The sequence below is a fragment of the Mesorhizobium sp. RSR565B genome (assembly GCF_054719465.1).
In genome coordinates, this window is the sequence record NZ_JBTTIE010000001.1 from 5,482,213 (window position 1) to 5,536,955 (window position 54,743).

At 62.8% G+C, this 54,743-nt stretch carries 59 protein-coding genes, 1 tRNA gene and 1 pseudogene (2 of these 61 only partly in view); 20 read left to right on the forward strand and 41 right to left on the reverse strand.

What is annotated here, in order from left to right; genetic code table 11:
- The 13 genes from lpxB to ACYG9R_RS26445 form a co-directional block, all read right to left on the reverse strand.
- Positions 1-182, reverse strand: the 5' portion of a protein-coding gene (lpxB, locus tag ACYG9R_RS26385; RefSeq protein ID WP_023824870.1) for a lipid-A-disaccharide synthase. Its footprint begins 997 nt before the window's first position; the window shows 182 of its 1,179 coding nt (coding positions 1-182); the start codon lies at positions 180-182; the stop codon falls past the left edge of the window.
- Positions 172-1,074: an LpxI family protein gene (locus ACYG9R_RS26390; RefSeq protein WP_023824869.1), complete on the reverse strand. Its 903-nt coding sequence runs from the start codon at positions 1,072-1,074 to the stop codon at positions 172-174. The genes lpxB and ACYG9R_RS26390 overlap by 11 nt, the downstream gene beginning before the upstream one ends.
- Complete coding sequence (gene lpxA, locus ACYG9R_RS26395) at positions 1,061-1,894, reverse strand: acyl-ACP--UDP-N-acetylglucosamine O-acyltransferase (protein WP_023734357.1); 834 nt, start codon at positions 1,892-1,894, stop codon at positions 1,061-1,063. Before lpxA ends, ACYG9R_RS26390 begins: the two co-directional genes overlap by 14 nt.
- A gap of 15 nt (positions 1,895-1,909) precedes the next feature.
- Positions 1,910-2,362 (reverse strand): 3-hydroxyacyl-ACP dehydratase FabZ, encoded by a 453-nt coding sequence (gene fabZ, locus ACYG9R_RS26400; RefSeq protein ID WP_023684696.1) that lies wholly within the window; start codon positions 2,360-2,362, stop codon positions 1,910-1,912.
- Position 2,363: 1 nt separating this feature from the next.
- Entirely contained in the window at positions 2,364-3,422 is a 1,059-nt protein-coding gene (gene lpxD, locus ACYG9R_RS26405) for a UDP-3-O-(3-hydroxymyristoyl)glucosamine N-acyltransferase (RefSeq protein ID WP_023700728.1), read from the reverse strand.
- A gap of 77 nt (positions 3,423-3,499) precedes the next feature.
- The gene (gene bamA, locus ACYG9R_RS26410) at positions 3,500-5,881 is read right to left on the reverse strand and encodes an outer membrane protein assembly factor BamA (RefSeq protein ID WP_023824868.1); all 2,382 of its coding nucleotides are present in this window, start codon (positions 5,879-5,881) and stop codon (positions 3,500-3,502) included.
- A 217-nt stretch (positions 5,882-6,098) separates the two neighbouring features.
- On the reverse strand, positions 6,099-7,241 hold the full coding sequence (rseP, locus tag ACYG9R_RS26415; RefSeq protein ID WP_023688578.1) for an RIP metalloprotease RseP: 1,143 nt from the start codon (positions 7,239-7,241) through the stop codon (positions 6,099-6,101).
- A 103-nt stretch (positions 7,242-7,344) separates the two neighbouring features.
- Positions 7,345-8,160, reverse strand: coding sequence for a phosphatidate cytidylyltransferase (locus ACYG9R_RS26420; RefSeq protein ID WP_023824867.1), 816 nt, complete (start codon positions 8,158-8,160; stop codon positions 7,345-7,347).
- Positions 8,161-8,171: 11 nt separating this feature from the next.
- Positions 8,172-8,894, reverse strand: a complete 723-nt coding sequence (locus tag ACYG9R_RS26425; protein ID WP_023748403.1) for an isoprenyl transferase — start codon at positions 8,892-8,894, stop codon at positions 8,172-8,174.
- Between the two features lie 31 nt (positions 8,895-8,925).
- Positions 8,926-9,480, reverse strand: a complete 555-nt coding sequence (gene frr, locus ACYG9R_RS26430; RefSeq protein ID WP_023671027.1) for a ribosome recycling factor — start codon at positions 9,478-9,480, stop codon at positions 8,926-8,928.
- A 99-nt stretch (positions 9,481-9,579) separates the two neighbouring features.
- Entirely contained in the window at positions 9,580-10,302 is a 723-nt protein-coding gene (gene pyrH, locus ACYG9R_RS26435) for a UMP kinase (RefSeq protein ID WP_023671026.1), read from the reverse strand.
- Between the two features lie 150 nt (positions 10,303-10,452).
- A complete protein-coding gene (locus tag ACYG9R_RS26440; protein ID WP_023824866.1) occupies positions 10,453-11,562 on the reverse strand; it encodes an aldo/keto reductase in 1,110 nt (369 codons plus the stop codon).
- 34 nt (positions 11,563-11,596) lie between these two features.
- Positions 11,597-12,124: a nuclear transport factor 2 family protein gene (locus tag ACYG9R_RS26445; protein ID WP_023752226.1), complete on the reverse strand. Its 528-nt coding sequence runs from the start codon at positions 12,122-12,124 to the stop codon at positions 11,597-11,599.
- 99 nt (positions 12,125-12,223) lie between these two features.
- Between ACYG9R_RS26445 and ACYG9R_RS26450 the strand changes: the two genes are divergently transcribed.
- Positions 12,224-13,150, forward strand: a complete 927-nt coding sequence (locus tag ACYG9R_RS26450) for a LysR family transcriptional regulator (protein ID WP_023824865.1) — start codon at positions 12,224-12,226, stop codon at positions 13,148-13,150.
- Positions 13,151-13,186: 36 nt separating this feature from the next.
- Here the strand turns inward: ACYG9R_RS26450 and tsf are convergent, their stop codons facing one another.
- The 6 genes and pseudogenes from tsf to ACYG9R_RS26480 form a co-directional block, all read right to left on the reverse strand.
- A complete protein-coding gene (gene tsf, locus ACYG9R_RS26455; RefSeq protein WP_023684688.1) occupies positions 13,187-14,107 on the reverse strand; it encodes a translation elongation factor Ts in 921 nt (306 codons plus the stop codon).
- 108 nt (positions 14,108-14,215) lie between these two features.
- Positions 14,216-15,004, reverse strand: coding sequence for a 30S ribosomal protein S2 (gene rpsB, locus ACYG9R_RS26460; RefSeq protein WP_023671022.1), 789 nt, complete (start codon positions 15,002-15,004; stop codon positions 14,216-14,218).
- A gap of 177 nt (positions 15,005-15,181) precedes the next feature.
- Positions 15,182-15,526 (reverse strand): LysE family translocator, encoded by a 345-nt coding sequence (locus tag ACYG9R_RS26465; RefSeq protein ID WP_280800237.1) that lies wholly within the window; start codon positions 15,524-15,526, stop codon positions 15,182-15,184.
- Between the two features lie 58 nt (positions 15,527-15,584).
- Positions 15,585-15,860, reverse strand: a pseudogene (locus ACYG9R_RS26470) (LysE family transporter); the annotation flags it as partial.
- A complete protein-coding gene (locus ACYG9R_RS26475) occupies positions 15,791-16,069 on the reverse strand; it encodes a DUF4031 domain-containing protein (protein WP_023824864.1) in 279 nt (92 codons plus the stop codon). The pseudogene ACYG9R_RS26470 and the gene ACYG9R_RS26475, both read right to left, overlap by 70 nt.
- A 43-nt stretch (positions 16,070-16,112) precedes the next feature.
- Positions 16,113-16,943, reverse strand: coding sequence for a cell envelope integrity EipB family protein (locus ACYG9R_RS26480; RefSeq protein WP_023671019.1), 831 nt, complete (start codon positions 16,941-16,943; stop codon positions 16,113-16,115).
- Between the two features lie 138 nt (positions 16,944-17,081).
- Between ACYG9R_RS26480 and ACYG9R_RS26485 the strand changes: the two genes are divergently transcribed.
- The 5 genes from ACYG9R_RS26485 (at position 17,082) to ACYG9R_RS26505 (ending at position 20,759) form a co-directional block, all read left to right on the forward strand.
- Entirely contained in the window at positions 17,082-17,546 is a 465-nt protein-coding gene (locus ACYG9R_RS26485) for a RidA family protein (protein WP_023693441.1), read from the forward strand.
- 14 nt (positions 17,547-17,560) lie between these two features.
- The gene (locus ACYG9R_RS26490) at positions 17,561-18,289 is read left to right on the forward strand and encodes a glycerophosphodiester phosphodiesterase (RefSeq protein ID WP_023700734.1); all 729 of its coding nucleotides are present in this window, start codon (positions 17,561-17,563) and stop codon (positions 18,287-18,289) included.
- Between the two features lie 55 nt (positions 18,290-18,344).
- A complete protein-coding gene (locus ACYG9R_RS26495; protein WP_023693439.1) occupies positions 18,345-19,559 on the forward strand; it encodes a GNAT family N-acetyltransferase in 1,215 nt (404 codons plus the stop codon).
- Between the two features lie 96 nt (positions 19,560-19,655).
- Entirely contained in the window at positions 19,656-20,084 is a 429-nt protein-coding gene (locus ACYG9R_RS26500; RefSeq protein ID WP_023671015.1) for an HIT family protein, read from the forward strand.
- 147 nt (positions 20,085-20,231) lie between these two features.
- Positions 20,232-20,759, forward strand: a complete 528-nt coding sequence (locus ACYG9R_RS26505; RefSeq protein ID WP_460221855.1) for a phosphatase PAP2 family protein — start codon at positions 20,232-20,234, stop codon at positions 20,757-20,759.
- 102 nt (positions 20,760-20,861) lie between these two features.
- On the opposite strand, the gene clpA is transcribed toward ACYG9R_RS26505, so the two are convergent.
- From clpA to ACYG9R_RS26525, 4 genes are all read right to left on the reverse strand, one after another.
- Complete coding sequence (gene clpA, locus ACYG9R_RS26510; protein WP_023824862.1) at positions 20,862-23,351, reverse strand: ATP-dependent Clp protease ATP-binding subunit ClpA; 2,490 nt, start codon at positions 23,349-23,351, stop codon at positions 20,862-20,864.
- 6 nt (positions 23,352-23,357) lie between these two features.
- A complete protein-coding gene (gene clpS / locus ACYG9R_RS26515) occupies positions 23,358-23,684 on the reverse strand; it encodes an ATP-dependent Clp protease adapter ClpS (RefSeq protein WP_023671012.1) in 327 nt (108 codons plus the stop codon).
- A gap of 277 nt (positions 23,685-23,961) precedes the next feature.
- Positions 23,962-24,291, reverse strand: a complete 330-nt coding sequence (locus ACYG9R_RS26520; protein ID WP_023671011.1) for a phasin family protein — start codon at positions 24,289-24,291, stop codon at positions 23,962-23,964.
- Complete coding sequence (locus ACYG9R_RS26525; protein WP_155923319.1) at positions 24,288-24,563, reverse strand: hypothetical protein; 276 nt, start codon at positions 24,561-24,563, stop codon at positions 24,288-24,290. The genes ACYG9R_RS26520 and ACYG9R_RS26525 overlap by 4 nt, the downstream gene beginning before the upstream one ends.
- A 68-nt stretch (positions 24,564-24,631) precedes the next feature.
- On the opposite strand from ACYG9R_RS26525, the gene ACYG9R_RS26530 reads away from it, so the two are divergent.
- Positions 24,632-26,026, forward strand: a complete 1,395-nt coding sequence (locus tag ACYG9R_RS26530; protein ID WP_373420149.1) for an SPOR domain-containing protein — start codon at positions 24,632-24,634, stop codon at positions 26,024-26,026.
- A gap of 46 nt (positions 26,027-26,072) precedes the next feature.
- Here the strand turns inward: ACYG9R_RS26530 and ACYG9R_RS26535 are convergent, their stop codons facing one another.
- The 4 genes from ACYG9R_RS26535 to ACYG9R_RS26550 form a co-directional block, all read right to left on the reverse strand.
- On the reverse strand, positions 26,073-26,771 hold the full coding sequence (locus ACYG9R_RS26535; RefSeq protein ID WP_023730128.1) for a DnaJ domain-containing protein: 699 nt from the start codon (positions 26,769-26,771) through the stop codon (positions 26,073-26,075).
- On the reverse strand, positions 26,771-27,496 hold the full coding sequence (locus tag ACYG9R_RS26540) for a hypothetical protein (protein ID WP_023712359.1): 726 nt from the start codon (positions 27,494-27,496) through the stop codon (positions 26,771-26,773). The genes ACYG9R_RS26535 and ACYG9R_RS26540 overlap by 1 nt, the downstream gene beginning before the upstream one ends.
- Before the next feature lie 103 nt (positions 27,497-27,599).
- Positions 27,600-28,037: a DUF1489 family protein gene (locus ACYG9R_RS26545; protein ID WP_023824861.1), complete on the reverse strand. Its 438-nt coding sequence runs from the start codon at positions 28,035-28,037 to the stop codon at positions 27,600-27,602.
- Positions 28,038-28,115: 78 nt separating this feature from the next.
- Positions 28,116-29,519: an L-serine ammonia-lyase gene (locus tag ACYG9R_RS26550; protein ID WP_023726659.1), complete on the reverse strand. Its 1,404-nt coding sequence runs from the start codon at positions 29,517-29,519 to the stop codon at positions 28,116-28,118.
- A gap of 271 nt (positions 29,520-29,790) precedes the next feature.
- Here ACYG9R_RS26550 and ACYG9R_RS26555 point away from each other — a divergent pair, with 271 nt between their 5' ends.
- Positions 29,791-30,534 (forward strand): DUF599 domain-containing protein, encoded by a 744-nt coding sequence (locus ACYG9R_RS26555; protein ID WP_023671004.1) that lies wholly within the window; start codon positions 29,791-29,793, stop codon positions 30,532-30,534.
- Here ACYG9R_RS26555 and ACYG9R_RS26560 read toward each other — a convergent pair.
- From ACYG9R_RS26560 to ACYG9R_RS26585, 6 genes are all read right to left on the reverse strand, one after another.
- Positions 30,483-31,280 (reverse strand): YdcF family protein, encoded by a 798-nt coding sequence (locus tag ACYG9R_RS26560; RefSeq protein WP_023824860.1) that lies wholly within the window; start codon positions 31,278-31,280, stop codon positions 30,483-30,485. The two genes, ACYG9R_RS26555 and ACYG9R_RS26560, sit on opposite strands and share 52 nt — an antisense overlap.
- A 540-nt stretch (positions 31,281-31,820) precedes the next feature.
- The gene (locus tag ACYG9R_RS26565; protein WP_023688592.1) at positions 31,821-33,386 is read right to left on the reverse strand and encodes an amidase; all 1,566 of its coding nucleotides are present in this window, start codon (positions 33,384-33,386) and stop codon (positions 31,821-31,823) included.
- Entirely contained in the window at positions 33,386-33,841 is a 456-nt protein-coding gene (locus ACYG9R_RS26570) for a GNAT family N-acetyltransferase (protein WP_023671000.1), read from the reverse strand. Before ACYG9R_RS26570 ends, ACYG9R_RS26565 begins: the two co-directional genes overlap by 1 nt.
- Positions 33,842-33,848: 7 nt before the next feature.
- Entirely contained in the window at positions 33,849-34,136 is a 288-nt protein-coding gene (gene gatC, locus ACYG9R_RS26575) for an Asp-tRNA(Asn)/Glu-tRNA(Gln) amidotransferase subunit GatC (protein WP_023670999.1), read from the reverse strand.
- 110 nt (positions 34,137-34,246) lie between these two features.
- On the reverse strand, positions 34,247-34,663 hold the full coding sequence (locus ACYG9R_RS26580; RefSeq protein ID WP_023824859.1) for a hypothetical protein: 417 nt from the start codon (positions 34,661-34,663) through the stop codon (positions 34,247-34,249).
- A 44-nt stretch (positions 34,664-34,707) separates the two neighbouring features.
- Positions 34,708-35,415 carry a metal-dependent hydrolase gene (locus ACYG9R_RS26585; RefSeq protein ID WP_023684673.1) on the reverse strand — a complete coding sequence of 236 codons (708 nt, stop codon included), beginning with the start codon at positions 35,413-35,415 and terminating at the stop codon, positions 34,708-34,710.
- A gap of 181 nt (positions 35,416-35,596) precedes the next feature.
- Here ACYG9R_RS26585 and ruvX point away from each other — a divergent pair, with 181 nt between their 5' ends.
- On the forward strand, positions 35,597-36,103 hold the full coding sequence (gene ruvX, locus ACYG9R_RS26590; RefSeq protein WP_023742455.1) for a Holliday junction resolvase RuvX: 507 nt from the start codon (positions 35,597-35,599) through the stop codon (positions 36,101-36,103).
- Here ruvX and ACYG9R_RS26595 read toward each other — a convergent pair.
- From ACYG9R_RS26595 to ACYG9R_RS26605, 3 genes are all read right to left on the reverse strand, one after another.
- Complete coding sequence (locus ACYG9R_RS26595) at positions 36,021-36,362, reverse strand: DUF6105 family protein (RefSeq protein ID WP_023670995.1); 342 nt, start codon at positions 36,360-36,362, stop codon at positions 36,021-36,023. The genes ruvX and ACYG9R_RS26595 overlap by 83 nt on opposite strands.
- Positions 36,362-36,949 (reverse strand): hypothetical protein, encoded by a 588-nt coding sequence (locus tag ACYG9R_RS26600; protein WP_023742456.1) that lies wholly within the window; start codon positions 36,947-36,949, stop codon positions 36,362-36,364. The genes ACYG9R_RS26595 and ACYG9R_RS26600 overlap by 1 nt, the downstream gene beginning before the upstream one ends.
- A gap of 124 nt (positions 36,950-37,073) precedes the next feature.
- Positions 37,074-38,702 carry a DNA alkylation response protein gene (locus tag ACYG9R_RS26605; RefSeq protein ID WP_023670993.1) on the reverse strand — a complete coding sequence of 543 codons (1,629 nt, stop codon included), beginning with the start codon at positions 38,700-38,702 and terminating at the stop codon, positions 37,074-37,076.
- A 195-nt stretch (positions 38,703-38,897) separates the two neighbouring features.
- Here ACYG9R_RS26605 and ACYG9R_RS26610 point away from each other — a divergent pair, with 195 nt between their 5' ends.
- The 4 genes from ACYG9R_RS26610 to dprA are packed head-to-tail and all read left to right on the forward strand — an operon-like array spanning position 38,898 to position 42,932.
- The gene (locus ACYG9R_RS26610; RefSeq protein WP_023806087.1) at positions 38,898-39,863 is read left to right on the forward strand and encodes an aspartate carbamoyltransferase catalytic subunit; all 966 of its coding nucleotides are present in this window, start codon (positions 38,898-38,900) and stop codon (positions 39,861-39,863) included.
- A complete protein-coding gene (locus ACYG9R_RS26615) occupies positions 39,860-41,146 on the forward strand; it encodes a dihydroorotase (RefSeq protein WP_023706213.1) in 1,287 nt (428 codons plus the stop codon). The genes ACYG9R_RS26610 and ACYG9R_RS26615 overlap by 4 nt, the downstream gene beginning before the upstream one ends.
- 56 nt (positions 41,147-41,202) lie before the next feature.
- Entirely contained in the window at positions 41,203-41,808 is a 606-nt protein-coding gene (plsY, locus tag ACYG9R_RS26620; RefSeq protein WP_023696534.1) for a glycerol-3-phosphate 1-O-acyltransferase PlsY, read from the forward strand.
- Positions 41,805-42,932, forward strand: a complete 1,128-nt coding sequence (gene dprA / locus ACYG9R_RS26625) for a DNA-processing protein DprA (RefSeq protein ID WP_023824858.1) — start codon at positions 41,805-41,807, stop codon at positions 42,930-42,932. The genes plsY and dprA overlap by 4 nt, the downstream gene beginning before the upstream one ends.
- A gap of 217 nt (positions 42,933-43,149) precedes the next feature.
- Here dprA and ACYG9R_RS26630 read toward each other — a convergent pair whose 3' ends face one another.
- Positions 43,150-44,292: a hypothetical protein gene (locus ACYG9R_RS26630; protein ID WP_023706211.1), complete on the reverse strand. Its 1,143-nt coding sequence runs from the start codon at positions 44,290-44,292 to the stop codon at positions 43,150-43,152.
- 240 nt (positions 44,293-44,532) lie between these two features.
- Between ACYG9R_RS26630 and ACYG9R_RS26635 the strand changes: the two genes are divergently transcribed.
- The 6 genes from ACYG9R_RS26635 (at position 44,533) to ACYG9R_RS26660 (ending at position 50,364) form a co-directional block, all read left to right on the forward strand.
- Entirely contained in the window at positions 44,533-45,417 is an 885-nt protein-coding gene (locus ACYG9R_RS26635; RefSeq protein ID WP_023824857.1) for a dihydrodipicolinate synthase family protein, read from the forward strand.
- Between the two features lie 23 nt (positions 45,418-45,440).
- A complete protein-coding gene (locus tag ACYG9R_RS26640) occupies positions 45,441-46,100 on the forward strand; it encodes a GntR family transcriptional regulator (protein WP_023688610.1) in 660 nt (219 codons plus the stop codon).
- 65 nt (positions 46,101-46,165) lie between these two features.
- The gene (locus ACYG9R_RS26645; RefSeq protein WP_023688611.1) at positions 46,166-47,503 is read left to right on the forward strand and encodes an ABC transporter substrate-binding protein; all 1,338 of its coding nucleotides are present in this window, start codon (positions 46,166-46,168) and stop codon (positions 47,501-47,503) included.
- Positions 47,503-48,441, forward strand: coding sequence for a carbohydrate ABC transporter permease (locus tag ACYG9R_RS26650; RefSeq protein ID WP_023824856.1), 939 nt, complete (start codon positions 47,503-47,505; stop codon positions 48,439-48,441). The genes ACYG9R_RS26645 and ACYG9R_RS26650 overlap by 1 nt, the downstream gene beginning before the upstream one ends.
- Positions 48,442-49,263 (forward strand): carbohydrate ABC transporter permease, encoded by an 822-nt coding sequence (locus ACYG9R_RS26655; RefSeq protein WP_023824855.1) that lies wholly within the window; start codon positions 48,442-48,444, stop codon positions 49,261-49,263. It begins immediately after the preceding gene.
- Between the two features lie 39 nt (positions 49,264-49,302).
- On the forward strand, positions 49,303-50,364 hold the full coding sequence (locus tag ACYG9R_RS26660; protein ID WP_023824854.1) for an ABC transporter ATP-binding protein: 1,062 nt from the start codon (positions 49,303-49,305) through the stop codon (positions 50,362-50,364).
- A 49-nt stretch (positions 50,365-50,413) separates the two neighbouring features.
- On the opposite strand, the gene ACYG9R_RS26665 is transcribed toward ACYG9R_RS26660, so the two are convergent.
- Positions 50,414-50,489: transfer RNA gene (locus tag ACYG9R_RS26665), tRNA-Lys, on the reverse strand.
- 322 nt (positions 50,490-50,811) lie between these two features.
- Between ACYG9R_RS26665 and ACYG9R_RS26670 the strand changes: the two genes are divergently transcribed.
- Positions 50,812-51,303: a BA14K family protein gene (locus ACYG9R_RS26670; RefSeq protein WP_023684657.1), complete on the forward strand. Its 492-nt coding sequence runs from the start codon at positions 50,812-50,814 to the stop codon at positions 51,301-51,303.
- A gap of 90 nt (positions 51,304-51,393) precedes the next feature.
- Here ACYG9R_RS26670 and ACYG9R_RS26675 read toward each other — a convergent pair whose 3' ends face one another.
- From ACYG9R_RS26675 to ACYG9R_RS26685, 3 genes are all read right to left on the reverse strand, one after another.
- Positions 51,394-51,870, reverse strand: a complete 477-nt coding sequence (locus ACYG9R_RS26675) for a DUF6882 domain-containing protein (RefSeq protein ID WP_023739973.1) — start codon at positions 51,868-51,870, stop codon at positions 51,394-51,396.
- 22 nt (positions 51,871-51,892) lie between these two features.
- Complete coding sequence (gene glpK / locus ACYG9R_RS26680) at positions 51,893-53,386, reverse strand: glycerol kinase GlpK (protein ID WP_023746167.1); 1,494 nt, start codon at positions 53,384-53,386, stop codon at positions 51,893-51,895.
- A gap of 89 nt (positions 53,387-53,475) precedes the next feature.
- Positions 53,476-54,743, reverse strand: partial view of an ABC transporter substrate-binding protein gene (locus tag ACYG9R_RS26685; RefSeq protein WP_023670978.1) — the 3' portion only. Its footprint extends 460 nt past the window's final position; only the last 1,268 of its 1,728 coding nucleotides appear in the window; its start codon lies beyond the right edge, outside the window — the gene reads right to left on this strand; the stop codon is at positions 53,476-53,478.

Genomic DNA, 54,743 nt, shown 5'->3' on the forward strand with positions numbered 1-54,743 from the left:
ATCTCGGCGCCGTCGAACAGCGGCGCCAGTCCGAGCGCCTGCAGATGCCGCCCGCCAGTGCCGACGAGTTGCACCTCGCGCCCGGTCATGCGCTTCAGCGCCTGCACGATGTCGGCGCCCAGCAGGTCGCCGGATTCTTCGCCGGCGACGATGGCAATCTTCAGCGGCTTCTCAGCTGCCATGGACAGACTCCGCAGCCGGCAGGCCGAACACGAACAGGCCGAGCGCATTGGCGCGCGCGAGAACGGCGGGGCCTTCGAGGATGAGCGAACGGCCGGCTTCGACGGCAATGCCGGCGAGCCCAGCGGCATGCGCCGCCTCGACGGTCTGGGGGCCAATAGATGGCAGATCGGCACGCAATTCCTGCCCAGGCTTGGCGCATTTGACCAGGACACCGCGCGTCTTGCCGGCCAGCCTGCCATGGCCGCGCAACTGCTGCGTCCGCTCGAGCAGTCCGTGGGTGCCCTCGACGCCTTCCAGGGCAACAGTGCGGCCACCGATGGCAATTGCCGCCTGACCAATGTCGAGCGCGCCGATGGCCTTTGCCGCCGCGTGTGCCGCCTCGATATCGCGCCAGTCGGACTTTCGCGGCACTGCTTTGGTCAGCGGCCCTTCGGCCGCGACGAGCCGGGGCACGACTTCATGCGCACCGACAACCTTGACGCCCCGTGCCTCCAGGCCGCGGGTCAATATCTTCAACAGCCCGTCATCGCCGCGGGCAAGCGCCATGGCGAGCGAGGGTATAAGTGCCAGTAGCCCAAGGTTCGGACGCATGTCGACCAACCGCGGCCTGCGCCTGATCTCGCCGGCAAGCACAAGATGGGTGATCCGCCGGCGCCTCAGCAACGCAACCAGCGAGCCGATGTCTTCCAGCGCAAGGCTTTCATGCTCATAGATTGTGAGGTCGGACTGACGGTCGGCCTGACCTTCGACCAGGATGATGACGGGCGGATGTCCGGCCTCCGCCAGGCCGGCGGCAACTTCGACCGGCAAGCTACCGCCGCCGGCAATGATGCCGACCCTGGCGTCCGGCGCAAGATCGAGGCCCGTTGAAGTGGCCTCAGCCTTCGTCATCGGCATCGTCGCCGTCGCCACCCTTAAGCGACGGGACGGCAAAATGCCGCTTGCCGCGACTGGTGATGAAATCGATGATTTTCATGGCCGTCGGCGACGACGCAAACTCGGCCTTGGCGAATTCGATGTTCTCGCCGACAGTGCGGGAGCGGTCGAAGATGGTCTTGTAAGCCTTGCGCAGCAGGTAGATTTCGGCGCGCGGCAACCCGGCGCGCTTCAGGCCGATGATGTTGAGTCCACGCAGGCTGGCGCGATTGCCCACCGCAATGGCGTAGGGAATGACATCGCCGACAAAAGCCGAGCAGCCGCCGAGAAAGGCGTTGTCACCAACACGCACGAACTGATGAACGGCGCTGAGGCCGCCAATATAAACGCTGTCACCAACCTCGCAATGGCCGCCCAGGGTCGCGCCATTGGCGAAGGTGGCGTTTTTACCGACGACGCAATCATGGGCAATGTGGGCATAGGCAAGGAAATTGCCGTTGTCGCCGACGGTCGTCTCGCCGCGGCTGGAATCGGTGCCGAGATGCATGGTCACGCCTTCGCGGATCGTGCAGTTCTGGCCAATGACCAAAGTGGTGCGGCCGCCCTTGTGTTTGGTGTTCTGCGGCGGTCCGCCCAGTGTCGCCATTGGATAGACCTTGGTCGCGGCGCCAATGGTTGTCGCGCCCAGCACCGAGACATGGCTGACCAGTTCGACGCGGTCACCGATCACGGCGTCAGCGCCGACGTAGCAGAAAGGTCCTATGGAGGCGCCTTCGCCGATCTGCGCGCCGGCCTCGATGACGGCCGAGGGGTGGATTGAAGTCTGTATTTTCATGAGCATTTCGAACCGTCAGCCGGTAACCATCATTGCCGAGATCTCGGCTTCGGCGGCCTTTGTGCCCTCCACCATGGCCTCGCAGGCGAATTTGAGCAGGTTGCCGCGCATCTTGATTTTCTTGACGTGGATTTTCAACTGGTCGCCCGGGACGACCGGTTTGCGGAATTTCGCATTATCGATGGTCAGGAAATAGACCAGCGACGGCTTTTCCGTGTTGAGGTTACGGATGCAGATCGCGCCGGCCGTCTGCGCCATAGCCTCGACGATGAGCACGCCCGGCATCACCGGCTGATCCGGGAAATGGCCCTGGAAATGCGGCTCATTGATGGTCACGTTCTTGATGCCGATGGCAGAATCATTGCCGTCGATTTCGATGATGCGATCGATCATCAGGAAGGGATAGCGATGCGGCAAAAGCTTCATCAACCCCAATATATCGACCGCTTCGAGCGTCGCCGGCACCATCTCAGCTACTTCCCCCCTCGCCCTGCTTGCGCGTCCTGGCGAGCTTCCTCAGCATGGCGATCTCGCGCATGGCTTCCGCCATCGGCTGCGCCGGATAGCCTCCCCAGATCTCGCCCGCCGGCACGTTGCTCATGAACCCGCTCCTTGCAGCAAGCTTGGCCCCTGATCCTATGGTCAAATGATCGGCAAGGCCAACGCCGCCGCCCATGGTGACACCGTCGCCGACGGTGACGGAGCCGGAAATACCAGAGAGCCCGGCAATAATGCAATTGCGGCCGATGCGAACGTTATGGGCGATCTGCACCAGATTGTCGATCTTGGTGCCCTGACCGATGACCGTATCCGACATGGCGCCGCGATCGACGGTCGTGTTCGAGCCGATTTCGACATCGTCCTGAATGATGACGCGGCCGACCTGCGGCACACGCTCGGGCCCTTTGGCGCCGCCGACAAAGCCGAAGCCGTCCTGGCCTATCCTGGCGCCGCCATGAATGATGACGCGGTTGCCGATCAGCGCATATTGAACACTGACACCCGGCCCGATGTAGCCGTCACGGCCGATCTGGCAGGAGGGGCCGATAACGGCGTGGGGGGCAATGACCGTTCCGCTGCCGATGGAAGCACGCGGGCCGACGACGGCTCCGGCTTCGATGATCGCGCCTGCCTCGATATGCGCCGTGGCATCGACATGAGCTTGCGGCGAGACCCCGGTTTCGCTGGTCATCGGTCCCGGCGTAGCCGCCGTCGGGAACAGCAGCCGGCCGATCATGGCGAAGGCCTGCTGCGGGCGCGGATGCACCAGAACCGCAATGCCGGCCGGCGCCTTGCCGGCGAACTCGGCGGGACAAAACACGGCCGCCGCCTTCAGCGACTGCATCAGCGCGAAATTGCGCTTGCCGTCGACGAAGACGAGCGCACCCTCGCCGCCTTCGTTCGCTGGCGCCAACGCATCGATCGATATGTGGGCAAGGTCGGAATCGACGAGCGACGCGCCGGTCAGATTCGCGACTTCGCCGGCCGTATACCGGCGTGATGGCGCGAAGAACACCGGATCGGTCATTCCAGAAGCAATATCCAGCTAGGTCGGATCAATTCTCTTCCGGACCCCAACGGCCCGGAAGCATCGTTACCGCAAGATCAGAAGCGGCTCGACATGCCGAAGTTGAATTCCTGCACGTCGTCGGTCTTTTCCTTCTTGACGGGCATCGCGTAGTCAATGCGGATCGGGCCGAAGGGCGATGACCACAACAAGCCGACACCAACCGAGGCGCGCAACTTCATATCGACCGAGGCCTGATCGACGCCGGCGGTGTCGATCTTGCTGCCGTACAGTGTGGCGGCATCAGCAAACACAGCGCCGCGCACACCAAAGCTTTCCGGAATGACCGGTATCGGAAATTGAGCTTCCGCCGACGCATTGAAATAGGTGGTGCCGCCGAGGTGATCACCACCAGAACCCGGCGTAATATCGGCAGGGCCGATGCCGCCATACTCGAAGCCGCGGATCATGCGGTCGCTGCTCTGGAACTGATCGAAGATACGCAGGCCGTCACCGCCGAAGCCCTGAATATGGCCAGCGCCGCCTGAGATCAGGCCAACCAGATCCAGCTGTTCGGACAGCGTCTGGTAGACAGTGCCACGACCGGTAACCTTGACGAATTTGGCATCGCCACCAAGGCCGGCCACTTCCACGGTCGTGGTGGCGTAGATGCCTTCATGCGGGCTCTTCATGTCGTCGATGGTGTTGTAGACCAGTCCCAGGCTGACCGACGACTTGATCCACGGGCTATCATTGATGCCCTCGACGATGGCTTTAGAAATGTGGCAGTCAGCGTCCGGAATCTCATCGTGGGGAGTATCATCGCAACCGTCGTCGAGCTTGTACTTCTCCTGGGCGATATTGTACGCCAACTGCGTCGAGATGTTGTCGGTGATCGGCAGGCCGAAGCGCACCGTCGCACCCAGCGTCTCGCTGTCATAGTGGTCGTAGTTGCGGGTCTGCTGGAAGATATCGAAGCCGGCGGCGATACGGCGCCCCAGGAAATAGGGTTCGGTGAAGGACAGGCTGTAGTCCCGCGAATTCTTGCCGCCACCCGCCGAAACCTTGATGTACTGGCCGCGACCGAGGAAGTTGCGCTCCGCGACCGAACCTTCGACGGACGGACCGGCAGTGTCGCCACCTGTCGAATAACCTGCGCCAACCGAGAACTCGCCGGTCGATTTCTCGACCACGTCGACCACGAGCACGACCTGGTCTGGCTCAGAACCCGGGACAGTCGAAACGTCGACTTTCTCAAAGTAATCTAGCTTTTCCAGCCGCTTCTTCGCGCGCTGGATGAGTACCTGGTTGAAGGCGTCGCCTTCGCTGACATCGAACTCACGACGAATGACATAGTCGCGTGTGCGGTCGTTGCCGCGGATTTCGATGCGCTCGATATAGGCCTTGGTGCCCTGGTCGATCGTATACACGACCGAAATGGTGTGGTTCTCGAAGTTGCGATCGCCGCGCGGCGTCACCTGGGCGAAGGCATAGCCCGAACCCGCGACCTTTTCGGTCAGCGCGATGATGGTGTCCTCGACATTCTTGGCATTGTAGACGTCGCCCTTGTGGGTCTGAACCACCGATTCCAGCGCCTTCGAGTCGACTTCGGGAATGGTGCTCTCGACGCTGACGTCGCCGAACGTATAGCGGTCGCCTTCCTGGACGGTGATGGTAACGGTGTACTGGTTGGTCGTGTCGTCGAGCTCGCCGACGGCTGAGACCACCTGGAAGTCGGCATAGCCGTGATTGTAATAGAAGCGGCGCAGCGATTCCTGGTCGGCGCGGAGCTTGTCCTCGTCATAGACGTCGTCACGCAGCACGAAGGACAAGAAGCTCGAGCGCTTGGTTGCGATGACGTCGGACAGGCGGCGGCTCGAATAGGCGCTGTTGCCGACGAAATTGACAGCGGCGATCTTGGTGCGGCCGCCTTCGTTGATGTTGAAGACCACGTTCACGCGGTTGTCGCCGAGATCCATGATCTGCGTCGTGACAGCGGCGTCATCCCGGCCAATTCGCCTGTAGGCAGCCCTTACCGCCTCGACATCGGAGTCCAGCGTTGCCTGCGAGAACGTCCCGCGCGGCTTCAACTGCACGGCGACTGCCAGCGCGTTGTCCTTGAGCTTCTTGTTGCCCTGGAACAGAACCTGGTTGACGACCTGGTATTCGGCAACCTTGACTACCAGCGTCGAACCGACCTGATTGATCTGCACGTCCGAGAACAGCCCGGTGCCGAACAGCGCCTTGACCGCATCGTCGATATCGGCGCTGGAAAACGCCTTGCCCGGCTTGATCGTGATGTAGTTGCGGATGGTGTCGGCGTCGACACGCTGGTTGCCGCTGACCTCGACTCTCGAGACAACGGCTGCCTGCGCCGCAGATGTGGCAACGAACTGCACGGCGAGCGCACCTGGTACAACCAGAGCGGCGGACATAGCCACCGCGGACGCGGCGCTCAAAAATTTGGATGCTGCCTTCATCGGGCTTTTGTACCTTTTCTCGAAGTCCCCACGGCGAGAAAACCGGACGTGCGGTAATTTCTCCTACCGTATTAACCGGATTTTCCCTACACGCAAGGCTTCTGGTTAATTTGTAATTACTTAACCCTGATGCGTGGCTTTCGCGTCACGCATACCCCCGTGCATGGTAAACGGCGTCTCAACATTGCCGGTGCTGAAGCCAAATTTCTTCATGATTTCAGCACCCAAACAGATCGTTCCAGAAGACGAAGCCCATAAATCCCAGCACCAGAAAGAGGCCGGCCCGGTATCCCATTTCCATCATCCGCTCCGATACCGGACGCCGGAAAACGGCTTCGAGTGCGTAGAACAGGAGATGGCCGCCGTCGAGGGGGGGAATCGGCAAAAGGTTCAGAATTCCGATCCCGACCGACAGGCCGGCGACGAGTTGCACCAGCCATAGGAAGCCCAGCTTTGCCGCCTGCCCCGACATCTTGGCGATCTTGATCGGGCCGCCCAGCTGGCATTTGTCTTCGCGGCCGACAACGAATCGCTGCAGGAACTGGCCGGTGCGCTGAATGACGTGCCCCGTCTCCTCGACCGCGGCGCCGACTGCTCCGACAGGGCTGTAGGTGATCAACCTGGGCTGGCCGACATCCTTGTTGTTGACGACGCCGATGACGGCTACCTTGACCTTGTTGCCCAGTGCGTCCAGCTGCTCCATCGGCTCCGGCGTCGCGACGACGGTGACCTCCTTGCCGTCGCGCAACATGGTGAAGGTGATGGCGTCGCCGCCGCGGCCTGAGACCAGGCGTTGGACGTCGGCGAAGGTCTCAACCTTGCTGCCGTCGACGGCGACGAATCGGTCGCCTGGCAAAATGCCGGCCCTTTCGGCTGGACTGCCGGCGGTGACCGCCGCCACCATCGGCTCAAACACAGGGCGGCCGTAGAGGGAAAACAGCACGGCAAAGACGGCAATGGTCAAAAGGAAGTTGAACAGCGGTCCGGCCACCACCGTGGCGGCGCGTTTCCAGATGGGTTGCGTGTGGAAGGCGACCTTGCGTTCAGCGTCAGTCAGCGTTTCCAGATCTTCCGAACTCGGCTGGCTCGACGTGGCGCTCATGTCGCCGACGAATTTGACATAACCGCCGAGCGGTATGGCGCAGAGCTTCCAGCGCGTGCCGTGGCTGTCGTTGAAGCCGAGAAGTTCGGGGCCGAAGCCGATCGAGAAGGCCTTCACGCCAATGCCGCACCAGCGGCCGACGAGGTAATGTCCCATTTCGTGAATGAAGACGACCACGGTCAGCACGAACAGAAACGGCACCAGCGTGCCGAGGACAAAGCCTTCCGTGCTGAAAAACGCGTGAAGAATTTCGTTCAAGTCATGCCCTCAAATTCACCCGCGGCGAAAGGTGTCGCCGCGACTGTGACATCAATCCAGGCGAATCCGTGGCGTGCGCCATTTCTTCGCCGTGAAATATCACTCAAGCCGGAAACAGCCCCTGCGCCGGATGATCGGCGCCCGCCGAAATCCAGCCGATCACGTATAGGGCAAAAGCCGCCGCGACAAGCCCGTCCACCCTGTCCATGACACCGCCATGCCCGGGTATCAACGCGCTTGAATCCTTGCGGCCGTGGCGGCGCTTGACCCAGGATTCGAAGAGATCGCCAGCCTGGGCAACAATCGACAGCACCAGCGCAACCAAGGCGAGGACGCCAAGATTGCCGGCCCCGGCGGCGGCAGCCAGAAGCACGCCGGCGGCCACGCCGCCGACAGCGCCGCCAAGTGCGCCGCTCTGCGTCTTGCCGGGGGATATCGATGGCGCGAGCTTGGGCCCACCGACGGAGCGGCCGACGAAATAGGCAAAGATGTCGGTCGCCCAGACCACGGCGAACAGAAACAGGATTGCGACCAGGCCGGGATGGTCGCCGCCGCGCAGCAGCGCCAGCGATAGGCCGGACAAAGCCGCGTAGGCAAGACCGGCTGCATCCCATTGCGCCGCTCCACGCATAAGGACGCCGACAGCAGCGACCACAACCATGGCCAGGACAAGAGACAGAAGCCACGATGCCGGCACGCCTGCAACCAGGGCGACGACGAAAACCAGAAGCAGCGCTTCGGGAATGAAGCCGAGGGTCGCACCGGCCAAGGGGCGCGACATGCGCGCCCATTCATAGAAGATGACCGCCGATATCCCGGCGCAAAGCAGGCGGAACCACAGCCCTCCCAACCAGGTCAAGCCAAGCGCTATTGCGGCCAGCACCAGCGCCGAGACGATGCGAAGCTGAAGATTGTTCATCCCGCCGCCGCTCACGAGGCAGCGACATCTTGAGCGGCAAGCCCGCCAAAACGGCGCTCGCGGCCAGCAAAATCGCGCAATGCGTCGGCCAGGTGTTCGCGGCTGAAGTCAGGCCAGTAGCAAGGCAGAAAAACCAGTTCGCTGTAGGCTGCCTGCCACAGAAGGAAGTTCGACAGCCGAAGCTCGCCACTGGTGCGGATGACCAGCTCCGGATCGGGAATGCCTGCGGTGTCGAGGGCGCCGGCAAAAGTGTCTGCCGTGATCGCCTCTGCGTCGATCTCGCCGCGCGCCACTGCGGCTGCGAGCTTGCGTGCCGTGCGCACGATCTCGTCGCGCCCGCCATAGTTGAAGGCGATGACCAAGGTCAGCGATTCATTGCGCGCAGTCAGCGATTCGGCCTCTTCGAGCAGGCCCCTGATGTCCGGTTGCAGCCCCGCCCTGTCACCGATGATCCTGACGCGCACGCCGTTCTGGTGCAGTTCGGCCAGATCGCGGCGGATGAACAGCTTCAACAGCCCCATCAGATCGCTGACTTCGGCCTTGGGCCGCGACCAGTTTTCCGACGAGAAGGCATAGACGGTCAGGAAGGAAATGCCGAGACCCGGCGCGGCGCGCACCGTCTTGCGCAGCGCTTCGACGCCGGCGCGATGGCCGGCAAGCCGCGGCATGCCGCGCGCCTTGGCCCAGCGTCCGTTTCCATCCATGATGATCGCGACATGCGCGGGCGTTGCCATTGTCTCGCTTTCGGGCCGGTGTGGGCCGACCCTAGACCTGCATGATTTCAGCTTCCTTATCGGAAAGCAGGTGATCGATGGTGCTGATCGTCTCGTCGGTCAGCTTCTGGACCTGATCGGAGCGCTTGCGCTGATCGTCCTCGCTGATGTCGCCGTCCTTTTCCGCCTTCTTCAAGAAGTCCATGCCGTCGCGACGGACATGGCGCACCGCGACGCGGGCGTTCTCGGCGTAGCCATGCGAGATCTTGACCAGTTCCTTGCGGCGCTGCTCGTTGAGCTCGGGCAGCGGAATTCTGAGATTGGTGCCGTCGACGATCGGATTGAAGCCGAGATTGGATTCTCTGATGGCACGGTCGACCGCGCCGACCATCGACTTATCCCATACCGAAACCGAGATCATGCGCGGCTCCGGCACCGACACGTTCGCCACCTGGTTGATGGGCATGGTGGTGCCGTAGGCCTGGACCTGGATGGCGTCGAGCAGATTGCTGGAGGCACGGCCGGTGCGCAGCGAAGCCAGATCGTGCTTGAAGGCGGCGATCGCGCCATCCATGCGCCGCTTGAGGTCGTCGAACTCACCACTCATCTTAGTCTCCTCGACCCGTTTGATCCGGGTTCACTGCTTAGGGCCTATATCCGGACCCTCTTTCGAAAACTGATCCTTTTTAGGAGAGTATACTCCGGATTATTCGTCGGCGACGATCGTGCAACGGCCGCCGCCCCGCAGAATATCGCCGAAACCACCTTTTTCGTGGATCGAATAGACGATTATCGGGATGTTGTTTTCGCGCGCAAGTGCAATTGCGGCGGTATCCATGATCGAAAGGCCCTTGTTGATGACTTCGGCATGGCTGATGCGCTCGAAGCGGGTCGCATTCGGATCCTTCTTGGGATCGGCCGAATAGACGCCGTCGACCTGGGTGCCCTTGAACAGCGCGTCGGCGCCGATCTCGGCGGCGCGCAAGGCCGCGGCCGAATCGGTGGTGAAGAACGGATTGCCGGTGCCGCCGGCGAAAATGACGACCTTGCCCTGGTTCATATAGGCGGTGGCCTGGCGCTGGGAAAAACTCTCGCAAAGTTCGGGCATGGCGATGGCCGACAGCACGACGGCATCGACGCCGATCTTGTTCAGCGAGGTGCGCAGCGCCAGCGAGTTGATGACGGTGGCCAGCATGCCCATGTGGTCGCCGGTGACGCGGTCGCCGCCCTTGGATGCCACCGCCACGCCGCGAAAGATATTGCCGCCGCCAATGACGACGCCGACCTCGATGCCAAGTGCGCGGGCTTCGGCGATGTCGGCGGCGATTCGGTCGACCACCGAGACATCGATGCCGAAATGCTGCTCGCCCATCAACGCTTCGCCCGACGCTTTCAGCAGGACACGTCGATAGAGGGGCTTTGCCGTCATCTGGACCTCGTCATTGTTGCGTGTGGCAGCCTGGGCAGGCCGCCCTCGCGCGGGCGCCGCCGCTGGCGCGATGCCGAGTTCCGATACACGAAGGGCGCCGCGATGTCACGCGGCGCCCCTCGTCCAATTCCGCCTTCCCGTCGCGGCCCGTCAGTTGCTGGTGATGCTGACGGCGTCGCCCTCGACCAGCAGCGGCGGCGCATAGCCCAACGGCTTGTCGCCGGTCACGGCGCCGCCGGTAACCCGGGCTTGTATGTCGGACCCGAAATAGGCGTAGGGGAATGGCGGCGGTGTCTTGCTGACCGTATCCAGCCGCGCGCGAAGCTCGGCGGGTAACGTGAAATCCAGCGCCGCCAGATTGTCCTGCAACTGCGCCAGCTTGGTGGCGCCAAGAATCACGGTGGCGATGCCCGGTTGCGTTGCCACCCAGTTGAGCGCGACCTGCGCCATGCTGTGTCCGAGTTCGGCGGCCACTTTTTCGAGTTCCGCCACGATCGCCCAGTTGCGCTCGGTGAACTTCTGGAACCCCGGATGAGTAGTGTTGCGAAAGCCATCGAGCCGGCCGACATGGCCGTCCTGCGTCGGCCGGTACTTGCCGCTGAGCAGCCCGCTGGCCAGCGGGCTCCACACCATGATTCCTGCGCCATGGCGGGTGCCGAAGGGCACGAACTCATTTTCGATCGAACGCTCCGCCAGCGAATATTCAAGCTGCAGGGCCGACACCGGCTCGTAGCCGCGCCACTCGGCGATCGTCTGCGCGCGGGCAGCATACCAGGCCGGCACATCGGACAGGCCGACATGGCGAATTTTGCCCGCGCGCACGAGATCATCCATCGTGCGCATGACCTCCTCGGCCGGCGTCAGCCCGTCCCAGACATGGAGGAGGTAGAGGTCGATATAGTCAGTGCCCAACCGCTTCAGCGAGGCGTCCACGGCGCGCAAGATGTTCTTGCGGCCATTGCCACCGGCGTTCGGATTGCCGGGCTCCGCGTTGAAGGTGAATTTCGTGGCGATCACCGCTCTGTCGCGCAAGCCTCGCTCGGCGATGAATTCGCCGAGCCAGGTTTCGGCTGTGCCGCCGGTGTAGAGGTCGGCGGTGTCAAAGAAATTGCCGCCGGCCTCGACATAGGCGTCGGCCATGGCGCGCGCGGCTTCCCTGTCCGCGCCCCAGCCCCATTCGGTGCCAAAGGTCATGGTGCCCAGTGCCAGCCGGCTGACGCGCAGGCCGCTGTTGCCCAGTGTGTAATAGCTCATGGTCATGGTGTTTTTCCTATCCTGATTTCTTGACGCCGGCTCACTGGCCAGGCGTCATCTTGACCCAGGGATTGCCGCGCTCATGCGTGGCGCGGAAAACGAAGCCGTCGACTTTCCAGCCGGTCCCGGAGCGAACCAGATGGTGCTCGTAGGTGCCCCAGACTTCCCACAGCGGGTCGCCATTGCCTTCCATCCGGTTCCAGGCATAGCCGTTCGAAGAGACGGTCGCCGCGTCCGCCTCAAAGATCACCTGGTGATTGGTGCGCAGATGCAGGCTGGTCTTGCTGCCCCTGAGGTTGCCGGCCCAGGTACCGATCAGATCGTCGGAGGGGATGGTGGCGGCAGGCTGTCCTGACAGGCTGCTGAAGTCGACGGTGACACGGTCGGCGAAATAGGAGCGGGCAAGCTTCCAGTCCTGCGCATCGACGGCACGGTCGATGGCATCGGCGATGCGGATGACGGCGCGTTCGTCGGCGAGCGCGCGCCAACCGGACGGCTCGGCGCCGCCGGCATCAGCCGGCGCCAGAGCAAGGGCTGCGGCGAAGGTAGCGTGTTTCAAGGCATCCATCTCTCTTCTCCTTTGTGCATCGGTGATGGCAATATGGGTCAGCCTGTCGGCATCGAGAAGATTGAAGTGTTCGCAAGGACTATGCGATATCATGCATGAATGGACCGGGATCTGCTCAGTCATTTGCCTGTCATCGTCGCCGTTGCCCGACGCGGCGGCTTTGCGCTTGCTGCGGCCGAACTGGGCATGTCCCCATCCGCCGTCAGCCATGCGGTGCGCCTCGTGGAGGAGCGGATCGGCCAGCCGCTGTTTGCGCGCACCACGCGCAGCGTCTCGCTGACGGAAGCCGGCAAGGCGCTGGTGGACACGGCAGCCCCTGCCCTCCAGGATATCGCCGACCGGATGGACCGCATCCGAGCCATCAAGGGCCGGCCCTCCGGCTTGCTCAGGTTGAACGTTCCCAACATCGCCGTTCCACTTGCCGTCACTCCCGTGGCCGCCGCGATGGCTGAACGCTATCCTGATGTGACCATCGAATTGCTCACCGACCAGGGGCTGGTGGACATTGTCGGCGAGGGTTTCGATGCCGGCATCCGGCTGGGCGAGATGATCGCACAGGACATGGTCACGGTCCGACTGACGCCGCCATTCAACGCCGTGATCGTCGCCTCCCCCGCCTATGTCGGCCGGCATGGCCGTCCGCGCGGTGTGGCGGATCTTTCGGACCACAATTGCATCGGCTACCGGCTTGTGCGCTCCGGCGCACTCTATCGCTGGGACCTGACCGAGGACGGCAAGGATGTCGTGGCCGAGACGAAGGGTACGGTCATCGTCACCGATTCGCTGGCCGCGATCGACCTTGCGCTTGCCGGCGTCGGGCTGACCTATGTGTTCGAGCCGCTGGTGCGCGCGGAATTGGCCGCCGGCCGCCTCGTTCAGATCCTGCCGCAAACGGCGAGCGAGGAGCCCGGCCTCTTCCTCTACTTCCCGCGCAGGGCGTCGATGGCGCCAAAGCTCAGGGCCTTCATCGACACCGCACAAGAAATCGGCCGAGCATCCTTGCGGACACCCGGCCGAGTTGCCTGAGGTGAGAAGCCCCTTTTCAGGGGCTATTTTTAAAAACTACTTCTTCACCGCCGCCGCGACTTCTGCCGCGAAATCGGTCTCTTCCTTTTCGATGCCTTCGCCCAGCGCAAAGCGCAGATAGGCGGAGATCTTGGCCGGAGCGCCGATGTCCTTCTCGGCATCCTTCAGCGCCTGCTCGACAGTGATGTCGGGATTGAGCACGAAGGCCTGCTTCAGGAGCACAACTTCCTCGTAGAACTTGCGCAGGCGGCCTTCGACCATCTTTTCGATGATCGCTTCCGGCTTGCCGGACTGGCGCGCCTGGTCGGCGAAGATCGCCTTCTCGCGCTCGACCGCTGCCGGATCGATCTGCTCGGCGGTCAAAGCCAGCGGGTTGGTGGCGGCGACATGCATGGCGACCTGGCGGCCAAAGGCGTTGGCGGCATGCTCATTGCCCGTGGTCTCGATCGCGACCAGAACGCCGAGCTTGCCAAGACCATCGGCAACCGCATTGTGCACGTAGGTTGCGACAGCACCGTGCGGGACGGTGAGCTTGGCCGAACGGCGGAAGCTCATGTTCTCGCCAATGGTGCCAACGGCGTCCTTGATGGTGTCAGTGACCGACTTGTCCGAACCCGGATACTTTGCGGCAGAGACAGCCTCCGTCGTGCCATAAGCAAGCGCGACCTTGGCGACATTGCGAACGATCTCCTGGAACTGCTCGTTGCGGGCCACGAAATCGGTCTCGGAGTTAACCTCGACGATGGCGGCCTCGCGGACGCCGGAGTCGACGCCGATCAGGCCTTCGGCGGCAGTACGGCCAGCCTTCTTGTCGGCCTTGGAAATGCCCTTCTTGCGCAGCCAGTCGACGGCCTCTTCGATGTTGCCGTTGGTCTCGGTCAACGCCGCCTTGCAGTCCATCATGCCCGCGCCGGTCAAGTCGCGGAGTTCTTTGACCTGTGCAGCCGAAATGCTCATTGTCGCCTCTTTGTTTTAAATGCACCGACGCACCACCGGTACTCGGTGATGCGTCTGTCTAGCGTGCCAAATATGAGAATGATGAAGGCCGCAACCGGCCTTCGATTGTCAAGCTTCCGGAGCGTCCGCAGCCGGGGCCGGAGCCGGATCAAGCGCCGGTTCGACCGGAGCTTCGACCGAGGCGCCGATGTCGACGCCGAGCGCGCCCTGCTGGCGGGCGATGCCGTCGATGGCAGCCTTGGCGATCAGGTCGCAATAGAGCTGGATGGCGCGCGCCGCGTCGTCATTACCGGGGATCGGGAAATCGATCTTGTCCGGATCGCAGTTCGAATCGATGATGGCGACGACCGGGATGCCGAGGCGCTTGGCCTCGAGGATGGCGATCGCTTCCTTGTTGGTGTCGATGACGAACATCAGGTCCGGCGTCGAACCCATGTCCTTGATGCCGCCGAGCGCCTTGTCGAGCTTCTCGCGCTCGCGGTCGAGGTTCAGGCGTTCCTTCTTGGTCAGGCCCTGGGCCTCACCGGCCAGCATCTCGTCGAGCTTGCGCAGGCGCTGGATCGAATTCGAGATCGTCTTCCAGTTGGTCAGCATGCCGCCGAGCCAACGCGAGTTGACATAGTATTGGGCCGAACGCTGTGCGGCGTCGGCGACGATGTCGGACGCCTGGCGCTTGGTGCCGACGAACAGCACGCGGCCGCCCTTGGCAACGGTGTCGGAAACCTGCTTCAGAGCCTGGTGCAGCAAAGGCACCGTCTGCGACAGGTCGATGATGTGGATGTTGTTGCGGGCGCCGTAGATGTAAGGCGCCATCTTCGGGTTCCAGCGGTGGGTCTGGTGGCCGAAGTGAATGCCAGCTTCCAAAAGCTGGCGCATGCTGAAATCAGGCAGTGCCATTCTTAGTTCCTTTTCCGGTTAGCCTCCACGGACACAGGCATTTTTGGACTTTGTCCTCGAACGCCACCGGAGGTTTCAGCCGGATTTCTCCCGGGCAGACACCAAAGTCCGTGTGTGGAATGAGCGCGCATATAGAGGGGAAGCGCTGCAAACGCAAGCGGTGAGGTGCTTCATCGCTCAGCGTGCGGCAATCAGCGCTCCGGTGCCGATCATGGCGCTGCCGGCGAACCGGTTAATCAGCCGCATGCGTTCGGGCGTCCTGAACCAGCCGGATGCCCTGCCCGCCAGCGCGGCGTAGATGCCCATGGTGAGAATATTGGCGCCGACGACGACTGCCACCACCAGCAGGCTGTCGGCAAACGTCATGGTGTCGAGGTTGAGGATCAGCGGCATGATCGAGGCGTGGAACAGGATCGCCTTCGGGTTGCCGAGCGCCACGGAGGCGCCAAGCAGGAACGAACGCGACAATCCGGTTTGGGGGATTCCTTGCGCGGCCGATTGCGCGGCCGCGGCCCGCCACATCTTTGATGCCGAGGAAAATCAGGTAGGCCGCACCGGCGTATTTCAACAGGAGAAACACCCATTCGAAGGTCTGGGCCAGCGCCACCAGCCCGAGCAGTGCCAAGGTGACCAGCACGGCATCACCGGCGGCAATGCCCATTCCGGCGACGAACGCACGCAGGAAGCCGCCTGCCACGCCGTTGGTGATCACCGTGAACATCGCCGGACCCGGCGTGGCGGCGGCAAGTGTGATGGCAAGGCAATAAGCCAAGAATGCCGTTAGCGTCACGATCGGCCCTTTCCGTTGGGTACCCGTACGCGCCTGAAGATCGAAACGATCTCCTCGCGGCTGCATTCGATGGCGCCGAGCCGCACCGCCCGGTCGCGCTCGAAGCCGGTTATGTCATAGTGCGGCGCCGATGTCCTGGGCGGCCCCTGGTAGGACGAACGCTTGACACCAAGCTCGGCGGCGAAACGATGCAGTTCGTCCGTATCGTCGGCCATCAGGTGGCACCAGCGATGGCCGGCCCATTTCCAGATCGCCGCATCGACATAGACCGCCATCGGGAACTGCCATCAAGCCTGCCGTGCCAGCGCCGCATTGTTGCTATTTCGAGACCGGGCAAGGCTTGGTCTGATCGAACAGCGAGAGGTTGACCAGCTTTCCGGTCATCGAGAACTCGCCATAGTCCATTGTGAGGTCGCGGGTGATGCCGTTCTCGTGCAGCTTGAAGCTGATGCGGTATTCCGGCACCTCTTCGCCCGATTTGTCGGTCTCGTCGAAATAGGCGATGTCGACCGGCCAGTATTTGTCGCCGGCAAGCTTGGCCAGCGCCGGCGCTTCGGGGTCGGCCTTGTCGCCCTCGGCCTTCTTGCCGACGATGACGGTGGTGGTCATCACCTTGTTGGCATCCTCCGAACCGTCGAACAGGCTGGTTTCGTAGAAATTCTCGCCCTTCTCGGCCTTGCCGATCAGTTCGACCAGATGCTGGGTCGGGAACTGAGTAGCGGCGAGTTCCAGGCTGTTCTTCTCGGGCTTGTCGATGTCGACCTTGAGGCCCTTGGTCTCTTTCGTGGCGGTGCCCTTGACCTCCTTGTCTAGGTTCTGGTCGACGAAGGATTTGGTCACGAACGAGAAGGTCTTGCCTTCGGCGTCCTCGAACGTGGTCGTCTGCTGGTCGGTCAGCCTGGTGTTGTCGCCGGTGGCGATCTGGGTGACGAAACGGAATTTTACCGTATAGCCCTCGCAGGGCGAGCCGTTGAACTCATAGACCATGCGGCCGGAAATGCCGGTGATGCCCGAGCGGTCCGACGCCTTGTCGAGGGTAAGATCGTAGACGGCGCGATGCGCCTGCAGCGCCGGCACGGCAAAGGCTGGAGCCATCGAGAACAGCACCGGAACGAGAACGGCGTGGAAGGCAAGGCGCGTTGCGCGCATAAAGGGCTCCGATCGTCGCAGCTGATGGCAGGCCGCAGGTAAGGATGGTCCAGCTTAAAAAAAGTCGTGGCGGAAGCGAGGCAAAAATAGCAATTTCGGCCCGGCCAGCGCGGCGTCTCCAAGCAATAGGGAAATACGATGAGTGAAACAATCGAAAAGCGGCTAAGCGATCTCGGCGTGACGATACCTGCCGCCGCAGCGCCCGCCGCGAACTATGTGCCCTATTGCAGGTCCGGCAATCTTTTGTTCACCGCCGGGCAGTTGCCGCTCAAGGACGGCAAGCTGCAGGCAAGCGGCCTGCTCGGCCGCGACGTCGACACGGCAACCGGCAAGGAAGGCGCAAAGTACTGTGCAATCAACATCTTGGCGCAGGCAAAAGCAGCACTTGGCGATCTCGAAAAAATCCAGCGGCTGGTCAAGATCACCGTCTTTGTTGCATCAGTGCCGGATTTCGTCGAGCAGCATCTGGTCGCCAATGGCGCCTCCGATTTCCTGGTCGCGGCCCTTGGCGAGCGCGGCAAGCATGCCCGCTCCGCCGTCGGCACCGCCTGTCTGCCGCTTAATGCCGCAGTGGAAATCGAAGCCGTCTTCGAGGTCGCATGAGCAGGACCAAGACAATGACCGACCTTTCCTGGCTGACCGCCCGCCCGGTGGCGCATCGCGGCTTTCACGACATGAACAAGACGCGCTGGGAAAACACGCTGTCGGCCTTCGCTGCTGCCGCCGAGCGCGGCTATGCGATCGAATGCGACGTGCATTTGTCGTCCGACCGCGTCCCCGTCATCATTCATGACGGCGATCTCAGGCGGTTGACCGGCCAGGACGGCTTTGTCTGGCAGCGCACGGCAGCGGAACTGGCGGCGCTCAGGATCGGCGGCACCAAGGACCATGTGCCTTCACTTCAGGAGGTGCTCGACCTGGTCGACGGCCGCGTGCCTTTGGTGGTCGAACTGAAGGGCGTGCCCGGTTACGACGAGGGCCTGGTGGCAAGCGTCGGCAAGATGCTGGAGCGCTACAAGGGCAAGGCGGCGATCATGTCGTTCGACCACTGGCTGGTCCGCGATTTCCCCAGGGATGCGCCTGGCATTCCGGGTGGGCTGACCGCCTATGGCAGGGACAACCAATTGATCGAGGCGCATTTTGCCATGCTGGCACATGACCTCGCCTTCACCTCCTATGCCGCGGGCGATCTGCCGAACCCGTTCGTCAGCTTCGTGCGCGAAAGGCTTAAAATGCCTGTCATCACCTGGACGGTGCATGACCAGCCGGCGGTGGATCTCACCTTCAAATACGCCGACCAGATGACGTTCGAAGGGTTCGAACCCGATCTGGTCAATGTCGCCTGATGGAAGTGCCTGAAACGTGACTTGTAGCGGCCCCGACAGAGCTTAAATAAGCCCCATGGATCAGGGTGATGAAGGTGACGGGCAAACGGCGAATGCGGAGTTTTCCATCCGCGTTGCCGCCGGCATCAATGCCTTCACCTGCGACGAGTGGAACGGCTTTACCGGCACAACCCGCAGCGACACAGAAAATGGCTATAACCCTCTCGTTTCATATGCTTTTCTGAGCGCGCTTGAAGATTCCGGCTGCGCCGTGCGGCGTACCGGCTGGCAAGGTCATCATCTCAGACTGGAAAATGCCCAAGGCAGATTGCTGGGCGCCGTGCCCTGCTATCTCAAATCGCACAGCCAGGGCGAATATGTCTTCGACCACGGCTGGTCGGATGCGTTCGAACGCGCCGGCGGCAACTACTATCCGAAACTGCAATGCGCCGTGCCGTTCTCTCCGGTCACCGGCCCTCGCCTGCTGGTCAGCAAAGGCGAGGACAGCGCCATTGTGAAGGCCGGTCTCGCAGCGGGCCTGAAGGCGGTGACGGAAAAGCTCGGCGTGTCGTCCGCGCATGTCACCTTCGCCAGTGAAAGCGACGTTGCAACGCTGGAAGCAGCCGGCTTCCTGCACCGCACCGACCAGCAGTTCCACTTCTTCAACGAAGGCTTTTCGACCTATGACGATTTCCTCGCTACGCTGGCATCGCGCAAGCGCAAGGCGATGAAGAAGGAGCGGCGCGAGGCGCTCGCCAACGATATCTCGATCGACCGGCTGACCGGCAAGGACCTGACCGAAAGGGCCTGGGACGATTTCTTCGCCTTCTATATGGACACCGGCAGCCGCAAATGGGGCCGGCCCTATCTCAACCGCAAGTTCTTCTCGCTGATCGGCGAGCGCATGTCCCAGGATATCCTGTTGGTAATGGCCAAGCGCAATGGCCGCTATGTCGCCGGCGCCATCAACTTCATCGGCTCCGATGCGCTCTACGGCCGCAATTGGGGCTGCATCGAGGACCACCCGTTCCTGCATTTCGAAGTTTGCTACCATCAGGCCATCGACTTCGCCATCGAGCGTAAGCTGAAGGTGGTCGAGGCCGGCGCGCAGGGTGAGCACAAGCTGGCGCGCGGCTATCGTCCCGTGACCATGCATTCGGCGCACTACATCGCACATCCCGGCCTGCGCAATGCTGTGGCCGACTATCTCCGGCGGGAACGCCGCGAGGTCGAGCGGATGGGCGAAATCCTGGAAGAGCATACGCCGTTCCGCAAGGATCTTGAGGAATAGCGATCCGCCCCTGCCCTCGCCTGTCGATATCGCCGGACCATCTTGCCGGTCCGGGACAGCTTCGCTACACCGGGAGCATACTCCCGGAGCGCCGCCATGACCGAGGCCTACGACCCCAGCAATATCTTCGCGAAGATCCTGCGCGGCGAAATCCCGTCGCACCGCGTCTACGAGGATGATGCCGTGGTCGCCTTCATGGATGTGATGCCGCAAGGCCCCGGTCACACGCTGGTGGTGCCCAAAGCACCGTCGCGCAATCTGCTCGATGCAGATCCGGCGACGCTCGGCCGGCTGTTCACCACGGTCCAAAAGGTGTCGCTGGCGGTCAAAAAGGCTTTCGGCGCTGACGGGGTCACGATCCTGCAGTTCAACGAACCGGCCTCCGGCCAGACCGTCTACCACCTGCATGTCCATGTCATCCCGCGGTTCGAAGGCATCGCGCTCAAGCCGCATACGGGGCAGATGGAGAAGCCCGAAGTGCTGACTGAGAACGCGGCCAGGATCCGGGCAGCGCTGAACGGTTGAGGGGGCGCGCGCCTCACGGCGATGCGCTCAGCCACAATCCACTGCGTCGGTTAGGAAAATATCAAACCACCCGTGATAACGCGCGCCGTACCGGGATGCGTTTGGGTTTTCAAAATCGCGGAACATTCGGTTGCGACATCAGAGCCGTTGGTAGAAGCAGCTGCCGGGCGGGCCTTTCTGCGCACCTTGGCGGACGCGTACCGGCGACACCGCCTGCTGCAGGCGATGGCCATCGCTGCCCTGCTTTTGGCAGCCGCGGTCGGCCTGCGCACCGGAAACATGCCGGATTTCGGCGTGCTGGAAGACTATGCCCAATACCTTCTTTTCGCTTTCTGGATCGGTGGCTGCGCCTTCGCACTCGGCAGCTTTTTTCACCTTGCGCAGGACATTGTGTGGAGCGGCTATATCGGGGCGACGCCAGGCAGTCTCGGCATATCCGCCTTCCCGTCCATGCATGTGGCGATGGCGGTGCTTTTCGCGCTTTATGCAACACGCCGCTCACGGTTGGCCGGCCTTTTGATGTGGGCATTCGCCGCAATCATCATGGTCGGCTCGGTCGTCCTTGGCTGGCATTATGCCGTGGATGGCTATGCGAGCGTTCTGATTTCGATCGCCATCTGGAAGGCGTGCGGGTTCTTCCTGGGCAAGTTTGCACCCGAGGGCGTCGCCGCCTGACCTAACAACATCTGACCTGAAAAGCAGGGGCGCTGTGTCGGCAAACCGGCCAGCCATGAAAAAAGGCCCCGTCACCGGGCCCTTTTTTCATTGGCGAACTTTTTAGCTCTTGCGCGGCAGTTGCGGCACCAGGCTGCGCTTGCCGCCATCCTTGCCCTTCGGCTCGGGCTCGTCCTTGCCCTTGGGCTGAGGCTTCTGCGCCACCGCCTTCTTGGCGACGGGCTTCTTGGCCACCGCCTTGCGGGCTTTCGGCGCCTCTTCCGGCTCCTGCTTCGGCTGCACCGGGGCTTCGTCGGCCAGTGATTCGAGCTTCAGGCCGGTTTCGCCGGTTTCCTTCTTCTCGACTGTGACGCGCACCGTGCCGCCCTTCTTGAGCTTGCCGAACAGCACCTCGTCGGCCAACGGCTTCTTGATGTGCTCCTGGATGACCCGGCCGAGCGGCCGCGCACCCATGCGCTCATCATAGCCCTTGTCGGCCAGCCAGGCGATCGCGTCGGACGACAGGTCGAAGGTGACGCCCCGCTCGGAGAGCTGGGCCTCGAGCTGCATGACGAACTTCTGCACCACCTGATGGATGACCGGCACCGGCAGCGAGCCGAACGGGATGATCGCATCGAGACGGTTGCGGAACTCCGGCGTGAACAACCGGTTGATGGCCTCGACATCGTCGCCTTCGCGCTTGGTCGATCCGAAACCGATCGCCGCGCGCTGCGCATCGGATGCGCCCGCATTGGTGGTCATGATAAGGATGACATTGCGGAAGTCGATCTGCTTGCCGTTGTGGTCGGTCAGCTTGCCGTGGTCCATGACCTGCAACAGGATGTTGAACAGGTCCGGATGCGCCTTCTCGACCTCATCCAGCAAGAGCACGCAGTGCGGATGCTGGTCGACGCCGTCGGTGAGCAGACCGCCCTGGTCGAAGCCGACATAGCCGGGAGGCGCGCCGATCAACCGCGAAACGGTGTGGCGTTCCATATATTCCGACATGTCGAAGCGGATCAGCTCGACGCCGAGCGAGGCAGCCAACTGCTTGGCGACTTCGGTCTTGCCGACGCCGGTCGGGCCTGAGAACAGGTAGGAGCCGATCGGCTTTTCCGGTTCGCGCAGGCCGGCACGCGCCAGCTTGATTGCCGAGGTCAGCGCGGTGATGGCGGTGTCCTGGCCATAGACGACGCGCTTCAGCTCGATGTCGAGGCCTTGCAGCACCTTCTCGTCGTCGGCCGAAACCGTCTTCGGCGGGATGCGGGCCATCGTGGCGATCGTGGCTTCGATCTCCTTGATGCCGATCGTCTTCTTGCGCTTGGATTCCGGCACCAGCATCTGCGAGGCGCCGGTCTCGTCGATCACGTCGATCGCCTTGTCCGGCAGCTTGCGGTCGTTGATGTAGCGGGCCGACAGTTCCACCGAAGCCTTGATCGCCTCGTTGGTGAACTTCACCTTGTGAAATTCCTCATAATAGGGCTTGAGGCCCTTCATGATCTCGATGGCGTCCTCGATGGTCGGCTCGTTGACGTCGATCTTCTGGAAGCGCCGCACCAGAGCGCGGTCCTTCTCGAAGAACTGGCGGAATTCCTTGTAAGTGGTCGAGCCGATGCAGCGGATGGCACCCGAAGACAGCGCCGGCTTCAACAGGTTCGACGCATCCATCGCGCCGCCTGACGTGGCGCCGGCCCCGATCACCGTGTGGATCTCGTCGATGAACAGCACGGCGCCGGGATAATCCTCTAGCTCCTTGACAACCTGCTTCAGCCGCTCTTCGAAATCGCCACGGTAGCGGGTGCCGGCCAGAAGCGTGCCCATGTCGAGCGCGAAGATGGTGGCGTCCTGCAGCACTTCGGGCACGTCGCCTTCGACGATGCGCTTGGCCAGACCTTCGGCAATCGCCGTCTTCCCGACGCCGGGATCGCCGACATAGAGCGGGTTGTTCTTAGAGCGGCGGCACAGCACCTGGATGGTGCGGTTGATTTCGCTCTCGCGGCCGATCAGCGGATCGATCTTGCCGGCCTTGGCCTTGTTGTTGAGGTTGACGCAATAAGCCGTCAGCGCATCCTGCTGCTGCTTCTTCTTGCCGCCTTCCTCCTGCGGCTCGGCGCCGTTCTGGCCGCCCTGCTCGTCATCGGCGCCGCGCGGCGAGCGCGTCTCCGATGCGCCGGGGCGCTTGGCGATGCCGTGCGAGATGTAGTTGACCGCGTCGTAGCGGGTCATCTGCTGTTCCTGCAGGAAATAAGCGGCATGGCTCTCGCGCTCGGCAAAGATGGCGACGAGCACGTTGGCGCCGGACACTTCCTCGCGGCCGGATGACTGTACATGGATCACGGCGCGCTGGATGACGCGCTGGAAGCCGGCGGTCGGCTTGGAATCCTCATCGTAACCGGTGACCAGATTGTCGAGTTCGGTGTCGATATAGGTCAGAACGGTGTGCTTCAGCTCGTCCAGATCGACGTTGCAGGCGCGCATAACGGCGGCCGCCTCGGTGTCGTCGATGAGGGCGAGCAGCAGATGTTCTAGGGTTGCATATTCATGGTGCCGCTCATTGGCGAGCGTCAGCGCCTGGTGAAGCGCCTTTTCCAGGCCTTGGGAGAAAGCCGGCATGTTACCTCACTTCTTCTCCATCACGCATTGCAGCGGATGCTGATTCTGTCGGGCGAAATCCATGACCTGAGACACTTTGGTCTCGGCCACCTCGAATGTATAGACCCCGCACTCGCCCACCCCATGATTGTGAACATGAAGCATGATGCGTGTGGCGGCTTCGCGGTCCTTTTGAAAAAAGCGCTCCAGGACGTGAACCACGAACTCCATGGGCGTATAGTCGTCGTTGAGGATGAGGACCCTGTAAAGGCTGGGCTTCTTGGTCTTGGTCTTCGTGCGCGTAATGACGGCTGTGCCGCGACCGGCCTCATTGCCGTCGCCGTCACTTTGCATCCGCACCACGCTTGTTGTGGCAGTCAAACCTGAAGTCACGTAATCCTGCCTCTTTCGAATCCCCATGGCGAGTTCGATATGTAGGTGTTCGATGGACGATTTTAAGCCCTTCTTGTTAGCTGACAATATGGCTAGGTGGGCAAACCGAGGCGATTTTCAAAATCGTGAACCGCCAAAGCCCCGGAATTGAAACCGGCATGAAAAAACCCGGCCGCGCATCCGCGACCGGGTCTGTTTTGCAAGCCCGAAAGGCCGTGCCTGGTATTCTCGAGCGAAATTACTTCGCCTTGGCGACAATCGATTCGAAGGGCTTGTAAGCCTCCTTGGCGAGATCGGCATAGAGATCGCCGAACTTGGTCGCCTCGGCAACGAAGCTCTCATAGCTCTGCTTGGCGAAGTCGGACTGGATCTCGACCGCCTTTTCCAGCGACTTGGCGGAGAACAGCTTTTCGACCGCGGCGCTGCCGGCTTCGAAGCTCTTCTTGGTGTATTCGCCAGCTTCAGTGGCGATCGCCTGCGCGCCCTTGGAGAGCGAGGTGAAGCTCTTCAATCCGGTATCGGCAAACTCCTTGCCGTATTTCGAGAAGTCCTCGTAGGTCTGGGTCATTTGACGTTTCCCTTGGCGTTTTGAAGCGCCCTTGCCTGAGCGCGGTTGTGCAATGCACGAGAATATATTGTGCGCTGCACAAAAGTCAAGATTTCAGCGGCATCAGGCCGCGCTGCGCCGGCATCAGCTAAAATTCGAATAAAGAAAGGCTCAAGCCCGAGGAAAATGGTGAACGCGCCGGTTACCATAAACGGATTGGTAACGCTGGCTGCGATAGTTTGACAACAAGTGAGGTCGGATCCCTTTGCCGCCTCCAGGGCAATGAGTTTCAAAGGAACTATCAGTGCGTCAGGCGTTGTCGGTCTTCGGTTCAAAATCCGCATCTTCCCTCAAAACGATCATGATCCTCGCTTTGGCGATGTCATTTGTCGTTGCGGATGCCGCGTCCTCGATGGCCGCCAGGTCTTCGGCGATCGTCGTCGACGCCAAGACCGGCAAGGTGCTTTATTCGTCCGATGCCAACGGCCGGCGCTACCCGGCGTCGCTGACCAAGATGATGACGCTCTATCTGACCTTCGAGGCCATGGCGAAGGGCCGGATCAGCAGGAACACGCCCGTGCCGTTCTCGGCCAAAGCGGCGGCCGAACCGCCGACCAAGCTCGGCGTCAAGGCGGGCGGAGCGGTTTCGGTCGAGACCGCCATCCTGTCGATGGTGACCAAGTCGGCCAATGATTCGGCGACCGCGCTCGGCGAACTGCTCGGCGGCAGCGAAAGCAATTTCGCCCGCATGATGACCGCTAAGGCGCGCGCGCTCGGCATGGACGGCACCGTGTTTCGCAATGCCAACGGCCTGCCCGATCCCGGCCAGTTCACAACCGCCCACGACATGGCGATGCTTGGCATAGCGCTCAGGGAACATTATCCGCAGTATTACGGCTATTTCTCGCAGCGCTCCTTCCTTTACGGCCGCCAGCGCATCAATGGCCACAACCGTCTGCTCGGCCGCATCAAGGGCGTCGACGGCATCAAGACCGGCTATACCCGCGCCTCCGGCTTCAACCTCGTCTCGTCGGTTTCGGATGGCAACCGCCGCCTCGTCGCCGTCGTCATGGGCGGCACTTCGGGGCGCAGCCGCGACAACCAGATGGCCGGCCTGATCAACGCCTACATGCCGCGCGCATCGACCCGCGGCGGCGGCGCCCTGGTCGCCAAGGCCGGCGGCGACAATCCGGTCAAGGCGCTGGCCAAGGTCTTCCTGCCCAAGCATGACGCGCCGACGCCGGATGGCAAGCCGATCGTTGAAGACGATGCCGTGGCGTCCAATGACGATCCGACATCCGCTGACGAGCAGTCTGCTGAAGGCCAGTCTGCCGACGAACAGACGGTGGCCGCGGTCGAAGAGCCCGCCCCCGTCGTCAAGACCAGGAAGGTCAAGACCGTCATCGTGACGGCGCCGAAGGTCGAAACTGCGCAGATTGTGGCTGCCTATGCCGAACCCACGCCTGTATCCCCACAGGCGGTCGACCCGGTCAACACGGCCTCGGTGCCGGCTGGTTGGGCGGTGCAGGTGGCGTCGTCGCCCAAGCAGTCCGAAGCCCAGGCTTTCCTCGACAAGACCGCCAAGCTGGCGCCCAAAGTTCTTGGGGCTGCTTCCGGTTTCACCGTCGCCTTCGAAAAGGATGGCGAGACCTATTACCGTGCCCGGTTCGGCGGCTTCCGCTCGAAGGATGCGGCCTGGAATGCCTGCAATGCCCTGAAGAAAAAGAAAATCGCCTGCTACGCCGTCCAACAGTAGGGCGGCGTCGGAACCATCTCCCGGAAATTTACTGCGTCGAAGGAGACTAGTTGTGATTGGAGAGCAAGACGTCCTTGGCTTCGTTGATCCGCGCCGCCAGGAAAGACGTGCCGCCGATGTCGGGGTGCAGGCGCTGCATCAGGCGGCGGTGCGCCTTGCGGACATCCGCCGCGGCGGCCCCCGCTTCAAGACCAAGGATCTTGTAGGCCTCCTCCTTAGTCATGGCGCCCGCACCTGGCGCAACACCCAGCCCTTCGCCACCGTTCGCCTCAGCGTCGTTGCGCCAGACGGGAAAACGGCCGTCAAGATACGTCTCTAGGAGCTGGCGGCTCTCCGGGTCGCCGGGGAGTTCGCGGTAAAGCTGCTGCAGCTCGGCCAGGCCCATCGCGCCCAGCATCTTGCCTTCATGGCGGCCGGCCAGAACCAGGCCTTCAAGCCCGCCCGTATCGTGATCAAGCTCCATTTCCAGTGCGGCGGTCCGCACCGTTGAGCGCTTGCCGGGCGCCGGCCCGACCGACGGCCGCTTCATTCGCATCGACCCGTACCAGGCAAGGGCCGCGGCCAGGATGAGGCCGGCAATGCCTTCGCGCCCGACCACCAGCACGGCAAGGCCAACCAGCGCCAGAAGCACCGGCCCGAGCGTGCGCATGCCGCTTGCCAGTTTTTGCGCATCGGCACGGACAAAGATCGTCGCCGCGCCGAGCAGCACCAGAAACAGTGCAACAAGTGCAATGATAGCGCCCATCAATTCCCTCCGCCCCTGAGATGCTCGATCAGCAGCCGGTCTCCCGGCCTGTCCCTTGCCTCGAGCGCCTTCAATCCGCCGGTCGCATAGACGGCAACCGCCGAAAGCAGCCCGGCCAAGGTCGCGGCAGCCCGCCGATCAAATCGGAACCAAGCCCCTTTGGACAGCCGCGCAATCTCCTTGAACGCCTTTTCTGCGCCGGGATCATGGCCTTCCTGGAAGACGAAGACGGGAACGCCGTGCAGACCGAGGCTGCCGGCCTTCTGCGCCAGGTCGTCGATATCCTCTTCCATGGCGTCGCCGATATAGACCAGAGCATTGACCTTGGCCGCCGCCGTTTCCTTCAGCGCATGCGCCAGCACCTTGCCGATCTGGGTGTGGCCGGCACGGCAGTCGATCCGCGTCATCAGCTGCTTCAGGGCATTGGTGTCGGCGACAAAAGCCGACGAGCGGCACTCGCCCAACCCGCGAAAATAGGCCAATTGGACACTGAGGGTGCCGGCCTTGCCAACGGCGTCGAACATCTCGCCCTGCAGCTTGGCGGCGACATCCCAGGTCGGCTGGCGGCTCATCGTTGCGTCGAGGGCAAGGATCAGCCGGCCCGTGCCGGTCGCGACAAGCGTCCGGGCCTGACGGATAAAGGCGTCGATCTCGCCGGCATTGGATTGAGGCTTGACCGGCGCAGGACTGGCCCTTGCGGGCACGCGCTGCTTCTTGTCGCTCATAAGAAGCAAGATGTGGCGTTGTCGGCCCCCTTGCAAGTCCAGCCTTGGACAAGATGAAGGGCCAGCGCTCGACGCTCTGGGAGAAGCGGCCGCGCCCTTGGCTCTACAGCAAGCCCAGATCGGCGAGCTCGCGCTTCAGTTTCGGCGGCATCTCGACCATTCCGGCCTTGCCCTTGCCGATATCGGCGGGCGCATCCGAAGGTTTGAGATAACGCCAGCCCTGGAAGGCGCGGCGCGGCTGCCAGTCGGTGCGCACGACGTCGAGGTCGAGCATCAGGCGGCAACGGCCGATGCCTTCGTCGTCGGTGAAGGGCCTGATATCAGTGATCAGCTGGCGGCATTGCACGCTGCCCTTGATCACCCAATAAAGCGAACCGCCATCGGTGACCTCGGCGCCGCGCGCCGGCACCATGCGGGTGGTGTGCCAGTGCTCGGCGGGTTCGCCGGCGCGGCGGCGCTCATCGAGGCGGAAGGCGATCCATTCTTCGAGGTCCTCGACGCTGTCGCAACCGACGCACAGTTTTAGGAGATTGAGTGCCATCGCTTAAGGTTTAGTCCGGCGCGCGATTGCGTCAACGGCCCTGCCCGACTTCTCCACAGTGCCAGTGGCGTTGCACGGTCAGCATTCCACGACATTGACGGCGAGCCCGCCAAGGCTGGTTTCCTTGTACTTCTCGTTCATGTCGAGGCCCGTCTGGCGCATTGTTTCGATCGCGGCGTCGAGCGGCACGAAATGGACGCCGTCGCCTTTGATCGCCAGAGAGGCGGCGGTGACCGCCTTGACGGCGCCGAGCGCGTTGCGCTCGATGCAAGGCACCTGGACCAGACCGCCGACTGGATCGCAAGTCATGCCGAGATGATGTTCGAGCGCGATTTCGGCGGCGTTCTCGACCTGCTCGGGCGTGCCGCCCATGACGGCGCAGAGACCCGCGGCAGCCATCGCCGAGGCCGAACCGACCTCGCCCTGGCAGCCGACCTCGGCGCCGGAGATCGAGGCATTGGTCTTGATGATGCCGCCGACGGCGGCGGCCGTGAGCAGGAAGTCGCGGATGCTCGGCTGGTCGGCCTCGGGGTGGAAATGCAGCCAGTAACGCAGCACCGCCGGCAATGTGCCGGCCGCGCCATTGGTCGGCGCGGTGACGACGCGTCCACCGGCGGCGTTCTCTTCGTTCACCGCCATGGCGTAGATCGACAGCCAGTCATTGGCCAGCAAAGGGTTGGGCTTGTTCTGCTGCCATTGCTCCTGCAGCTTGTCGTGCAGCATGCGGGCACGACGGCGCACTTTCAGCCCGCCCGGCATGATGCCGTCCTGCGACAGGCCGCGGTCGATGCAGCCCTTCATGGCGCCCCAGATCGCATCAAGGCCGTTGTCGAGCTCCTCGCGCGACATATGTGTCTCTTCATTGACGCGCTTCATGTCGGCGATAGACAGGCCGCTTTTGCCTGCCATCTTCAGCATCTCGACGGCATTCTTGAAGGGATAGGGCACCTTCTTGCCTTCTGTGGTCACCGAGCCCTTCACCTTCATCCGCTGCAGCTCTTCCTCGGACACCACGAAGCCGCCGCCGATGGAATAGTAGATGCGCTTGAGCAGCAGCCGGTCGCCGGCATCGTAAGCGTAGAAGGCCATGCCGTTGGCGTGGCCGGTGAGCGGCGTCTTGCGGTCGAGCACCAGATCCGTCGCCGGATCGAAGCGATAGGAGGGATGGCCGCGTGGCGATATCCGCTTCTCGGCGGCGATGCGCGTGGCGATTCCCTCGGCCTGATCGGGATCGACCGTCTGCGGTGTCAGGCCAGCAAGTCCGAGGACAACGGCGCGATCCGAGCCATGGCCGATACCGGTATAGGCGAGCGAGCCGTGCAGGCTGGCGCCAATGCGATCGACCTTGACGCCGGCCGGGCGCGGCCAGTCATCGCCGGCGATCTCGTCGAGAAACCGCCGCGCCGCTGTCATCGGTCCCATCGTGTGCGAACTCGACGGTCCGATGCCGATCTTGAACAGGTCGAAAACCGAAAGAAACACGCTGCGCCGTCTCCGGGAATGGGATCAAGACCTACATATAGGACTTTCCATGATGTTTGTGCTGTTTTGCGGATTGCGGCGCTGCACCTGCCGACCTTGTTTGCTCCGGCAGCGACATCACCGGCTGAAAGCGCGTCGCGCTGAAACGGATTCATGCGACGCGCTTTAAGTTCTTGTTTCAATGCATGTCGTTGTCCCAGAACCGCAGCTCACCTCTGGGCGGCATGCATTGAGCATCGAACTGACCGCTTTGCCTGTGGTAAAAGGGGGCATGGGCGATTCCTTCCATCTGTCGACGGCTGATCTGGCGGCGCTGGCTTTCTTCCTGCTCGCATGGTTGCTGCATACGCTGGCGTCCGACGGCAGACTGGTCAGCCGGGTGTCGTTGACGATGGCCATGAACGTGCAGCGCGAGGCCTGGATGCGCACCATGGCCGAGCGCGAAATCCGCATCGTCGACACCGCCATCATGAGCGGCCTGCAGCAAGGCACCGCCTTTTTCGCCTCCAGTTCGCTGATTGCGCTCGGTGGCTGTTTCGCGCTGCTTGGCGCCTCGGATCAGGTCCTTGCCGTGCTGAACGACCTGCCGTTGAACGCGACCTCATCGCGCTCCGCCTTTCAGATCAAGGTCTTTGGCCTGGTGCTGATCCTGGCCTTCGCCTTCTTCAAGTTCGGCTGGGCCTACCGTCTCTTCAACTACTGCACGATCCTGATCGGCGCGGTGCCGATCCCCTATGGCGAGGCGTCACGCAACCCGGTCAGCGAAACGGCGGTGTGGCGCGCGGCGCGCATGAACATGCTGGCCGGCAAGCATTTCAATTCAGGCCTGCGCGCGGTGTTCTTCTCGATCGGCTATCTCGGCTGGTTCGTCGACCCGATCGTGTTCGTGCTGTCGACGCTGCTGCTTCTGGCGGTGCTGGTGCGGCGCCAGTTCTTTTCAGCGGCGCGACAAGCGGTGATCGGTCAGCCGCCCGGGCCGGGGAAAAGCTGGTCGATCCGGCCCGATAGCCAATAGGCGGCGAGGCCGATCCATTCGCGGATCGCAATGGTGGTGGTCTGCAGCGAATCGGGTGCGTTGTCGCGAAACAGGCCAAAGCCTTCCTTGCCCGAGGTGCGATAGTCGACCGGCCACGGGACCGTCTGAAAGCCGGCCTTGTCGAACAGCGCCTTGGCGCGCGGCATGTGGAAGGCGGAGGTGACAAGCAGCCAGGTCTCGCCCGGTTTCGGTGTTACCAGTTCCTTGGTGAAGACCGCATTCTCATAGGTGTTGCGGGATTTGCTCTCGAGCATCAGGCGATCGGCGTCGACGCCAAGCGCACCGAGCAGCCGCGGCGCGGTGGCCGCATCCCCCTCGCCATCGATGAACAGTTCACCGGTGCCGCCCGAGATAACCACTTTCGCCTCGGGAAAGCGCCGGGCAAGGATCGCCGCCTCCACCATGCGGTCGCCGCCGGAATTCAGCTCATAGCCGCCGCGCGCCAAGTTGATGGCGCCCTCGAAGCCGCCGCCGAGCACGACAATGCCGTCGACCTTCCGCGGCAGCGGCGGCTTTGGGAAGCGCTCTTCGAGCGGATTGAGCATCATGGCGCCAAGCGACGTCCAGGCCGACAGCGCCAGAATCAGGAAGGCGAACACACTGCCCGTCGCCGCCAATCGCCGGCGGCCGATCAGCGCCGCGAGCAAGCCGGCAAGCAGCAGGAAGATCGCCAGGTTGAGTGGTTGGACGAAGAACCAGAATACCTTGGAGATATAGAAGAACATTGCCTGCCTATCTCCAGCTCAAATTGTGACGGCCGGTGAAGTGCTCGACCGCACTCGCTACCGCTTCCGCTTCGAGGCGGCTTAACTCCCTGCCGAAAACAAGGACGCCGTTCGCGTTGGTTAAGCTGATGACTTCCGACAGTCCCACTTCGTCCGTGGGATAGGTATGGTCGAGGATTTTCGACCCTAAGATGCCCTTTCAAAGGCAGTGACCACCGATTTCGCAAAGAACCCCTCACCGAGCGCACGGCTGCGGTGTCGGTCAGCCGCAGGGTTTCCCTGCCGAACACCCGCCAGATGAAATCCTTGCCCAGGAAATAGGTGAAGAGGGCAATGACCGCCACGAAGGACAGCAGGCCGAGCGTGCCGCTGGTGAGCGTTGCGGACGACATATCTGTCAATCCCATGTAGCCGGTGTAGGCGACGATCGCGGCCCCGATCAGGACAAAGACTGTCCTGAAATCCGAGGTGCGTGGCGGGTTCGTGATCAGCAGTTCGTTTCCCGTCTCGACGATGGAAATGCGAGACGGAGGCGGCATGCTACCACCACTTCTCCGGCTGGAAGGTTCCCGCCGCCTGCTCGATGACGGCGGCTGTCTGGAACAGGGTTTCCTCGTCGAAGGGACGGCCAATCAGCTGCAGGCCGAGCGGCAGGCCCTTGGCATCGAGGCCGGCAGGCACGGCAATGCCCGGCAGTCCGGCCATGTTCACGGTCACCGTGAAAATGTCGTTGAGGTACATTTTGACCGGATCGGCGGCCATGTCCTCGTCAGCGATGCCGAAGGCGGCCGACGGCGTCGCCGGCGTCAGGATGACGTCGACGCCGTCGGCAAAAACCGTCTCGAAGTCGCGCTTGATCAAATTGCGCACCTTCTGCGCCTGCAGATAGTAGGCATCGTAATAGCCTGCCGACAGCACATAGGTGCCGATCATGATGCGACGCTTGACCTCCCGACCGAACCCGGCGGCTCGGGTCTTTTCGTACATGTCGACAATGTCCTGGCCCGGCACGCGCAGGCCGTAGCGGACGCCGTCATAGCGCGCCAGATTGGATGACGCTTCGGCGGGCGCAACGATATAATAAGCCGGCAAAGCGTATTTGGTGTGCGGCAGCGAGATGTCGACGATCTCGGCGCCGGCATCCCTGAGCCAGGCAATGCCCTTCTGCCACAGCGCCTCGATCTCTTCCGGCATGCCGTCGACGCGGTATTCCCGGGGAATGCCGACCTTCATGCCCCTGATCGGTTTGCCGATCGCCGCCTCGTAATCCGGCACCGGCCGGTCGACGGAAGTGGTGTCCTTGGCGTCGACCGAGGCCATGGACTTCAGCATGATCGCGGCATCGCGCACGTCCCGGGCGATCGGGCCGGCCTGATCGAGCGACGAAGCGAAGGCGACGATGCCCCAGCGCGAGCAGCGGCCATAGGTCGGCTTGATGCCGACGGTGCCGGTGAAGGCGGCTGGCTGGCGGATCGAGCCGCCGGTGTCGGTGGCGGTGGCGCCGGCGCACAGGAAAGCCGAGACGGCGGAAGCCGAGCCCCCCGACGAGCCCCCCGGCACCAGTTGGGCATTGTCCAGCGTGCGCGCGGTCTTGGTGCCGCCGGCCGAAACGAAACCGCCATCGCCCTGATGCGTGGTCGGCATCACCACCGTGTCGAGGCGCGAACGCCGCCACGGATTGACGACAGGGCCGTAATAGGAGGTCTCGTTGGACGAGCCCATGGCGAACTCGTCCATGTTAAGCTTGCCCAGCATGACGGCGCCGTCTGCCCACAGATTGGCGGTGACGGTCGATTCGTAGCGCGGCTTGAAGCCGTCCAGCACATGGCTGCAGGCCTGGGTGTGGATACCTTCGGTGCCGAACAGGTCCTTGATGCCGAGCGGGATGCCTTCCAGCGCACCGCCCTGGCCCTTGGCGAGCCTGGCGTCGGAAGCTTTGGCCATATCGCGGGCCTTGTCGCCGGTGACGACGATGTAGGCATTGAGCACCGGATTGGCGCGCTCGATGGCACCGAGATAGGCCTCGGTGATTTCGACGGCCGAAATCTCCTTGGCGCGCAGCTTGGCGCGCGCCTGCGAAATTGTCAGATGGGTCAGTTCGCTCATCAAAGGCTCTTTTCGTAAAACACCGACCACTCGGAATCGGGATAATCCAGCACCGGCCCGCAGCGCGAGAAGCCGGCGCGTTCGTAGACGGTCCAGGCGGCGGGATGGCGGTCGCCGGTTTCAAGCACCAGGCGCTTCAGCCCTTCGCTGCGCGCCAGCGTTTCGACATGTTCGACGATCTTGGCGCCGATCTTCCTGCCCCGATGCGAAGGCCGCGTGTACATACGCTTGACCTCACCGACGCGGGCATCATGGCGCTTCAGCGCGCCGCAGCCGATGGCTTGCCCGTCGTCGCGGGCGATAAAGACGGTGGTGTCGTCGCCAGCCATCTGCTCGACCGTCAGATGGTAGCAATGCTCCGGCGGCGTCAGTTCGAGCAGAGCCGCGTTGAGCTCCTCTACCAAAGCGCGGACATCGTCCTGCAGCGGCGTTTCGATCGCGATCTCGATTGCCATCGGCCGCCTACTCCACGACCTTCGGCACGAGGAAGAAATTCTCGTCAGTGGCCGGCGCATTGGCGACGATATCGGCGGCCTTGTTGCCGTCCGTGACGATGTCTTGGCGCTTCTTCATCTCCATCGGCGTCACCGATGTCATCGGTTCGACGCCGGAGACATCGACCTCGTTCAGCTGCTCGACAAAGCCCAGAATGGCGTTCAGCTCGCCGGTCATGCGCTCGGCATCCTCCTCGCTCACCGCAATGCGGGCGAGACGCGCGACGCGCTTCACAGTTTGCAGATCAACGGACATGTCTTTAGCCTTTGGGAAAACCAGATGGCGCTATAGCGGCGTGGCGCGTGCCGCGCAACATCGATCGTGCTTGGGGATAGAGCCCGTTCATGCCAGGGCGGCATTTCAGCCTAGGGCAGCGATACACCCTCGCACAGATAATAGCTGCCGCCATTGCCGGCCTGCTCGCCTTCGTCGGCGGTCGGGCGCACCGAGACGATGTCGATTTGGGTCGCGTTCATCTGCGTGATCGACAGTATATCGGGAAAGAGAAAGCCCGGCTCCTGGCAGATGGCAGTGACCGCCCAGCTCGGCGAGCGCGTCGCCTTGGTGACCTGGACGAACTCGCAATTATACTCGACGCTTTGCAGGCCGTCCGCCGACAAGATGACATTGCAGGTGTCGATCAGCGTCTGCAGTGTGTCCTTTTTGGCTTGCGCGCAAAGCTCCTGGGTCTGGAGGTAAACGCCCTTGATGAAGTCCTCGGCGGCGGATGCGGGCGACGCCGCAACCAGCATCGACACGCAAAGAGTCACTCTCAAGCCCATGGTTTGATTCCCCTTTGCGACAAGGGATCGTTCAAACGATCGCTTTATAGTGTGATCGTTTGGCCGATCGCTGGCAAGGCTACGTCGACACCTGACCCTTCGAGGCCGGCCACGAACTTCTCCGCCGTCGCGTCGATGATCGGGAAGGTGCCGAAATGGCAGGGAACGACCGTGTCGAAGTGGAAGAAGCGCCGGCAGGCCAGGGCCGCCACCGCGCCGCCCATGGTGAAGCGGTCGCCGACCGGCACGAGGCCGATCTTCGGCTCATGCAGTTCCTCGATCAGCGCCATATCGGAGAAGATGTCGGTGTCGCCCATATGGTAGAGCGTCTTGTCCTCCGGGAAATGCAGGACCAGCCCGTTGGGATTGCCGAGGTAGACGTTCTGGCCGCCATCGAGCCCAAACGACGAGGAATGCAGTGCCTGCACGAAGGTGGTGGTGAAGGCACCGCAATCGACGGTGCCGCCATGATTGCCGGGATTGATCTTCTTGCCGTCGACGCCCTTGCCGACCAGGTACATGCAGATCTCGTAATTGGCGACCAGCTGGGCGCCGCTCTTCTTCAGCACCTCCACCGCGCCGCTGACATGGTCACTGTGGCCGTGGGTCAAAAGCACATGGGTGACGCCTTCCGCCGGCCCCTCCCAGCCGCTCGTCCATGATGGGTTGCCGACGAGATAGGGGTCGATCAGGATGGTCGCGCCTGATGTCTCGACGCGGAAGGCGGAATGTCCGTACCAGGTCAATTTCATCGATCGTGTTCCTCGATTTTGGTTGCGCCGGAAGATAGAACGCCGGCAGCAAAATTAAAGTGACATAGTGTGCTCGCGGTTCAAAAGAACGTGTCGCGGTCTTTGTTACGGCAAGTCTGGGTCACGGTAAGTCTGGGTCACGGTTAAGACTGGGTCACGGTAAAGCTGGTGGGGAAAGCCGTTGGGCATCATAGCAATCGAGGATCTGCCGTCACGCCTGGAAGGCGGCAGGACGCTGGCCGGGCTCGACCTCGGCGACAAGACGATCGGTGTCGCCGTTTCCGACCGCGGCCTGTCCTTTGCCCATCCGCGCCCGGTCATCCTGCGCAAAAAGTTTTCGCTGGATGCGGCAGCGCTGCTCGCCCAACTGCAGAAGGACAATGTCGGCGCGTTTGTGCTCGGTCTTCCGATCAACATGGATGGGTCGGAAGGTCCCCGCGCCCAGAAGTCGCGCGCCTTCGTGCGCAACATGGCAGGCATAACCGACCTGCCCTTCGTGCTGTGGGACGAGCGGCTGTCGACGGTGGCGGCGGAGCGGACGCTGATCGAGATGGATTTCTCGCGCCGAAAGCGCGCCGACAAGATCGATTCGGCGGCTGCGGCCTTTATTCTGCAGGGAGTTCTGGACCGGCTCCAGTCGCTTGACCCACGCGATCGGACGGAACCGGATTCCCCGCCTGCCGCCTGACCCAGGCCATGATGTTGCGGCGGCGGCGAAACGCCCACAATGCCATCAGCAGGAAGCCGTCGAAGATGCAGGCCCTTGCCACCATGCCCGGAATGATCGCCGGATCGATGCCCAGCATCTGCCCGTAGAGCTGGAACACGAAATCATGCAGCTGCCGGCTGAGCATGACGTAGCCGAAATTGATGTCGTTGAGCGACAGGAAGAACCAGCCCCAGAACAGAGCGAGTGGCGCGGCCCACAATGCGAACAGCGTGCGCATCAGTGACCGTCCCTGCGGCTGGAGCCGCCTCTGCGACCGCTGGGACCAATGTCCGGACGGCCGGAAATGCGCGACAGCAAGGAGCCGTGCGCGGCACCCTTGGCTATGGCATGGGCGGTGGCGCGGCTCTCTGCCTCCCGAGAAACCATGACAGCGAAGACCGACCTCCGCTCGGCCAGCATGGCGACATAGGAGGCCAGAAGTGCCGCCAATTGCACGGCGACAACCAAAAACAGGCCGTTGATGCCTCGCGCTGCGCCGCCGATCAGGATGAGCGACAACACCGCGGATGCCGAAATGAAGGCGGTCCGCGCCACACTGTCGGCTCCGTCCGGGCTCGCCGCGGCGTTAACCAGGCTCTCGACGAAGACCCAGCAAAACAGCACCGCCACGACCAGCAAGGCGATGGCCAGCGGCGCCACGACGGCAGCATTGTCGAGATCGGCCAGACGAGTGTTTTCCACGACGACGCCGAGCACGCCCAGAGCGCCCGCAACGCCGCGGTTTCCATCGACACAGATGAACGCCAGCAGGGCGAAAACCAGCGCCCAGTGCAAGGCCAGAAAGGACGTCAAAATGTGCCGCATGGCATTCCTGCTTTGGTGACAAAGACAGTGGGGTCTGCGGCCTGCGGCTGCAACGGAAACCATTCGTTAAGGTTAACGGCTGTCCACAGGCAGGCAAATTCGTTCACGGCCTGGCGGAAGGCCCTCAATTCACCGGCGGATAGAGCGTGTCGATGATCATGCGCGCATCGTGGCGCGAATCGAGCATGCCATAGGTGTTGCGCCACTGGCCGGCGAGCCGCGTCTCGACGAAGGCGTCCGCAATCCGCCCTGCCCCCAGCCGGCGCAATTCCGCAGCTGCCGCCGACAGCGCCAGCTGTTCGGTCAGCAGGCGGGCCGACCCCTCATCGGTGCCGGCGACCTGCATGGCCGCCTTGAGCACGCCAATGGTTCCGCGTCCGCCGGCGCCGAGATCGCGGTCGATGCCGGCCAGCACCTCCTCGAACAGGCCGGGCGCGCGGCCGAGCACGCGCAGCACGTCGAGCGCCATGACATTGCCTGAGCCCTCCCAGATCGCATTGACCGGGGCTTCGCGGTAGTAGCGGGCGAGCGGCGCTTCCTCGACATAGCCATTGCCGCCGAGGCACTCCATCGCCTCATAGAGCAGTGGCGGCGCGATCTTGCAGACCCAGTATTTGACCACCGGGGTCATGGCGCGGGCAAAAGCAGCCTCGCCGCGGTCGCCGGCAGCCTCGTCGAAGGAGCGCGCCAGTCGGAACGAGAGTGCCGTGGCGGCGGCGACATCGAGCGCCATGTCCGCCAGCACGCGCTGCATCAGCGGCTGTTCGATCAGCGTCGAGCCGGCCACCTGGCGGTGACGGGCGTGATGCACGGCCTCAGCCAGCCCCGCTCGCATGATTGCCGACGAGGCGACGGCGCAGTCGAGCCGGGTCAGCGTGACCATGTCCATGATTGTCTTTATGCCGGCGCCGGGCTCGCCGACCATCTCGCCGATGGCGTTGACGAACTCTACCTCCGATGAGGCGTTGGAGCGGTTGCCGAGCTTGTCCTTCAGCCGCTGAAAGCGGAAGCCGTTTCCGGAACCGTCGCCGAGGATGCGCGGGACGAGAAAACAGGAAAGCCCTTCCGGCGCCTGTCCAAGCACGAGAAAAGCGTCCGACATCGGCGCCGACATGAACCATTTGTGGCCGGTGAGGCGATAAAAGCCGCTGCCGGCGCGTTCGGCCCGTGTGGTGTTGGCGCGCACGTCGGTGCCGCCCTGCTTTTCGGTCATGCCCATGCCGAGCGTCAGCCCGGCCTTGTCGACCGGCGGCTTTTGGCTCTGGTCGTATTTGCGCGTCGTCACGCGCGGCGCCCATTCGCGAAACAGCTTTGGGCTGGCCATCAGGGCGGCCAGCGAAGCGCTGGTCATGGTGATGGGGCAGAGATGCCCGGTCTCGAGTTCGGCGGTCAGGTAGAAACGCGCGGCGCGCACCTGATGGCGACGGCCGATCTCGCTATCGCCGTTTTCCCAGATCGAGGAATGCAGGCCGCCGGCAACCGAGCGGCGCATCAGCGCATGATAGGCCGGATGGAATTCGACGAGGTCGATGCGCCGGCCCTGACGGTCATGCGTGCGGAGCTTCGGCGTCTCGACATTGGCGAGGCGCGCCAGCTCCTGCGCCTCCTGCGTCAGGACGAACCGGCCAAGCCCGTCGAGGTCCTTGCGCACCGGATCGGAAAAACGCTCGGCAAGCTGGATCAGCAACGGATCGCCCCGCCAGGCGTTGCCGCCCGTCAGCGGCGGAGGCTGGTTGGTCACGTCGTCGGTCACGCCCAATCCTTCTGAAAGTAGAAGGGCCTTCTAACGCAAGAAAGGCCTCACATCACAAGGCTTCGAATCCGAAGCAATCGGCTAGATATAGCCCAAGGCAGGCGGCGCGCGCGACGAAAATACCGGGGAGAAAGGCCGCAATCCCAAGCTGGCGCTTGCGGCAAGGAATTCTCCCCCCTATAGCAGCGCCTTGAGATGACCGACGCTTCGTCCCTGCCGCTTTATCCTCACCGCCATCTTCTGGGCATCCGCGATCTTTCCCCCGGTGACATCGAGCTTCTGCTCGACCGGGCAGATCGCGCCGTCGCCATTTCGCGGCAGTCCGAAAAGAAGACCTCGACGCTGCGCGGCCGCACCCAGATCAACCTCTTCTACGAAGCCTCGACGCGCACGCAGTCGTCGTTCGAACTGGCCGGGAAACGGCTCGGCGCCGACGTCATGAACATGTCGGTGGCGAGCTCTTCGGTGAAGAAGGGCGAGACGCTGATCGACACGGCGATGACGCTGAACGCCATGCGCCCCGACATCCTGATCATCCGCCACCAGTCTGCGGGCGCCGCCGCCCTTTTGGCGCAGAAGGTCGGCTGCTCGGTGGTCAATGCCGGCGACGGCGCGCATGAACACCCAACGCAGGCGCTGCTCGACGCGCTGACTATCCGCCGCGCCAAGGGGCCGCTGTCGAAACTGATCGTAGCGATCTGCGGCGACATCCTGCATTCTCGCGTGGCGCGTTCCAACATCATGCTGTTGAACGCGCTTGGTGCGCAGGTGCGTGTGGTGGCGCCGTCGACCCTGCTACCGTCCGGCATCGAGAAAATGGGCGTCATCGTCTCGCGCTCGATGGCAGAGGGCCTCAAGGGCGCGGACGTGGTGATGATGCTGCGCCTGCAGCGCGAGCGGATGGAAGGCGCCTTCGTGCCTTCGGTACGCGAATATTTCCGCTATTTCGGCCTCGATGCCGAAAAGCTGAAGGCCGCCAAGGACGGCGCGCTGGTGATGCATCCCGGTCCGATGAACCGCGGCGTCGAGATTGCGTCCGAAATCGCCGACGGTCCGCAAAGCGTCATCCAGGAACAGGTCGAGATGGGGGTGGCCGTGCGCATGGCGGTCATGGAAGCGCTGCTCGATCCCCGCCGCAATGCAGAGGGCCGCGGCGCATGAGCACGACGGTCTTTGAGCGCGCCCGCATCGTCGACCCGTCACGCGGCATCGACGAGGTCGGCACCGTCATCGTCGAAGGGAAAAAGATCGTTGCCGCCGGCAAGGCTGCCCTGAACCAGGGCCTGCCGGCGGGAGCCACCGTGGTCGACTGCGCCGGCAAGGCGATCATTCCCGGCCTGATCGACGCGCGCGTCTTCATCGGCGAACCGGGCGGCGAACATCGCGAGACCATCGCTTCGGCCAGCGTTGCGGCGGCGGCCGGCGGCGTCACCTCCGTCGTCATGATGCCCGACACCGACCCGGTGATCGACAATGTCGCGCTGGTCGAATTCGTGCTGCGCACCGCCCGGGACACGGCAAGCGTCAACATCTTTCCGGCGGCGGCGATCACCAAAGGCCTCGCCGGTCGCGAGATGACCGAATTCGGCCTGTTGCGCGAGGCCGGTGCGGTCGCCTTCACCGATGGGCGGCACACAATATCCAGCGCACTGGTGATGCGCCGGGCGCTGACCTATGCCCGCGATTTCGGCGGCGTCATCGCACATGAGACACAGGATGGCGACCTCGCTTCGGCGGGCGTGATGAATGAAGGCCTGTATGCCAGCTGGCTCGGCCTTGCCGGCATTCCGCGCGAGGCCGAGTCCATCCCGCTGGAGCGCGACCTGGCGCTGGCACGGCTGACGCGCGGCGCCTACCACGCGGCCAAGATCTCGACGGCGATGGCAGCGCAAGCGATGACGCGCGCGAAAGCCGACAAGGCCAATGTCACGGCGGGCGTGGCGATCCACAATCTGTCGCTGAACGAGAACGATGTCGGGGAATACCGCACCTTCTTCCGGCTGACGCCGCCTTTGCGCGCGGAGGAAGACCGGCTGGCCATGATCGAGGCGGTCAAGGACGGCACGATCGACATCATCGTCTCCTCGCACGACCCGCAGGATGTCGACACCAAGCGCCTTCCCTTCGCCGATGCAGCTGCCGGCGCGATCGGGTTGGAGACGCTGCTTGGAGCAGCGCTTCGGCTCTACCACAATGGCGACGTGCCGCTACTTCGGCTGGTCGAAACACTGTCCACCGCACCAGCAAGGCTGTTCGGCCTGCCGGGCGGCACGCTGAAGCCGGGAGCGCCGGCCGATCTTGCGCTGATCGACCTTGAAGAACCCTGGATCGTGAGTGAAAGCGGCATCCGCTCGCGCTCGAAAAACACCTGCTTCGAAGGTGCGCGGCTGCAAGGCATGGTCTTGCAAACGCTGGTGGCGGGCCGCACAGTGTTTTCGAGCTAGAGCGATCGCGCCACGTCGCAGACCGATACGTTGCTGGGGAAATGCGGGGGCAAACAATGAGTTATAACGTTATCCTGGCATTGCTGTTCGGCTATCTCCTCGGCTCGATTCCCTTCGGCCTCTTGATCACCCGCGCGGCCGGCCTCGGCGATGTGCGCAAAATCGGCTCCGGCAATATCGGCGCCACCAACGTTCTGCGCACCGGCAACAAGGGCCTCGCCGCCGCGACGCTGGTGCTCGACGCGTTGAAGGGTACGGCGGCGGTGATGATCGCGCGCCATTTTGGACACGACTACGGACTGTGGGCCGGCCTTGGACTCTGGGCGGGCCTTGGCGCCTTCCTTGGCCATCTGTTTCCGGTCTGGCTCGGTTTCAAGGGCGGCAAGGGCGTGGCGACCTATCTCGGCGTGCTGATCGCGCTCGGCTGGCATGTGGCGCTGATCTTTATCGTCGTCTGGCTGGCGATGGCTTTTCTGTTTCGCTATTCCTCGCTGGCAGCGCTGACGGCGGCGGTCATCGTGCCGATCGCGCTTTATTTCTGGAGCACACCTGAGACCGCCGGGCTGTTCCTGGTGATGAGCCTGATCGTCATCTTCAAACATCGCGCCAACATTTCGCGCCTTCTTGCCGGCACCGAAGGCAAGATCGGAGCCAAGGGTTGAGCAAGCCCGCCGCCGGGCCGCGCCTCAGCGACCGGCAGCGGCTGAGCTGGCTGCGGCTGATCCGCACACAAAATGTCGGCCCGGCCTCGTTTCGCGAATTGATCAACCGCTTTGGTTCGGCGGAGGCGGCGTTGGAGATGCTGCCCGAGCTGATGATTTCGGGCGGAGCCAAAAGGATCATGCGCATTCCTTCCGTGGAGGAAGCCGAAGCGGAACTCGACGCAGCCAGTGAAAACGGCGCCCGCTTCGTCGGCATCGGCGAGGCCGACTACCCGCCGATGCTGAAAAACATGGACAATCCGCCGCCACTGATTGCCGTGAAGGGCGAGGCAGCCGTCTTTCGCCTGCCGGCGGTGGCCATCGTCGGCGCCCGCAACGCGTCGCTCGCCGGCATCAAGATGGCGCGCATGCTGGCGGCGGATCTTGGCCGCGACGGCTACGTCATCGTTTCCGGCCTGGCGCGCGGCATCGACACGGCCGCACACCAAGGCAGTCTTTCCACTGGCACAGTCGGCGTGCTGGCCGGTGGGCTCGATGTCCCCTACCCGCCCGAAAATATCAGCTTGTGCGACGACATTGCCGAGCGTGGCGGCGCCGTCATTTCGGAAATGCCGTTCGGCTGGCAGCCGCGGGCGCAGGATTTTCCGCGCCGCAACCGGCTTGTCGCGGGCGCCGCCCTCGGACTGGTGGTGATCGAAGCTGCGCAACGCTCCGGCTCGCTGATCAGCGCGCGCCTGGCCGGCGAGATGGGCCGGCTGGTCTTTGCCGTACCGGGTTCGCCGCTCGATCCGCGCTGCGCCGGCTCCAACGGGCTGCTCAAGGACGGCGCCACCCTGGTCACCGAGGCGGCCGACGTTTCCGGTGCGATCGCACCTTTGGCGGGCACGCGAACGCGAAGCATTGCGCCGCCAGAAAAGGCACCCGATTTTTCGGCAACACCCCCGCCCGGTGAGGACGAACGCAGCGGCGTGCTCGAGGCGCTGGGCCCAATGCCGGTGGGCGTGGACGAGATCATCCGCCACACCGGCCTCAACGCCGCGCAAGTCTCCATGGTGCTGCTGGAACTCGACCTTGCCGGCCGCATCGAGCGCCATGCCGGCGGCAATGTCTCACTGGTTTCGTGACGTTCCAGCCGATCCCGCCGCACGTCGGCCGCAACTCACGCGTCGAGGGTCACGCCGGCGGCGCCAACGCCGGTACAGATGCCACCGCAGGGTATTTTCCAGGCGGCTCTCGAAAAAGCACTCCGCCATTCCAGGGCTCTCCGTTGCACTGACGATCACGCTCGCGATGGCATACTCGACAGCTGACGAAAACCGGGCTCGACAGTCTGCGCATCAGTCAGCGGAACAGATACTTCGATACCTCCGGATTGCCACGGCGCCACATCACATTGTCCAGAAAATAATGGTGCACATTGATGAAGATGAGCACGATGAAGAAGAACAGCGATGACCCCAGCACTTGCCTGTCATAGGGAATCAAAGCCGTCAGCGCGGATGGGATCAGCCAGAAGCCGAGATAGCCAAGGGCCGTGCCGCCGACGATGAAGCCGAGGAGCCGAAACCTGTAGAGGGGGCCGAGAAAGGACAGGATTTTCGGCTGCGGATCGCGTTCGGCATCGGAGCTGTCACGCTCAACATTGGTCTGATAGCGCCAGACCACGGCGAGGTACTGCAGCGAGTGGAGCGCCGGCACGATCAGCAGCCAGAGCGGATTTATTCTCACAATCAGGATCCAGAGATAGAGCGACGCGACGTAGGCCACGATGCCGTTATAGGGCAGCTTGCCACCGTTCTTTCGCCAGCGATTGACCAGCATCAAAAGCGTAGCCGCCGTCGAAGCAATGGCTGCCAGCAAGGCGATGTCGGTGATCCAGGAAGGGACCGCGAAGGTGTAATAGTCGAGGCCGTAATATTTGCCCTGGGTGACCGCCGTATTCGTCTGCAGCCACGAAAGGATCCACACGGCATAGGAGTTTACCAGCAGCACCTTCTTGTCGCGATCGTCGAAGAATTTGCGCTTCAGCACCGCGTCCACCATCAGCATGCCGTAGCCCTGCTTGACGTAGTGCCAGCCGACGAAAAAGAACATGGCGTTGGTGGCAAAGCCGAGCAGCCGCGTGTTCGCCGCCACCGCGCCATAGGCAAAGAACCCGGCCATGACCAGGGGCACGACAATGCCCGCGAAGATGTAGCGGAGTTGCAGGCTCCTGTCGTAGCCGTCGCCCGTCACCTTGCGCCCGAAATTGCGATAGAAAAGCTGGTAGGAGTGGGCGAAGTGGGGATAGTTCACGAGATAGGCGACGACGACCATCGTTGCGGCCACCGGCCCCTCATATTCGAGCGGAACGAGAAACAGCACCGGCAGGATGAGAAACGCGCTGCCGCCCAGCATGAGGAAATCGGCGACCGGGCCGAAGAGGTACTTTTGAGGCGCCGCCGCCTTAGGAGCGACAGCATCCGCCGAAAGCTGAAGTGTCATGTCAGAACCCTCCCCTGGGAAAGGCTGAGTTTAGCCATCGACTGGGATGGGGACAAGGTTGGAGCTGCCGCTCCGTGCCCTAACACTGGGGCCATCCTGCTGTTTCGCCAATGGTCTCGATCCGCCATGGGCTTCGAACCCGTGAAGGCCCTCCGCTGTTAAAAAAGCGCACCACCCCAATTTACGACTAACATGTTAGTGTGCTAGCACGGCATACACACCTACTTCGGAGACCTTCCGGTGACATCACGCTTTGGCCTTTCGGCCGCTCTCGCCACGCCTTTCGATGCCCGCGGGCAGATCGCCACCGCTCCCATGATCGCTCAGGCCAAAAGTTGCCTGGCGCAGGGTTGCGGCAGCGTGACGCTTTTCGGCACCACAGGGGAAGGCGCGTCGGTGGGCACGACGGAGCGGCGGTCGGTGACCGAAGCCATGCTGGCTGCTGGAATCTTGCCGCATCAACTCGTTGCCGGCGTGCTGGTCGACGCCGCCGAAGACGCCGCCGAACAGGCACAGCATGCCTTGCAGCGAGGCGCCCGAAACATTCTGCTGGCCCCGCCGAGCTACTTCAAGAATGTCGGCGAGGACGGCCTTTTCGGCTGGTTCTCCGCCGTCTTTGCCGCGCTCGGCCCCCTCGCCCGTGACGTGCTGCTCTACAACATCCCTTCGGTTACCATGGTGCAGCTTTCCCTTGGCCTGATCGGCCGGTTGCGCACTGCTTTTCCCGACGTGGTCGCCGGGGTCAAGGATTCCGGTGGAAATTGGAGCTACAGCGAGGCGCTGCTTGCCGCCCACGGCGATCTGGTGATCCTGATCGGCGATGAAAGGCATCTGGCGCGTGCGGTGCGACTGGGTGCTCAAGGCGCAATCTCGGGCATGGCCAATTTCGCCCCGGGCGAAATCCGCGCCATGGCCGAGGACGGGCGCGACGATCCTCGCGTCGAAAGTTTTGTGCTCGAATTGCTGAAATATCCGGTCACCCCCGCGGTAAAGGTCATGGTGGCGCGCAAGACCGGCGACGAGCGCTGGCTGGCGGTCCGTCCGCCGCTGGAGCCGATTGCGTTGCAAGGGCAGCAGCAGCTTGCCGCAGCCTATGACAGCCTGTTTGCCAGGGAACCGGCCTGACCGGCAAAGGGAAGCGCGCCGAAATGGAAGACGGCAACGAACCGACCACCCTCAGGGAGAAGGCCTATGCCAGCTTCACGCGGCATTTGCTGGCGCGCGACTTCAAGCCGGGCCAGTTCGTGTCGCAACGTGAGCTGGTTGCCTTCACCGGACTGCCGCTCGGCGCCATTCGCGAGATCGTGCCGCGTCTCGAGGCGGAAGGACTGCTGACGACCATCCCGCAGCGCGGCATGCAGATCGCCCATATAGACATCAGCCTGATCCGCGAGGCCTTTCAGTTCCGCCTGTTCATGGAGCGTGAAGCGGTGGCGCTGTTTACGGTCAGCGCCTCCGACGCCGAGCTTGCCCGCTTGCGGCGCGAGCATGAGGACATGCTTGCCCAGGCGCTGGCGCAAACCCCGACGCCGGAGATGGAGGCCAAGGCGCAGACCATCGACTGGGCCATGCACGACACGTTCATCGATGCGCTGGGCAACGAGATCATCGCCAAGGCCTATCTGGTGAATTCGGTGAAGATCCGCCTGATCCACCAGGAGCGGTTCCGTATCGACGGGCGCGTCGTGCCGGTCATGCGCGAGCACCTGGCGGTGATCGATGCGATGCAGAGCCGCGATCCTGGGAAGGCGGTCGAGGCCATCAGCCAGCATATCGAAAAGGCGCGCCGGCTGGCGCTGCAAATCTGAGGAAGCATGAGCCGCGCCGCGGTCGCTGTGGCGCAATCAACAACGACAACACCGGGAGGAAGAAAATGTCGTCCAATCTGTTCAACCCAACCAGGAGGCAACTCCTCCAGGGAACCGCGGCGCTTGCCGCCGCCAGCTTTGCGGGCGTTCGCCCAAGCTTTGCCGCCGGCGTCGACTGGAAGCGCTTTGCGGGAACGACGCTTGACGTCAATCTGGTGAAAAGCCCGCGCAGCGACACGCTGATAAAATACATCGCCGAGTTCGAGGAACTGACCGGGATCAAGGTCAATGCCGAAGCGACGCCGGAACAGCAGCAGCGCCAGAAGACGGTGATCGAACTGAGCTCCGGCAAACCGAGCTTCGACGTCGTGCATCTGAGCTACCACGTGCAGAAGCGCCAGTTCGAAAAGGGCGACTGGCTGGCCGACATATCAGGCTATCTCGCTGACCCGACCCTGACCGATCCTGCGCTGGTGGAAACCGATTTCGCCGATGCCGGCATGCTGTTTGCCAAGGACGGCCAGGGCGTGCTGCGCTCGCTGCCGTTCTCGGTGGATTACTGGATCGTCTACTGGAACAAGGAATTGTTCGAGGCCAAGGGCCTCAAATACCCTGAAACCTTCGAGCAACTGGTGGCGGCCGCCGAAGCGCTGACCGACCCGTCGACCAACACCTACGGCTTTGTCGCCCGCGGCCTGAAAAACGCCAACACGCCGGTATGGACGTCGCTGATGCTCGGCTACGACATGACGCCGCTCGATGACAAGGGCAAGCTGCGCACGACCTCGCCCGAGGCGATCGAGGCCGCCAGCCTCTACCAGCGGCTGATGACCAAGTCGGCGCCTCCAGGCGTCACCGGATTCAACTGGGCCGAAGCCCAGTCCGCCTTCCTGCAAGGCAAGATCGGCATGTGGTTCGATGGCGTCGGCTTTGCCCCGCCGATGGAAAATCCGGAAAAGTCGCGTGTGGTCGGCAAGGTTGGCTACGGCGTCATGCCCAAAGGGCCCAAGGCGCATGCCGCCGGCACCTTTGGCGACGGCCTCGGCGTGACGGCCGCCAGCGAGAAGAAGGAGGCCGCCTATCTCTTCTGCCAGTGGGCGATTTCGCCCGCCATGGGCACGCGCCTGCTGCAGGCGGGTGCCGGCGTGCCGTTCCGCAAGTCGGCGCTGGAAGATCCCAAGGTGCGCGAAGGCGTCACCATGCCGGCGAGCTGGCTCGATGCCGTGGTCGGCTCGGGCAATGTCAGCCGGCTGTCGCTGCCGGTCATCATTCCGGTCACCGAGTTCCGCGATATCTATGGCGTGGCGCTGACCAATCTGATCGCCGGCGCCGATCCGGCAGAGGAGCTGAAGAAGGCCACCGAGCAGTTCCAGCCGGTGCTCGACCGGAGCGAGCAAGGCTGATGTCCGCCATCACCCCAGAACGCACCGGGGTGACGACGCAAGCCATCGAAGGGGGCCAGACCATCCGTCTGGCTCCCAACTACTGGCCTTTCGTCGTCCCGGCGCTCGTCGTCGTCGGCGCCGTGATCGTCTTTCCCTGGGCCTTCACACTGTGGATGAGCGTCAACCGCTGGACCCTCGGCCAGGCGCGAAGCTTTGCCGGGATGGAAAACTATCTGCGGCTGGCAGCCGACCAACGCTTCTGGGAATCGCTTTTCCATACGCTGACCTACACGGCGCTTTCGGTCGCGGCGCCGATGTTCCTTGGCACTGTCGCGGCGCTGATCTTCGACGCCAAATTTCCGCTGCGCGGCCTGTTGCGCGGCGTCTTCGTCATGCCGATGATGGCAACGCCAGTCGCCGTGGCGCTGGTCTGGACGATGATGTTCCATCCCCAGCTTGGCGTGCTCAACTATCTGTTGTCGCTGGTCGGCATCCCGGCGCAGGAATGGATCTTTAATGCCAGGACGGTCATCCCGTCCCTGGTTGCGGTCGAGACCTGGCAGTGGACGCCGCTGGTGATGCTGATCGTGCTGGGCGGCTTGGCCTCCGTGCCGCGCGAGCCCTTCGAGAGCGCCGAGATCGATGGCGCCAACGCCTGGCAGCAATTCCGTTATCTCACCTTGCCGATGATCGCGCCGTTCCTGATGATCGCGATGATCATCCGCACTATCGATGCGCTGAAAAGTTTTGACATCATCTATGCCATGACCCAGGGCGGACCGGGCACGGCCTCGGAAACCATCAACATCTATCTCTACAACACCGCCTTCTCCTACTACGACATCGGCTATGGCTCGGCCATGGCCGTGGTGTTCTTCATCGTCATCGTCGCGCTGTCCTTCATCCTGCTGATGCTGCGCCAGCGCTCCCAATGGATCGGGGTGGAGGGCAAATAGATGAGTTCACGGCTGCTCAACCGGATCGGGCTGTTTTTCGCGGCTCTGGTCTTCGTCTCGCCGGCGATCCTGTTCTTCCTCTGGATGGTCTCGCTGTCGCTGAAGTTCGAGATCGACAACGGTGCATACCCGCCGATCCTGATCCCGGAACATCTCGCCTGGTCGAACTATGTGAAGGTATTCGAGGAGAACAATTTCCTGCTCTATTTCTGGAATTCGGTTCTGGTGACGGGCACGGCAACGTTGCTGGCGCTGCTGATCGGCGTGCCGGCCGGCTATGGCATCGCGCGGCTCAAGGCCGAACGCTCGGCGGTGGTCATCATGATCGCCCGCATGACGCCGGGGCTTTCCTATCTCATTCCGCTGTTCCTGCTGTTCCAGTGGGGCGGCATTCTCGGCACACTGTGGCCGCAGATCATCATCCATCTGGTGGTGACGGTGCCGATCGTGGTCTGGGTGATGATCGGCTATTTCGAGACCACGCCGATGGAGCTGGAAGAAGCGGCCAACATTGATGGCGCCAGTTCCTGGCAGGTGTTCCGGCTGGTCGCCTTGCCCATCGCCAAGCCGGGCATTGTCGTCGCCTTCATCCTGTCGATCATCTTCTCATGGAACAATTTCGTCTTCGGCATTGTGCTCGCCAGCCGCGAGACTCGCACGCTGCCGGTCGCCGTCTACAACATGCTTTCCTACGAGCAGGTGAGCTGGGGTCCGCTCGCCGCCGCAGCACTTGTGGTGACGCTGCCGGTGCTGGTGCTGACCCTGTTCGCGCAAAGGCAGATCGTCGCCGGGCTGACCGCAGGCGCCGTCAAGGGCGGCTGAGGCACGGCCCCGACATCACTCATTTCCGGGAGAAATCCAATGGCATCGGTAACAATCAACAACGTTCAGAAGGCTTTCGGAGCCGCCAAGATCATCCACGATGTCAGCGTCGACATCGCCGATGGCGAATTCGTCATCCTGGTCGGGCCGTCGGGCTGCGGAAAGTCGACGCTGCTGCGCATGATTGCCGGACTGGAAACGATCTCGGGCGGCAGGATCGCCATTGGCGATCGCGTCGTCAACAATCTCAGGGCGCGTGACCGAAACATCGCCATGGTGTTCCAGAACTACGCGCTCTATCCGCATATGACGGTGGCCGACAATATGGGCTTTGCCCTGAAGATCAAGAAAGCCGATCCGGCCGACACCGCCGGCCGCGTCGGGAGGGCCGCCAGCATTCTCGGCCTGGACAAGCTGCTCGACCGCTATCCGCGTCAGCTTTCCGGCGGCCAGCGCCAGCGCGTCGCCATGGGCCGCGCCATCGTGCGCGACCCGCAGGTGTTCCTGTTCGACGAGCCGCTGTCCAATCTCGACGCCAAATTGCGCGTGCAGATGCGCGGCGAGATCAAGGCGCTGCACCAGCGGCTGGGAACCACCACCATCTACGTCACCCACGACCAGATCGAGGCCATGACCATGGCCGACAAGATCGTCGTGCTGCATGACGGCCTTGTCGAGCAGATCGGCGCGCCGCTCGATCTCTACGATCGCCCGGCCAACCTCTTCGTTGCCGGCTTCATCGGCTCGCCGGCGATGAATTTCATTCGCGGCCATGTCGAGGAAGGTGTTTTCCGCAGCGCCGGTGGACTGATCTTGCCGCTGCCGGAAGGCATCGACCTGGCAAACATACCCGGCGGCGACCTCATCTACGGCATCCGCCCCGAACACATCCGAGCGACGACCGCCAAAGGAATCCCCGGCACGATCGTGCTTCTGGAAGCAACGGGTTCGGAAATCTTTGCCAGGGTCGACTGCGCCGGAGAAGAAATCTCCTGCCTTTTCCGCGAGCGGCTGGCACTGAAAGAGGGCGAGCAGATGCGCATCGAGATCGACCGCGCCTGCGCTCATCTGTTCGACGTCAAGACCGGGCGGCGATTGTAGGCGGCGATGGGGGCTGCTGACAGGGAGCAACTTCCGCACGAAATATTTCTGGTGAGCGCGTCGGGGTTCGAACCCGAGACCTACTGATTAAAAGTCAGTTGCTCTACCGGCTGAGCTACGCGCTCCCGCGGGCTCTAAAGGCCGCCCTCGAAATTGCGCGGAACATAGGGAGAGTGCCGCGACCGGTCAACCGGAAAAAGATGGCCGTTCCATCGGGGTTTCGGCCATCGCCCGACGCGCCGCAAATTGCGTCGTCACCAGCCCGGTGAGCCGCTCCCGCAACGTGGTCGCCGCGTCGATCTGTTGGCGCGCGAGACGCGCCTTTTCTCACGCGCCACATTCGAGAAACATTACAAATCAGCAACTTACTGTTTTGGTGGGAACCATCGCACGAGCGGGCCGTTTTCGTCTCACAAGGGACGTCAACCACCCTTCAAGGAGAAGATCATGAACAAGATCGCAACGGGTCTACTGGCGACCACCCTGTCTATTTCGTTTGCCGCGGCCGCCGCTATGCCGGCCAATGCCGCCCAGATGTTCGTGCCCCAGTCATCAGCAACTTCGTCCGACATCGTGAATGTGGGCGATTCTCGTCATGACAACTGGCGGTGGATGCGCCATGGCAACCGCAATTCCGGCAATCGCGATTTCCGCGTGGGCCGCCAGTTCTCGCGCAACAATGATGGCGGCAGCTATTGGAATGGCCATCGCGGCTATCGCGAATATCACCGCGGCTATCGCCGTCACGGCGACTACTGGTTCCCGCTGGCTGCCTTCGCCACCGGCGCCCTGATCACCGGCGCGATCGTCAACAGCGAGAACAACCGCGGCGATGCCCATGTGCAGTGGTGCTACGACCGCTATCGGTCGTACCGCGCTTCGGACAACACATTCCAGCCCAATTACGGCCCGCGTCAACAGTGCAATTCGCCCTATTGAGCTGAGTTGGTACCAAGTGCTGAGTAGAAAAGCCCGCGCCGGCAACGGCGCGGGCTTTTCCGTAGGTTGCTTGGGTACGAGCGCGGCGGATTAGCTGGCCCAATTGACGCTCTTGAAGATCAGATACAGGGCTCCGCCTTCACCACGCGGAGAACGGTATGCGCCGAGGCCGTTGCAGATTCGAACCGCAACTGCGGTCGTCTTCCAGCCGAGCACTTCCAGGTCGTTGTTCAAATCTATCGCATAGGATTGAGCCAGCTCATCAATGGAATGCTCCTGTCCGAATGACCGAACCAGCTTTGCGTCGGCAAGCAGTTCGCCAGGCAGGTTTGAATTTGCCCAAGCCCAGAGCCAGTTGCTGGCCTTGGCACTCGTCGATCCGGCGATTTGGATTTCGGCGACGACCTTGGTGATGCCGTTGTCCGAGAACAGAAGCTTTCCTTCTGTCAGATCATAGTCATAGCGAGGCCAACTGCCGAGTCGGAATTTCTGGTGCAAGCGTGCATTCTTTGCATCCAATTGTTCGACAGCCTCGTCGCGCCAGGCGACATACCAGTGTGGATTCATCCCCTTCCCCCGCCACGATTTACTACCGTACGCTCAGCGTCCGGCGCACCGCATCGCGCCAGCCGGCCAGTTTTGCCGAACGCACCGTGGCATCCATGTCCGGCTTGAAGCGGCGCTCGAGCGCCCAGCTCTTGGCAAAATCCTTCGCCTTCGGCCACACGCCTGCTTTCGAGCCGGCAAGCCACGCCGCACCCAGCGCCGTCGTCTCCAGAATGGTCGGGCGATCGACCGGCGCATCGAGGATATCGGCCAGCCGCTGCATGGTCCAGTCGGAGGCCACCATGCCGCCGTCGACGCGAAGCACGGTTTTGGCCGACGCCCCCTTCCAGTCCTTGCGCATGGCGTCGAGGAGATCGCGCGTCTGGTAGGCGACGGATTCCAGCGCCGCGCGGGCGAACTCCGCCGGGCCAGAGTTGCGGGTCAGCCCGAAGATCGCGCCACGCGCCTCGGCGTCCCAATGCGGCGCGCCGAGACCGACGAAAGCCGGCACCAGATAGACGTTCTGCGTGGGGTCGGCGGTTGCCGCCAAAACGCCGCTATGCTCGGCCTTGCCGATCACCTTGATGCCGTCGCGCAGCCATTGCACGGCGGCACCCGCGATGAAGATCGAGCCTTCCAAGGCATAGGTAGTCTTGCCGTTCAGCCGATAGGCGATGGTGGTCAACAGCCGGTTCTTCGAGCGCACCAGATCGGCGCCGGTGTTGAGCAGCGCAAAGCAGCCGGTGCCATAGGTCGATTTCATCATGCCTGGCTCGAAACAGGCCTGGCCGATGGTCGCTGCGTGCTGATCGCCGGCCACGCCAAGGATTTTGATTTCGGCGCCAAACAGGCTTTTTTCCGTCACGCCGTAGTCGTCGGCGCAATCCTTGACCTCAGGCAGCATCGCCACCGGGATGCGCAGGATGGAGAGCAGCTCGTCGTCCCAGACATTTTTCTCGATGTTATAGACCAGCGTGCGCGAGGCGTTGGTGGCATCCGTCGCATGCACCTTGCCGCCGGTCAGCCGCCAGATCAAAAAACTGTCGATAGTGCCGGCGAGCAGTTCGCCCTTTTCGGCGCGCTTTCTCGCACCGTTTACCTTGTCCAGCATCCAGGCGATCTTGGTGCCGGAGAAATAGGGATCGAGCAGCAGGCCGGTCTTTTTGGTGAACTTTTTCTCCAGGCCGTGTTTTTTCAGCTTCTGGCACAGCGGCGCGGTGCGGCGGTCCTGCCAGACGATGGCATTGTGGATCGGCTTGCCGGTCGCCTTGTCCCAGATGACGACGGTTTCGCGCTGGTTGGTGATGCCGATCGCCGCCACATCCGAGGCCTCGCGGCCGGCGGCCTTCAGCGCGCCTTTGACCGTCGCGACGACGCTTGCCCAGATCTCTTCCGGATCATGCTCCACCCAGCCGGAGGCAGGATAATGCTGCGTGAATTCCTGCTGCTTGCTGCCGGCGACCTTCATCGCGCCGTCGAACAGGATCGCCCTGGTCGATGTCGTACCCTGGTCGATTGCAAGGATGTATCCGGTCATTAGTCCTCCCGGTAGCTCGCCTATACAAACAGGGGAGACGGCAAGATGCCGCCTCCCCGTTCACTATGATCCTGGCGCGTACGCCAAGATTACTTCTGCCAGCTCTTCACCAGTTCGTCGTAGTTGATGGTGATCGGCTTTTCCTTCTCGTTCTCGATCTTCAGCTGAGGCGCGAGATTGCCGTTCTTGACCGCGTCGGCGTTCCAGTAGGCGAGGTCATGCTCTTCGGCCATCTTCGGGCCGATATCGCCCTGGACGCCCGACTTCTCGATGCGGGTCATGACTTTTTCCTGCTCGGCGCAGAGCGAGTCCATGGCTTCCTGCGCCGTCTTGGCGCCGGACGAGGCATCGCCGATCGCCTGCCACCAGAGCTGTGCCAGCTTCGGATAATCGGGCACGTTGGTGCCGGTCGGCGACCACTGAACGCGGGCCGGCGAGCGGTAGAACTCGATCAGACCACCGAGCTTCGGCGCACGTTCGGTGAAGCTCTTGTCGTGGATCGTGCTTTCGCGGATGAAGGTCAAGCCGACATGGCTCTTCTTCACGTCGACCGTCTTCGAGGTCACGAACTGCGCGTAGAGCCAGGCGGCCTTGGCGCGGTCGGTCGGCGTCGACTTCATCAGCGTCCAGGAACCCACGTCCTGATAGCCGAGCTTCATGCCGTCCTTCCAGTAGACGCCATGCGGCGACGGGGCCATGCGCCACTTCGGCGTTCCGTCGTCGTTCAGCACCGCCTTGGCGCCGGCGTCGACCATCGAAGCGGTGAAGGCGGTGTACCAGAATATCTGCTGCGCGACCGCACCCTGTGCCGGCACCGGGCCGGATTCGGAGAAGGTCATGCCTTGGGCTTCGGCCGGAGCGTAGGCCTTCAGCCAGTCGAGGTATTTCTGGATCGAGTAGACGGCAGCCGGGCCGTTGGTGTCGCCGCCGCGCGCCGTGCAGGAGCCGACCGGCTGTGATTTCTCGTTGACCTTGATGCCCCATTCGTCGACCGGCAGGCCGTTCGGCAGGCCCTTGTCGCCGTTGCCGGCCATCGACAGCCAGGCATCCGTGAACCGCCAGCCGAGCGACGGGTCCTTCTTGCCGTAGTCCATGTGGCCATAGACCTTCTTGCCGTCGATCTCGCGGCCGGTGAAGAACTCGGCGATGTCCTCATAGGCCGACCAGTTGACGGGAACGCCGAGGTCGTAGCCGTATTTCGCCTTGAAGTCGGCCTTGTTCTTCTCGTCGTTGAACCAGTCGTAACGGAACCAGTAGAGGTTGGCGAACTGCTGGTCGGGCAGCTGATAGAGCTTCTTGTCCGGCGCGGTGGTGAAGGAGGTGCCGATAAAATCCTTCAGGTCGAGGTTCGGATTTG

Bases quoted from the DNA above. Each gene is read 5' to 3' on its own strand.
- ACYG9R_RS26390 (WP_023824869.1), bottom strand. From the start codon at position 1,074: ATGACGAAGGCTGAGGCCACTTCAACGGGCCTCGATCTTGCGCCGGAC.
- lpxA (WP_023734357.1), bottom strand. From the start codon at position 1,894: ATGAAAATACAGACTTCAATCCACCCCTCGGCCGTCATCGAGGCCGGC.
- fabZ (WP_023684696.1), bottom strand. From the start codon at position 2,362: ATGGTGCCGGCGACGCTCGAAGCGGTCGATATATTGGGGTTGATGAAG.
- lpxD (WP_023700728.1), bottom strand. From the start codon at position 3,422: ATGACCGATCCGGTGTTCTTCGCGCCATCACGCCGGTATACGGCCGGC.
- bamA (WP_023824868.1), bottom strand. From the start codon at position 5,881: ATGAAGGCAGCATCCAAATTTTTGAGCGCCGCGTCCGCGGTGGCTATG.
- ACYG9R_RS26420 (WP_023824867.1), bottom strand. From the start codon at position 8,160: ATGAACAATCTTCAGCTTCGCATCGTCTCGGCGCTGGTGCTGGCCGCA.
- ACYG9R_RS26425 (WP_023748403.1), bottom strand. From the start codon at position 8,894: ATGGCAACGCCCGCGCATGTCGCGATCATCATGGATGGAAACGGACGC.
- frr (WP_023671027.1), bottom strand. From the start codon at position 9,480: ATGAGTGGTGAGTTCGACGACCTCAAGCGGCGCATGGATGGCGCGATC.
- pyrH (WP_023671026.1), bottom strand. From the start codon at position 10,302: ATGACGGCAAAGCCCCTCTATCGACGTGTCCTGCTGAAAGCGTCGGGC.
- ACYG9R_RS26440 (WP_023824866.1), bottom strand. From the start codon at position 11,562: ATGACCATGAGCTATTACACACTGGGCAACAGCGGCCTGCGCGTCAGC.
- ACYG9R_RS26445 (WP_023752226.1), bottom strand. From the start codon at position 12,124: ATGGATGCCTTGAAACACGCTACCTTCGCCGCAGCCCTTGCTCTGGCG.
- ACYG9R_RS26450 (WP_023824865.1), top strand. From the start codon at position 12,224: ATGGACCGGGATCTGCTCAGTCATTTGCCTGTCATCGTCGCCGTTGCC.
- tsf (WP_023684688.1), bottom strand. From the start codon at position 14,107: ATGAGCATTTCGGCTGCACAGGTCAAAGAACTCCGCGACTTGACCGGC.
- rpsB (WP_023671022.1), bottom strand. From the start codon at position 15,004: ATGGCACTGCCTGATTTCAGCATGCGCCAGCTTTTGGAAGCTGGCATT.
- ACYG9R_RS26465 (WP_280800237.1), bottom strand. From the start codon at position 15,526: ATGTGGCGGGCCGCGGCCGCGCAATCGGCCGCGCAAGGAATCCCCCAA.
- ACYG9R_RS26475 (WP_023824864.1), bottom strand. From the start codon at position 16,069: ATGGCGGTCTATGTCGATGCGGCGATCTGGAAATGGGCCGGCCATCGC.
- ACYG9R_RS26480 (WP_023671019.1), bottom strand. From the start codon at position 16,943: ATGCGCGCAACGCGCCTTGCCTTCCACGCCGTTCTCGTTCCGGTGCTG.
- ACYG9R_RS26485 (WP_023693441.1), top strand. From the start codon at position 17,082: ATGAGTGAAACAATCGAAAAGCGGCTAAGCGATCTCGGCGTGACGATA.
- ACYG9R_RS26490 (WP_023700734.1), top strand. From the start codon at position 17,561: ATGACCGACCTTTCCTGGCTGACCGCCCGCCCGGTGGCGCATCGCGGC.
- ACYG9R_RS26495 (WP_023693439.1), top strand. From the start codon at position 18,345: ATGGATCAGGGTGATGAAGGTGACGGGCAAACGGCGAATGCGGAGTTT.
- ACYG9R_RS26500 (WP_023671015.1), top strand. From the start codon at position 19,656: ATGACCGAGGCCTACGACCCCAGCAATATCTTCGCGAAGATCCTGCGC.
- clpA (WP_023824862.1), bottom strand. From the start codon at position 23,351: ATGCCGGCTTTCTCCCAAGGCCTGGAAAAGGCGCTTCACCAGGCGCTG.
- clpS (WP_023671012.1), bottom strand. From the start codon at position 23,684: ATGCAAAGTGACGGCGACGGCAATGAGGCCGGTCGCGGCACAGCCGTC.
- ACYG9R_RS26520 (WP_023671011.1), bottom strand. From the start codon at position 24,291: ATGACCCAGACCTACGAGGACTTCTCGAAATACGGCAAGGAGTTTGCC.
- ACYG9R_RS26530 (WP_373420149.1), top strand. From the start codon at position 24,632: ATGATCCTCGCTTTGGCGATGTCATTTGTCGTTGCGGATGCCGCGTCC.
- ACYG9R_RS26535 (WP_023730128.1), bottom strand. From the start codon at position 26,771: ATGGGCGCTATCATTGCACTTGTTGCACTGTTTCTGGTGCTGCTCGGC.
- ACYG9R_RS26540 (WP_023712359.1), bottom strand. From the start codon at position 27,496: ATGAGCGACAAGAAGCAGCGCGTGCCCGCAAGGGCCAGTCCTGCGCCG.
- ACYG9R_RS26545 (WP_023824861.1), bottom strand. From the start codon at position 28,037: ATGGCACTCAATCTCCTAAAACTGTGCGTCGGTTGCGACAGCGTCGAG.
- ACYG9R_RS26555 (WP_023671004.1), top strand. From the start codon at position 29,791: ATGGGCGATTCCTTCCATCTGTCGACGGCTGATCTGGCGGCGCTGGCT.
- ACYG9R_RS26560 (WP_023824860.1), bottom strand. From the start codon at position 31,280: ATGTTCTTCTATATCTCCAAGGTATTCTGGTTCTTCGTCCAACCACTC.
- ACYG9R_RS26565 (WP_023688592.1), bottom strand. From the start codon at position 33,386: ATGAGCGAACTGACCCATCTGACAATTTCGCAGGCGCGCGCCAAGCTG.
- ACYG9R_RS26570 (WP_023671000.1), bottom strand. From the start codon at position 33,841: ATGGCAATCGAGATCGCGATCGAAACGCCGCTGCAGGACGATGTCCGC.
- gatC (WP_023670999.1), bottom strand. From the start codon at position 34,136: ATGTCCGTTGATCTGCAAACTGTGAAGCGCGTCGCGCGTCTCGCCCGC.
- ACYG9R_RS26580 (WP_023824859.1), bottom strand. From the start codon at position 34,663: ATGGGCTTGAGAGTGACTCTTTGCGTGTCGATGCTGGTTGCGGCGTCG.
- ACYG9R_RS26585 (WP_023684673.1), bottom strand. From the start codon at position 35,415: ATGAAATTGACCTGGTACGGACATTCCGCCTTCCGCGTCGAGACATCA.
- ACYG9R_RS26595 (WP_023670995.1), bottom strand. From the start codon at position 36,362: ATGCGCACGCTGTTCGCATTGTGGGCCGCGCCACTCGCTCTGTTCTGG.
- ACYG9R_RS26600 (WP_023742456.1), bottom strand. From the start codon at position 36,949: ATGCGGCACATTTTGACGTCCTTTCTGGCCTTGCACTGGGCGCTGGTT.
- ACYG9R_RS26610 (WP_023806087.1), top strand. From the start codon at position 38,898: ATGACCGACGCTTCGTCCCTGCCGCTTTATCCTCACCGCCATCTTCTG.
- ACYG9R_RS26615 (WP_023706213.1), top strand. From the start codon at position 39,860: ATGAGCACGACGGTCTTTGAGCGCGCCCGCATCGTCGACCCGTCACGC.
- plsY (WP_023696534.1), top strand. From the start codon at position 41,203: ATGAGTTATAACGTTATCCTGGCATTGCTGTTCGGCTATCTCCTCGGC.
- ACYG9R_RS26630 (WP_023706211.1), bottom strand. From the start codon at position 44,292: ATGACACTTCAGCTTTCGGCGGATGCTGTCGCTCCTAAGGCGGCGGCG.
- ACYG9R_RS26640 (WP_023688610.1), top strand. From the start codon at position 45,441: ATGGAAGACGGCAACGAACCGACCACCCTCAGGGAGAAGGCCTATGCC.
- ACYG9R_RS26645 (WP_023688611.1), top strand. From the start codon at position 46,166: ATGTCGTCCAATCTGTTCAACCCAACCAGGAGGCAACTCCTCCAGGGA.
- ACYG9R_RS26650 (WP_023824856.1), top strand. From the start codon at position 47,503: ATGTCCGCCATCACCCCAGAACGCACCGGGGTGACGACGCAAGCCATC.
- ACYG9R_RS26655 (WP_023824855.1), top strand. From the start codon at position 48,442: ATGAGTTCACGGCTGCTCAACCGGATCGGGCTGTTTTTCGCGGCTCTG.
- ACYG9R_RS26660 (WP_023824854.1), top strand. From the start codon at position 49,303: ATGGCATCGGTAACAATCAACAACGTTCAGAAGGCTTTCGGAGCCGCC.
- ACYG9R_RS26670 (WP_023684657.1), top strand. From the start codon at position 50,812: ATGAACAAGATCGCAACGGGTCTACTGGCGACCACCCTGTCTATTTCG.
- ACYG9R_RS26675 (WP_023739973.1), bottom strand. From the start codon at position 51,870: ATGAATCCACACTGGTATGTCGCCTGGCGCGACGAGGCTGTCGAACAA.
- glpK (WP_023746167.1), bottom strand. From the start codon at position 53,386: ATGACCGGATACATCCTTGCAATCGACCAGGGTACGACATCGACCAGG.